The organism is Bradyrhizobium sp. 33ap4, assembly GCF_032654765.1.
In the GTDB taxonomy this organism is placed as follows: domain Bacteria; phylum Pseudomonadota; class Alphaproteobacteria; order Rhizobiales; family Xanthobacteraceae; genus Bradyrhizobium; species Bradyrhizobium australafricanum.
Genome location: NZ_JAUMTJ010000004.1, coordinates 1 through 57,671, shown reverse-complemented (window position 1 = coordinate 57,671; position 57,671 = coordinate 1). Strand labels below are relative to the sequence as shown.

General features: G+C 63.5%; 46 protein-coding genes (1 of these 46 running past the window's edge). 34 read left to right on the top strand and 12 right to left on the bottom strand.

Annotated elements, in window-relative coordinates; translation table 11 throughout:
* The 9 genes from Q2M23_RS04265 to Q2M23_RS04225 all read left to right on the top strand — a co-directional run.
* Nucleotides 1–503 carry the 3' portion of a hypothetical protein gene (locus Q2M23_RS04265; RefSeq protein ID WP_253640270.1) on the top strand. Its footprint begins 160 nt before the window's first position, so the window shows 503 of its 663 coding nt (coding positions 161–663); the start codon falls outside the window, past its left edge; its stop codon occupies nt 501–503.
* A 129-nt stretch (nt 504–632) separates the two neighbouring features.
* Nucleotides 633–2,906 carry a polysaccharide biosynthesis tyrosine autokinase gene (locus Q2M23_RS04260; RefSeq protein ID WP_316394470.1) on the top strand — a complete coding sequence of 758 codons (2,274 nt, stop codon included), beginning with the start codon at nt 633–635 and terminating at the stop codon, nt 2,904–2,906.
* Nucleotides 2,890–3,732 carry a hypothetical protein gene (locus Q2M23_RS04255; protein WP_316394468.1) on the top strand — a complete coding sequence of 281 codons (843 nt, stop codon included), beginning with the start codon at nt 2,890–2,892 and terminating at the stop codon, nt 3,730–3,732. Before Q2M23_RS04260 ends, Q2M23_RS04255 begins: the two co-directional genes overlap by 17 nt.
* Nucleotides 3,729–4,487: a class I SAM-dependent methyltransferase gene (locus Q2M23_RS04250; RefSeq protein ID WP_141340799.1), complete on the top strand. Its 759-nt coding sequence runs from the start codon at nt 3,729–3,731 to the stop codon at nt 4,485–4,487. Before Q2M23_RS04255 ends, Q2M23_RS04250 begins: the two co-directional genes overlap by 4 nt.
* 3 nt (nt 4,488–4,490) lie before the next feature.
* Nucleotides 4,491–5,606: a glycosyltransferase family 4 protein gene (locus Q2M23_RS04245; RefSeq protein ID WP_316394465.1), complete on the top strand. Its 1,116-nt coding sequence runs from the start codon at nt 4,491–4,493 to the stop codon at nt 5,604–5,606.
* Nucleotides 5,603–6,895, top strand: a complete 1,293-nt coding sequence (locus Q2M23_RS04240) for an O-antigen ligase family protein (RefSeq protein WP_057020217.1) — start codon at nt 5,603–5,605, stop codon at nt 6,893–6,895. Before Q2M23_RS04245 ends, Q2M23_RS04240 begins: the two co-directional genes overlap by 4 nt.
* A complete protein-coding gene (locus Q2M23_RS04235) occupies nt 6,892–8,211 on the top strand; it encodes a polysaccharide transporter (protein ID WP_076833229.1) in 1,320 nt (439 codons plus the stop codon). The genes Q2M23_RS04240 and Q2M23_RS04235 overlap by 4 nt, the downstream gene beginning before the upstream one ends.
* Nucleotides 8,208–8,834: a class I SAM-dependent methyltransferase gene (locus Q2M23_RS04230; protein WP_316394460.1), complete on the top strand. Its 627-nt coding sequence runs from the start codon at nt 8,208–8,210 to the stop codon at nt 8,832–8,834. Before Q2M23_RS04235 ends, Q2M23_RS04230 begins: the two co-directional genes overlap by 4 nt.
* A gap of 85 nt (nt 8,835–8,919) precedes the next feature.
* The gene (locus Q2M23_RS04225) at nt 8,920–9,591 is read left to right on the top strand and encodes a class I SAM-dependent methyltransferase (protein WP_057020220.1); all 672 of its coding nucleotides are present in this window, start codon (nt 8,920–8,922) and stop codon (nt 9,589–9,591) included.
* A 21-nt stretch (nt 9,592–9,612) separates the two neighbouring features.
* Here the strand turns inward: Q2M23_RS04225 and Q2M23_RS04220 are convergent, their stop codons facing one another.
* The 3 genes from Q2M23_RS04220 to Q2M23_RS04210 form a co-directional block, all read right to left on the bottom strand.
* A complete protein-coding gene (locus Q2M23_RS04220) occupies nt 9,613–10,332 on the bottom strand; it encodes a class I SAM-dependent methyltransferase (RefSeq protein ID WP_316394458.1) in 720 nt (239 codons plus the stop codon).
* An 8-nt stretch (nt 10,333–10,340) separates the two neighbouring features.
* On the bottom strand, nt 10,341–11,651 hold the full coding sequence (locus Q2M23_RS04215; RefSeq protein WP_018270697.1) for a nucleotide sugar dehydrogenase: 1,311 nt from the start codon (nt 11,649–11,651) through the stop codon (nt 10,341–10,343).
* Between the two features lie 78 nt (nt 11,652–11,729).
* Entirely contained in the window at nt 11,730–13,034 is a 1,305-nt protein-coding gene (locus Q2M23_RS04210) for a glycosyltransferase family 4 protein (RefSeq protein ID WP_316394719.1), read from the bottom strand.
* Between the two features lie 117 nt (nt 13,035–13,151).
* On the opposite strand from Q2M23_RS04210, the gene Q2M23_RS04205 reads away from it, so the two are divergent.
* The 12 genes from Q2M23_RS04205 (at nt 13,152) to Q2M23_RS04150 (ending at nt 33,869) form a co-directional block, all read left to right on the top strand.
* Nucleotides 13,152–14,402, top strand: coding sequence for a glycosyl hydrolase (locus tag Q2M23_RS04205; RefSeq protein ID WP_316394454.1), 1,251 nt, complete (start codon nt 13,152–13,154; stop codon nt 14,400–14,402).
* A 111-nt stretch (nt 14,403–14,513) separates the two neighbouring features.
* The gene (locus Q2M23_RS04200) at nt 14,514–16,694 is read left to right on the top strand and encodes a bi-domain-containing oxidoreductase (protein WP_316394452.1); all 2,181 of its coding nucleotides are present in this window, start codon (nt 14,514–14,516) and stop codon (nt 16,692–16,694) included.
* 1 nt (nt 16,695) lies between these two features.
* Nucleotides 16,696–18,684 (top strand): alginate lyase family protein, encoded by a 1,989-nt coding sequence (locus Q2M23_RS04195; protein WP_316394449.1) that lies wholly within the window; start codon nt 16,696–16,698, stop codon nt 18,682–18,684.
* Nucleotides 18,681–19,835: a glycosyltransferase gene (locus Q2M23_RS04190; protein WP_076833251.1), complete on the top strand. Its 1,155-nt coding sequence runs from the start codon at nt 18,681–18,683 to the stop codon at nt 19,833–19,835. The genes Q2M23_RS04195 and Q2M23_RS04190 overlap by 4 nt, the downstream gene beginning before the upstream one ends.
* Nucleotides 19,836–20,502: 667 nt before the next feature.
* Nucleotides 20,503–21,774 carry a calcium-binding protein gene (locus Q2M23_RS04185; RefSeq protein WP_316394446.1) on the top strand — a complete coding sequence of 424 codons (1,272 nt, stop codon included), beginning with the start codon at nt 20,503–20,505 and terminating at the stop codon, nt 21,772–21,774.
* Between the two features lie 460 nt (nt 21,775–22,234).
* A complete protein-coding gene (locus Q2M23_RS04180) occupies nt 22,235–22,849 on the top strand; it encodes a class I SAM-dependent methyltransferase (RefSeq protein WP_057020229.1) in 615 nt (204 codons plus the stop codon).
* A gap of 194 nt (nt 22,850–23,043) precedes the next feature.
* Nucleotides 23,044–25,278, top strand: a complete 2,235-nt coding sequence (locus tag Q2M23_RS04175) for a peptidase domain-containing ABC transporter (RefSeq protein WP_316394443.1) — start codon at nt 23,044–23,046, stop codon at nt 25,276–25,278.
* Nucleotides 25,268–26,614: an HlyD family type I secretion periplasmic adaptor subunit gene (locus Q2M23_RS04170; RefSeq protein ID WP_076833256.1), complete on the top strand. Its 1,347-nt coding sequence runs from the start codon at nt 25,268–25,270 to the stop codon at nt 26,612–26,614. Before Q2M23_RS04175 ends, Q2M23_RS04170 begins: the two co-directional genes overlap by 11 nt.
* Nucleotides 26,611–28,647: a tetratricopeptide repeat protein gene (locus Q2M23_RS04165; RefSeq protein WP_310884995.1), complete on the top strand. Its 2,037-nt coding sequence runs from the start codon at nt 26,611–26,613 to the stop codon at nt 28,645–28,647. Before Q2M23_RS04170 ends, Q2M23_RS04165 begins: the two co-directional genes overlap by 4 nt.
* Before the next feature lie 334 nt (nt 28,648–28,981).
* Entirely contained in the window at nt 28,982–31,186 is a 2,205-nt protein-coding gene (locus Q2M23_RS04160; RefSeq protein WP_316394437.1) for a glycoside hydrolase family 99-like domain-containing protein, read from the top strand.
* A gap of 11 nt (nt 31,187–31,197) precedes the next feature.
* Nucleotides 31,198–32,121, top strand: a complete 924-nt coding sequence (locus Q2M23_RS04155; protein WP_168856486.1) for a glycosyltransferase family 2 protein — start codon at nt 31,198–31,200, stop codon at nt 32,119–32,121.
* A 503-nt stretch (nt 32,122–32,624) separates the two neighbouring features.
* Nucleotides 32,625–33,869, top strand: a complete 1,245-nt coding sequence (locus Q2M23_RS04150) for a glycosyltransferase family 92 protein (RefSeq protein WP_057020235.1) — start codon at nt 32,625–32,627, stop codon at nt 33,867–33,869.
* Nucleotides 33,870–33,985: 116 nt separating this feature from the next.
* Here the strand turns inward: Q2M23_RS04150 and Q2M23_RS04145 are convergent, their stop codons facing one another.
* The 3 genes from Q2M23_RS04145 to rfbA form a co-directional block, all read right to left on the bottom strand.
* Nucleotides 33,986–34,552 (bottom strand): hypothetical protein, encoded by a 567-nt coding sequence (locus Q2M23_RS04145; protein ID WP_225161215.1) that lies wholly within the window; start codon nt 34,550–34,552, stop codon nt 33,986–33,988.
* A gap of 168 nt (nt 34,553–34,720) precedes the next feature.
* Nucleotides 34,721–35,788: a dTDP-glucose 4,6-dehydratase gene (gene rfbB, locus Q2M23_RS04140; RefSeq protein ID WP_057020236.1), complete on the bottom strand. Its 1,068-nt coding sequence runs from the start codon at nt 35,786–35,788 to the stop codon at nt 34,721–34,723.
* Nucleotides 35,778–36,689 (bottom strand): glucose-1-phosphate thymidylyltransferase RfbA, encoded by a 912-nt coding sequence (gene rfbA, locus Q2M23_RS04135; RefSeq protein ID WP_018270712.1) that lies wholly within the window; start codon nt 36,687–36,689, stop codon nt 35,778–35,780. The genes rfbB and rfbA overlap by 11 nt, the downstream gene beginning before the upstream one ends.
* Nucleotides 36,690–36,798: 109 nt before the next feature.
* On the opposite strand from rfbA, the gene rfbC reads away from it, so the two are divergent.
* Together rfbC and rfbD are read left to right on the top strand one after the other, a co-directional pair.
* Nucleotides 36,799–37,353, top strand: a complete 555-nt coding sequence (rfbC, locus tag Q2M23_RS04130; RefSeq protein ID WP_316394428.1) for a dTDP-4-dehydrorhamnose 3,5-epimerase — start codon at nt 36,799–36,801, stop codon at nt 37,351–37,353.
* Between the two features lie 65 nt (nt 37,354–37,418).
* Nucleotides 37,419–38,249 carry a dTDP-4-dehydrorhamnose reductase gene (gene rfbD, locus Q2M23_RS04125; RefSeq protein WP_316394426.1) on the top strand — a complete coding sequence of 277 codons (831 nt, stop codon included), beginning with the start codon at nt 37,419–37,421 and terminating at the stop codon, nt 38,247–38,249.
* 135 nt (nt 38,250–38,384) lie between these two features.
* Here the strand turns inward: rfbD and Q2M23_RS04120 are convergent, their stop codons facing one another.
* A complete protein-coding gene (locus Q2M23_RS04120) occupies nt 38,385–39,692 on the bottom strand; it encodes a UDP-glucose dehydrogenase family protein (RefSeq protein WP_057020237.1) in 1,308 nt (435 codons plus the stop codon).
* Here Q2M23_RS04120 and Q2M23_RS04115 point away from each other — a divergent pair.
* Entirely contained in the window at nt 39,691–42,267 is a 2,577-nt protein-coding gene (locus Q2M23_RS04115) for a glycosyltransferase family 2 protein (protein WP_316394421.1), read from the top strand. The two genes, Q2M23_RS04120 and Q2M23_RS04115, sit on opposite strands and share 2 nt — an antisense overlap.
* Here the strand turns inward: Q2M23_RS04115 and Q2M23_RS04110 are convergent.
* On the bottom strand, nt 42,208–44,139 hold the full coding sequence (locus Q2M23_RS04110; RefSeq protein ID WP_316394714.1) for a glycosyltransferase family 2 protein: 1,932 nt from the start codon (nt 44,137–44,139) through the stop codon (nt 42,208–42,210). The genes Q2M23_RS04115 and Q2M23_RS04110 overlap by 60 nt on opposite strands.
* On the opposite strand from Q2M23_RS04110, the gene Q2M23_RS04105 reads away from it, so the two are divergent.
* Nucleotides 44,095–44,805: a hypothetical protein gene (locus tag Q2M23_RS04105; protein WP_253590646.1), complete on the top strand. Its 711-nt coding sequence runs from the start codon at nt 44,095–44,097 to the stop codon at nt 44,803–44,805. The genes Q2M23_RS04110 and Q2M23_RS04105 overlap by 45 nt on opposite strands.
* Here the strand turns inward: Q2M23_RS04105 and Q2M23_RS04100 are convergent.
* Nucleotides 44,789–45,715 carry a hypothetical protein gene (locus Q2M23_RS04100; protein ID WP_316394419.1) on the bottom strand — a complete coding sequence of 309 codons (927 nt, stop codon included), beginning with the start codon at nt 45,713–45,715 and terminating at the stop codon, nt 44,789–44,791. The genes Q2M23_RS04105 and Q2M23_RS04100 overlap by 17 nt on opposite strands.
* A gap of 194 nt (nt 45,716–45,909) precedes the next feature.
* Here Q2M23_RS04100 and Q2M23_RS04095 point away from each other — a divergent pair, with 194 nt between their 5' ends.
* The 5 genes from Q2M23_RS04095 (at nt 45,910) to galE (ending at nt 50,223) form a co-directional block, all read left to right on the top strand.
* Nucleotides 45,910–47,145 (top strand): glycosyltransferase family 4 protein, encoded by a 1,236-nt coding sequence (locus Q2M23_RS04095; protein WP_316394417.1) that lies wholly within the window; start codon nt 45,910–45,912, stop codon nt 47,143–47,145.
* Between the two features lie 15 nt (nt 47,146–47,160).
* A complete protein-coding gene (locus Q2M23_RS04090) occupies nt 47,161–47,823 on the top strand; it encodes a ParA family protein (RefSeq protein WP_028345280.1) in 663 nt (220 codons plus the stop codon).
* A 219-nt stretch (nt 47,824–48,042) separates the two neighbouring features.
* Nucleotides 48,043–48,672 carry a transglutaminase-like cysteine peptidase gene (locus tag Q2M23_RS04085; RefSeq protein ID WP_076833281.1) on the top strand — a complete coding sequence of 210 codons (630 nt, stop codon included), beginning with the start codon at nt 48,043–48,045 and terminating at the stop codon, nt 48,670–48,672.
* Nucleotides 48,673–48,830: 158 nt separating this feature from the next.
* Nucleotides 48,831–49,088, top strand: coding sequence for a hypothetical protein (locus tag Q2M23_RS04080; RefSeq protein WP_316394409.1), 258 nt, complete (start codon nt 48,831–48,833; stop codon nt 49,086–49,088).
* Between the two features lie 139 nt (nt 49,089–49,227).
* The gene (gene galE / locus Q2M23_RS04075) at nt 49,228–50,223 is read left to right on the top strand and encodes a UDP-glucose 4-epimerase GalE (RefSeq protein WP_316394406.1); all 996 of its coding nucleotides are present in this window, start codon (nt 49,228–49,230) and stop codon (nt 50,221–50,223) included.
* Between the two features lie 73 nt (nt 50,224–50,296).
* Here galE and Q2M23_RS04070 read toward each other — a convergent pair whose 3' ends face one another.
* Both Q2M23_RS04070 and Q2M23_RS04065 read right to left on the bottom strand, forming a co-directional pair.
* A complete protein-coding gene (locus Q2M23_RS04070; RefSeq protein WP_316394404.1) occupies nt 50,297–51,283 on the bottom strand; it encodes a UbiA family prenyltransferase in 987 nt (328 codons plus the stop codon).
* A 36-nt stretch (nt 51,284–51,319) separates the two neighbouring features.
* Nucleotides 51,320–52,864, bottom strand: a complete 1,545-nt coding sequence (locus Q2M23_RS04065) for a hypothetical protein (RefSeq protein WP_316394402.1) — start codon at nt 52,862–52,864, stop codon at nt 51,320–51,322.
* A gap of 159 nt (nt 52,865–53,023) precedes the next feature.
* Here Q2M23_RS04065 and Q2M23_RS04060 point away from each other — a divergent pair, with 159 nt between their 5' ends.
* Both Q2M23_RS04060 and Q2M23_RS04055 read left to right on the top strand, forming a co-directional pair.
* On the top strand, nt 53,024–54,184 hold the full coding sequence (locus tag Q2M23_RS04060; RefSeq protein ID WP_316394399.1) for a hypothetical protein: 1,161 nt from the start codon (nt 53,024–53,026) through the stop codon (nt 54,182–54,184).
* Entirely contained in the window at nt 54,181–54,414 is a 234-nt protein-coding gene (locus Q2M23_RS04055; RefSeq protein WP_316394398.1) for a hypothetical protein, read from the top strand. The genes Q2M23_RS04060 and Q2M23_RS04055 overlap by 4 nt, the downstream gene beginning before the upstream one ends.
* Nucleotides 54,415–54,432: 18 nt before the next feature.
* Here Q2M23_RS04055 and Q2M23_RS04050 read toward each other — a convergent pair whose 3' ends face one another.
* The gene (locus tag Q2M23_RS04050; protein ID WP_316394396.1) at nt 54,433–55,032 is read right to left on the bottom strand and encodes a hypothetical protein; all 600 of its coding nucleotides are present in this window, start codon (nt 55,030–55,032) and stop codon (nt 54,433–54,435) included.
* A 171-nt stretch (nt 55,033–55,203) separates the two neighbouring features.
* On the opposite strand from Q2M23_RS04050, the gene Q2M23_RS04045 reads away from it, so the two are divergent.
* On the top strand, nt 55,204–55,866 hold the full coding sequence (locus Q2M23_RS04045) for a response regulator transcription factor (protein ID WP_016841655.1): 663 nt from the start codon (nt 55,204–55,206) through the stop codon (nt 55,864–55,866).
* A gap of 292 nt (nt 55,867–56,158) precedes the next feature.
* The gene (locus Q2M23_RS04040; RefSeq protein ID WP_168859207.1) at nt 56,159–57,535 is read left to right on the top strand and encodes a sensor histidine kinase; all 1,377 of its coding nucleotides are present in this window, start codon (nt 56,159–56,161) and stop codon (nt 57,533–57,535) included.
* Nucleotides 57,536–57,671 lie beyond the last annotated feature (136 nt).

Genomic DNA, 57,671 nt, shown 5'->3' with positions numbered 1-57,671 from the left:
AGTTGCTGACCCAGTATCCGAACGCGGGCGTGGAGTTGACCTCGCGGGCGCGCGACTTCGCCCTCAACGATCCGACATCGCTCGATCCGCTGATCGCGCTGCTCGCCAAGGCAAGCAAGGACCAGAAGACGGCGATCGCTGCCGGCCTCGCCCAGGCCGCGCGCATCGTGGTGCGCAGCAACCAGCCCTACGCGACGCGCATCCAGCAGGCGATTGCCGACACCAAGGATCTCGACACCGTGATGGCGTTTGCCGCTGCATCGGGTGACAGCGGCACCGCGGCGACCGGCGCCGGCGGCGCGGGCAGCGCCGGTGCATCCGGCGGCCAGACCAGCGCGCTGGGCGCCAGCGGCGCCGGCGGCGGAACGCTCGAGGCCATCGACGGCAACAGCGTGAACACCGGCATCTTCAGCTTCACCTCGTCGGTCAGCAGTTCGGGCAGCACGACGACCGGTACCGCCACGGGCACCGGCACCACACTCATTTCAACAGTTACCCCCTGAGCGGACGTCCGATCGCCAATGGAGAACTTTCTGCAGCAACGCGCTTCGGTGTCGGCGGCGGGACGCTTCCCAGGATCATTGGAGGGCGCGAGGGCAGGATCCATCCTGCCGGCGCGGCGATAGGACGAGATGCTTCAGCGCAACCAGATTTCGCCGTCTGTCGATCTGAGAAATCGTCCGGCTGAATTGCCGTCGCTGGCGGAAACCTTTGACGCCTTCGTCACCTATCTGCTCCGGCAATATTGGGTCATCCTCGGGACCGCCGCGCTCTGCCTGTTCGGCGGCATCTGCTATCTGGCGACGGCGGCGCCGAGCTATACGGCGCTTGCCACGATGATCATCGACACGCGCAAATTCCAGGCCTTCCAGCAGCAATCGCCGGTGAGCGAGGCCCCCGTCGATTCCGCCGCGGTCGAGAGCCAGGTCGAAATCCTGAAGTCGGAGAATGTGGCGCTCGCGGTGATCCGCGACCTCAAGCTCAACGAGGATCCGGAATTCGTCGGCTCCAGGGCCGGCGCGGTAGGAGCCGTGCTCGATTTCGTGTCCGGCCTGCTCGCCGGCGGGGCGCCGCCCACCGAATTCGACCGGACCCGGCGCGCGGTCCGCACGTTCCAGAAGCAGCTCGACGTCCGCCGCCGCGGCATGACCTATGTGATCGAGGTCAGCTTCCGCTCGCTCGATCCCGAGCGTGCGGCGCAGATCGCGAACGCCGTCGCCGACGCCTATATCGTCGATCAGCTCGATTCCAAATATCAGGCGACGCGCCGCGCCAGTGTCTGGCTGCAGGACCGCATCCAGGAGCTGCGCACGCAGGCATCCAACGCCGAGCGCGCGGTGCTCGACTACAAGAAGACCAACAACATCGTCACCTCCAGCGGCAAGCTGCTCAACGAGCAGCAGCTCGGCGAGCTCAACACCCAGCTGCTCCAGGTGAAGTCGCAGGTCACCGACGCCAAGGCCAAGCTCGACCGCATCGAGGCGGTGGTGAAGGGAGGCGTCCCCGATGCGACGGTGGCCGATACCCTGAACAACCAGGTCATCACCAAGCTGCGCTCGCAATATCTCGAGCTTGCCAACCGCGAGGCCGACTGGTCGTCGCGCTACGGCTACAATCATTTGGCCGCCGTCAACCTGCGCAACCAGATGCGCGAGATCCAGTCGTCGATCATCGATGAACTGAAGCGGCTCGCCGAAAGCTACAAGAGCGACTATGCGATCGCCCAGCAGCGCCAGAACGAGATCGAGCGCGCCGTGAACGACTCGGTATCGCAGTCGCAGTCGACCAACCAGGCGCAGGTCACGCTGCGCGAGCTCGAGAGCTCGGCGCAGACCTATCGCTCGCTCTACGACAATTTCCTGCAGCGCTACATGGAAAACGTGCAGCAGCAATCGTTCCCGGTCAGCGAGGCGCGGGTTATCACCCGTGCCTCGCGTCCGCTCAGCAAGAGCCATCCGCAGACCTTGGTCGTGCTCGCGCTCTCGGCGCTCGGCGGCCTGATCGCCGGGCTCGGGCTCGGCGTGTTGCGCGACCTCTATGACCGGGTGTTCCGCACCGCTGAAATGGTCGAGACGATCCTCGAGGCCGACTGCGTCGCCATCGTTCCCCGCGTCTCGCCGGGCCAGATCAAGGCGCCGGTCGCCGGTCGTCCCAATCTGCCGATCGGCCCGCGCACGATCCGGCGCGGCGACGAGCCGGTGCTGTGGGCGGCGATCGATTCGCCGTTCTCGCGGTTCTCGGAAGCGATCCGCTCGATCAAGGTCAATGCCGACCTCAACGTCACCAAGCCGTCGAAGATCCTCGGGCTGACCTCGGCGCTGCCCAACGAGGGCAAGTCGACGCTGGCCTTCGTGTTTGCGCAACTGGTTGCCCAGAGCGGGGCCCGCGTGCTCCTGATCGATTGCGATCTGCGCAATCCATCGCTCAGCCGCAAGGTCGCCGCGACTGCCGAGCGCGGCATCCTCGACGTGCTGTCGAACAATGCGACCTTGCAGGACACGCTCTGGCGCGATCCCGAGACCGGCCTCGCCTTCCTGCCTGGCGCCACGCGATCGCGCATCGCCCATTCGCACGAAGTGCTGGCCTCCGACCAGATGAGGGATTTCATCGACGGGGCCCGCAGCCATTATGACTACGTGATCGTCGATTTCCCGCCGCTCACGCCGGTGGTCGATGTCCGCATCACCGCCCACTTCGTCGATTCCTTCGTCTTCATCGTGGAATGGGGCAAGACCCAGGTGCAGGTGGTCGAGCGTGCGCTGCGCAGTGCGCGAGCGGTCAACGAGAACCTGCTCGGCGTCGTGCTCAACAAGGCCGATATCGCCGCGATGAGCCGCTATAGCGGCTATGGCGGCAAGAACTACTATTACAACTCGCACTATGGGCGATATGGCTACACCGAGTGAGACGCACGGCAGGTTGCCCGGGCGCGCAGCCGCCTGGCTTGCGCGCGGCTTGCTGGCCGCGGTCGCGTGCTCGTCCGTCGCCTGGGGCACGACCACCTTGCCGGACTTTGTCGACCAGACCCGACTCGACGGCGCAAAGGACCTGATCCTTCGCAACGAACCGGTCAGCGACGCCGAGCTCGATGACCTCGGTCTGCTGCTGTCGCGCGCCGTGGCGGAGAAGGATTGCATGCCGCCCATCGATCGCAGCGCGGCGGTGATCCGGCTGCGGCTCGCCGAGAACGCGCTCGCATCCGGCGAGCAGGTCGACGCCCGGATGGGCGAGCTTGACGAAGCTGTCCGCAAATCGCTCGGCTGCGCGCCGGCCGATCCCTATCTCTGGCTCGTGCTGTTCTGGCTTCGCAATATACGGCAGGGCTTGAGCGACGCCAATTTCGACCTGCTGCGGATGTCGTACCGGCTCGGACCCAACGAGGGCTGGATCGTGGTCAAGCGCAGCGCGATGGCGCTCGCAATGTTCGACGCGCTGCCGCCTGACCTTTCGTCCGACGTGATTGCCGAGTTCGCGCGTCTCGTGAAGACCGGACTGTACACCGAGGCAATCGATCTCCTGAAGGGACCGGGCTGGGCGCACCGCGACAAGTTGCTCGCTGGCCTCGCAGCTGTCCCGCAACGTAACGTCGATATCCTGACCCGCACCATGGCTGACATCGGGTACGATCTCGACCGCCGCTCGCCGGCGGAGCGGCGCAATTGGGAGCACAAATCGAACGACCGCCTCGACGAGCCTGCCCGAATGCCGCCGGAGGCGAGCGCTAGGCCATGACGATGGAATTTTGCATCGGACAGCACAACGCGCATTATGAGGGCGTCTATTCGGCGCAGGAGCGCGACTGGCGCCGCGTCTGCGCGGTCGACAAGGCCGATCATATCGCCGGCTTGCTCGGCGCAGCCGCCGCGAAGGTCGGCAATGTGCTCGAGGTCGGCTGCGGCACCGGCGCCGTGCTGGCGCGGCTGTCGGCGATCGGCGTCGGCCGCGACTTCACCGGCATCGACGTGATCGATCCCGCGACCAATCTGGAGATCGACGGCGCCGCTTCGGCTCCGTTCCGCTGGTCCAGCTATGACGGCGTGACGATCCCGTTCGCCGACGGATCGTTCGACCTCGTCTATGCCAGCCACGTCCTGGAGCACGTGCCCGAACCGCGCGCATTCCTGCACGAGCTCGCCCGGGTCGCGCGGACCTTTGTCTATGTCGAGGTGCCGTGCGAGCTGCACGCGCGGACCAATCGCCGGGCGTTGCAATCGACGCTCGACATCGGCCATATCAATTTCTACACGCCCGACACGTTCCGCCTGGTGCTGGAGACGGCCGGGCTCCGCGTCACCGGCTTCGGCACCTATGATCACAGCCTGCCGGTTCATGCGTTCCATTCGTCGCGGGTGAAGGGGCTCGCCAAAAGCATTGTGCGGAAGTCGCTGTTGTCGGTCGGCCCGGCGTTCGCGACCAGGCTTGCGACCTATCATTGCGGGGCGCTCTGCCGGCGTGACGAGGCGCAGGCGCTGCCGCGGGACCGGTAAGCCATGGCGCCGCGCGTGGTCGTCTTCAACAACATGATCACACCTTACACCAACCGTCTCTACAACGAGCTGGTCAGCCGCGGGCTGGATCTCGCCGTGCTGTCCTGCACGCCACAGGAGGCCGATCGCTCCTGGGCCGGCTCGTTCACGCCGCGTTACATCACGCGCACGGTGCCGGGTGTATCGATCCCGCTGTCGCGGTCGCGTCACACCCATGTCAATATCGGGGTCGGGCGCGCCTTGAATGCGCTCGCGCCCGACCTGCTGTTCGTGAACGGTCTTTATCCCTCGATGCTGGCCGGCGCGGCATGGGCGCGCGCCAACGGCAAGGCGCTCGCGCTGACGATCGACGGCTGGCGCGAGACGATGCCCAACACCGCCTATCACCGTCTGGCGCGGCCCTGGCTGCTGCGCCAGTGCGACGCAGTGGTGTGTTGCAGCGACAAGGGCAGGGCGTATTTCCGCGGCGAGGGTGTTCGCGCCGACGACCTGTTCGTGGTGCCGTTGGTGCCGGCATGGGATCCGCCGGCGGTTGTGCCGGCATTCGACGACCGTCCATTTCATCTGCTGTGGTGCGCCCGCCTCAATGACGGCGCCAAGAATGCGATCTTCTTCGAGAACGTCGCGATCGCGCTTGGCCGGATCGTGCCCGGGCTGAAGGTGCGTGTGGTCGGGTCCGGCGCCGCCGAACGGCGCATGCTGGCGCGGCTCGGCGGTGCCGGCATCGATGTCAGCCACGACCGCTACCTGCCGTGGCAGGCGATATCGGACGTTTTTCTGCAGTCGCGGCTGCTGCTGCTGCCTTCACTGCTGGAACCGTGGGGCCTGGTGTGCAACGAGGCCCTGCAGTGCGGGGTTCCGTGCCTGGTGTCGCCCCATGTCGGGGCAGGCGGCGAGTTGGTCCGTGACCAGGACAACGGCTATGTTTGCGCGCTCGATGAACAGGTTTGGGTCGACGCGGCGCGCGGCTTGCTCGAACATCCCGCGCACTGGGAGGCGATGTCGCGGCAGGCCCAGCAGAGCGTGCGACGCGATGCGCTTGCCGACGCCGCGGCGCGTTTTGCGGCCGCGGTCGATCATCTCTTGAGGGCTCCGGTCCGGCAGGAGGCCGTGCAATGATCGGCAGATGGTGGCTGCGAACCGATGTCTTTCTGCACGCCTATCTGGTGATGGTGCTCGGCTGCATCTATTTCCTGTTCAATTTCATCGAGGGCATCTCGTTCGCGGAAAGGGCCGGGGAATCCACGCTGTTCCGCGGCGCCTGGCTGCTGCTCTACATCCTCCTGGTGCTGCACATTGCAATCGATCGGAAGCGCTTCGGCCTGCTGATGCTGCAGTCGCATCTCTATCTGACGTTCATCGCCTTCGCCCTGGTATCACTGGCGCTGAGCGCCGACCCCGCCGGCTCGTCGATCAAGTTCGCGATGTATCTGTTGACCACGATGTTCTCGGCGTGGGTCGTGATCAGCTGCCCGGTCGATCGTCTCGTCGATGCGCTGTTCCGGATCGGGATCGTGGTGCTGATCGTTCACGTCCTGCTGTTTCCGGTGATCGGCTCGCAATGGGATTACGACCCGCTGCATCGGCCGACGGTGCTCGGAACCCAGGCCTATGCCGGCGTGTTCGGTCACAAGAACCTCGCGGGCGCATTCTTCGGTCTCATGGTGCTGATCTGCTTCGTGCGCATGCTGGCAGGACCGCGCCGCCAGTTCGGCTGGACGCTGCTGCTGATGGGATGTCATCTTTTTGCGCTCGCCGCGGCCGGCGCCGCAGGTCCGCTGATCAGCATGTTGACGGCGCTTGCCGTGACCTTCGGGCTCGTGCTCGTGGTGCTCGGGCATAGGGGGGCTGCCTCGATCTATTGGCTTGGCCTCGCTCTTGTTGCGCTTGTCGTGTTCGCCCTGCCGAGCGACGAGTTGTACGGGCTGGTGGGCCGCAGCGGAAACCTGACCGGCCGCTCGTTCCTCTGGTCGGTCTGGCCGCACTTCTTCTGGCAGCACCCCTGGCTCGGCTACGGGTTTTCGGGATTCTTCAACGAACTGCCGAATTCGCCGGTGAACGAGCTGACGAGCATGGCGCCGTGGAATACCGAGTTCGGCTCGTTCGAGAATTCCTATCTTGACGCCTTTCTCCAGTTCGGCCTACTCGGCGGTGCGCTCTATATGCTGCTGCTGGCGCGCGCATTGTGGAACAGCATCGTCTTCGCGTTCGAGCGGAGAGGGATGTACTGCATGGCACCATTCGCGATGCTGCTGTTCGTCGTGATCGCGTCGGCCAATGACTCCAGCCAGCTGCTGCACAATTATTTCGGCTGCGTGCTGGTGTTCTGGTGCTATTTCGGCCCGGAGGCCAGGCTGCAGATGGCGCCGCGGCGGACATTCAACAGATTGCGGGTGAGTGAGGCGTGAGTGCGTTGACCAACAGGCTGGACCGGGCGGCGGCTCAGACCCGGGTCGCCGGTGCCATGAGCGGATTGCTCCGCCGGCTGCGGCATGCCGGGGGCAATGTCGCGCTCGGCCTGATCGATCAGGCGCTGCTGAGCGGGTCTGCCTTCGTGCTGACGATCGTGCTCGCCAACGTGCTCGACATCAATTCATTCGGCAGATTCAGCGTCGCCTGGGCATTCTCGATCCTGATCGAGGCGGTGTTTCTGCGCGGCCTGTTCGACGACGGGCTGCCGGCGACCGCGCATCGGATTCCGAAGTCGCTATGGCCGCAGCTGCGGCTCGGCCTCTATCTGTCGTCGCTGCTCGTCTCGGGTGCGCTCGGCCTGCTGCTGGTGGGTGCGGGGCTTGTGATCGCAGCCGTCGGCGGGGACGCCGGCGGGCTCGTGATCGCAACCGGGCTCGCGATCCCGGCGGTTCGGCTGCAGAGCATGTTCCGCCGGATCTGCTATCTCGACGGGCGACTGCCGCGCGCGCTGGCGTCCTCGCTGACCTATTGCGTGGCGCTGGTCGTCTCGGCAGGGCTGATGATCGCGCTCAAGCTCGCCGGCGCCGCCGCGGCGATGGCGTGTATCGCGATCTCGGCCGCGCTCGCCGGCAGCCTGCTGCTGGCCCACACCCGCGAGCTGGCCTGGCCGCAAGCCAGAATCTTCCGCGGCTCGCTGCGGCGGCTGTTTCGGAACGGGCGCTGGTTCGTCGCGACCTCGCTCACCTACTGGATCGGCAGCATCGGGCTGATCCCGGTCTGCGGCTTCCTGATCGGGCTGGACGCGAGCGCGTCGCTGCGAATCCTGCTGTTGGTGTTCGCACCGCTCAGCCAATTTTGCGCGACGATGTTCTCGGTTCGCCTGCCGGAAATCGCGGCCGAACTGCGCGCCGGCCGGCGCAGCGCGGTCGCCGCTGCCGCGCGCGAAAATGCCCTGTTGCTCGGATCGATCGCCGCGGCCTATGGGGCGGCGGTCGTGCTGCTCGGCCAGCGCATTCTGGCGCTTGTCATCCACGGACAGAGCTATGAGATCGGTACCGGCAGCCTCGCCTTGATGGGCGCTGCGATGGCGCTCGACGCGGTGTGGCTCGGCCTCGCTCTGCCGCTGTTTGCGACCGGCAAGCCGCAGCGGTTCATGCTGAGCCGGATTGCCGGCCTCGTCGCGCTGTGCTGCGTCCTGCCGTTCGCAGCCGAGGCCTGGCAGGTGATGGGCGCGGTTGCGGCGATGGTGGCCTCCAGCGCGGCGTCGGTGATCACGGTTGTGCTGACCAATTCGGCGCGGGAGCGGACATGACCGACGACGCGCGCGGCGGCTCGCTCGAAAAGCTGCATATCGGCGCCTTCAATTGCGGCATCGACGGCTGGATCAATACCGACATCACGATGCACCTGTGGATCGCGCGGGTGCCGTTCGCGGCGAAAGCGCTACATCTCGCCGGCATGCTGAGCGATGCCCGCTATGCCGAGCATCGCCAAGGCAAGTTTGCCGGACTGCGCCACATGAACCTGACCAAGCCGCTGCCGTTCGCGGATCGCAGCCTCTCGGCGGTGTTCAGCGCGCACGTCTTCGAGCACCTGTTTCCCGACGAGGTCGAGCGGCTGGCGCGCGAGATCGCGCGGGTGCTGGCGCCTGGCGGGGTATGTCGCATCGTCGTCCCCGACATGGAGCGGATCGTCGCGCTCTACGATCCGGCGGCGCCGCAGGCTTTCCTCAAGGGCGTTTTCGAGATCGATCGCCGCAAGGAGGCCGCCTTCGCGCATCACTGGGGCTTTACCCGCGCCTCGCTCGCCGCGCTATTCCGCAACGCCGGCTGTTCGGAAACCTACACCCGTGCCTATCGCGAGGGGGTCTGTCCCGACATCGACCGGCTCGACAACCGGCCGGACGAGTCGATCTTCTTCGAGGCCATCAAGTGAGCGCGACAGGAAAATCGATGCATCGTAGCGTGAGGGATCGCGCATGCCGTGCTAGACCGGACCGACCGGTAGCAGGAGACTGACCTTGCTGGGTGCGATTCAAGCCCGATTTTCCAATGCAGCGCGCCAGCGGCGCGGCGAATTCCTCGTTCGCACCGTGAACCTGCCGCTTGATGCGAAAATCCTCGATCTTGGCGGCGGCACCGGCCGCCACATTCGCGCGATCCTGCCGCGCCATACCGACATCACGGTCTGCGACATATCTGCCGATGATTTGAAGGCCGCGCGCGAGCGCTTTGGATTCAAGACGGTCCTGCTCCGGGAGACCGAGCGCCTGCCGTTCGACGATCAGGCGTTCGACTTCTGCTTCTGCTCGTCGGTGATCGAACATGTCACCGGGCCGAAGCAGGATGTCGTGACGATCGAGGACGAAGCGGCGTTTCAGAGCATCGCGCGCGCGCATCAGAACCGTTTTGCGGGCGAGATCTCGCGGGTCGCAAAGTCCTTCTACGTGCAGACGCCGTACCGGTACTTTCCGATCGAAAGCCATACCTGGCTGCCGGGCATCATCGTCTTGCTGCCGAGGCGGCTGCAGATCGCGCTGATCGAGCGATTCAATCGCTTCTGGTTCAAGCGCACCGCGCCCGACTGGCATCTGTTCGACTGGCGCGAGATGACCGAAACGTTTCCGGACGCGAAGATCTATCGCGAACGCTATCTCGGCATGACCAAATCGCTGATGGCGATCAAGGCCTGAGGCAGCTATCCGCCTGCCACGTCAATCGTCGCGCCGGGCCAGGATGTTGATCAGCGTGCCCACTGCGGGCTGGCGATCGAGCGCCGGCGGCAGCGGGGAGCCGGCAAAGGTGCTCCCCAGCATCGTGAGGCCATGTTGCCGAAGCAGACCCTGCATGGCCGCCGGCCAGGTGTCGAATTTGGAGAACGCGAGATAGCGAAACAGCGGCCGCGCCGATACGCGTGAAGAGGCCGCATGCGCGAGCTTGTAGCTCCGGCGCAGCAGCGATCCGCGGTTTGGGATCGAGAGCAGCAACAGCCCGCCGGGCATGAGCACGCGATGCATCTCGGCGAGGCACTGCGCCACGTCGGGAACATATTCCAGCACGCTCGCGCACAGCGCGCCGTCGAAGGATCTATCGGGAAACGGCAGGCTTGCGATGGTCGGAATCTGCTGGAATGTGAGCCGTTCGGCGAGCGTGCCGTCGGCGCCGCGGCCGCGAGCCGTCGCAATCATCTCCGATGAGGCGTCGACGCCGGTGACGTCGCAGCCGCGCCCGGCGAGCAGGCGGGACAGCGTTCCAGTGCCGCAACCGGCGTCGAGCCAGCGCTGCCCATTGAGGTCTGCGTTCCCGAGCAGGCCGAACATCGCGGCCGTCCGCGCCCTGAAGGTGCGGCTCTGATGCAGCGTCTCCCACCCCGACGAAATCTCGTCGTGAAAGCGGATTTCGGGTCGCTCGCGGGTCCGGCCCATGGTGGCCATGATATTCCCTACCAGTGGAAGCCGCTCACTTTGGCGCGCACCTGCTCGGGCAATCCGATCTCCGACAGTTCGAGCACGACCTGGTCGGGACGGGTCGCCGTCAGCGCCGCAACGAAGCGCGGATCCGCCGTCGTCAGCACGATAATGTCGGCCCACTCGATGGTTGCCGTCACGTCGTCGTTCAACAGGCCGACCAGCTCCGGATTGCGCATCAGGAATTCCCGGTTGGCGCCGATCAGTTGCGAGAGCTGCACATTGGGGTCGTAGATCCGGATGTCGCGCCGTTCGCCGCGCAGGCTCTTCACCAGCCTCACGAAGGGACTGTCGCGGACGTCGTCGGTGCCGGCCTTGAAGCTGATGCCGAGGAACGCGATGCGGCGGCCCTCATGCGACAGGATCCAGTCGGCGCCGCGCGACATGATCATGTCATTGCTCGGCAGGATGCTCTCGAGCACCGGCGTCGACAGTCCGCGGCTGTGTGCCAAGTGTTTCAGCGCCTTGACGTCCTTGGGCAGGCAGGAGCCGCCGAACGCAAAGCCCGGCCGCAAATAGGCCGGCGAGATGTTGAGCCTTGTGTCCTGCATGAAGATGTTCATGACGTCGCGCCCGTCGATGCCGAGCGTCTTCGCGATCGTGCCGATCTCGTTGGCAAAGCTGACCTTGAGCGCATGCCAGCTGTTGTCGACATATTTCACCAGTTCCGCGGTCTCGACCGGCGGCGTGATCTTGGCGCCCGGCAGGTCCTTGTAGAGCGCCATGACGCGGTCGGCGGTTTCCTGATTGAAAGCGCCGACCACGGTCTTGGACGGCGCGTTGAAATCCGCAATCGCGCTGCCCTCGCGCAGGAACTCGGGATTGAACGCAAGGTCGAAATCGCGTCCGATCCTGTTGCCGGAGGCTTCCTCGATCAGCGGCCCGACGGTGCCGCGGGTGGTGCCAGGCAGCACGGTGGAGCGGATCGTCACGGTGTGCGGCGCGTTCTTGGCGCGCAGTCCGCGGCCGATCTCGATCGCGACCTGTCGGATCGCGGTCAGGTCGAGGTTGCCGTTGCCGGACGAGGGTGTGCCGACGCAGACCATCGATATGTCGCTGTTGACGATCGCTTCGGTGGCGTCGGTGGTCGCGGTCAGCTGACCGGTTGCCACCGCGCGCGCCACCTTGTCCGAGATGCCCGGCTCGACGACCGGCGACCTGCCTCCGCGGATCAGGTCGACCTTCGCAACGCTCTTGTCGACGCCGATGATCTGGTGGCCGAGCTCGGTGAAGCAGGCGGCGCACACCGTTCCGACATAGCCGAGGCCGAAAATGCTGACGTTCATGCTTCGACCTTTAACAATCCAGGACGTGCGCGTGGCCGCAGCCGCGTCGCGTTTGACGTGAGTGAGGTGGCTGCGCGTTCAAGACGATGCCCGTCCGGAGGCTGCGTTCGCGCTGGAAGGTTGCGAGGTCGGCCGCTCGGCGGGTGCATGCGCGCGCGGTGCGCGGTTCTGCGCGGGGACCTTCCCGGCGAACAACGCCTCATAGGCCGCGAGCAGCTTCGGCTCCTCATGTGTCCACGAGAGCGCGCGCTCGACGCGGTTGCGGCCAAATGCCCCCATCGTCTGCCGCAATGCCGGATCTTCGATCAACGTAATGATCTTGCTGGCGAAATCCCTCGGATCGTTCTTCGCGGCATAGAGCGAGGCGTCGAGCGCCGAGCGGCGGCCTTCGCGAACGTCGAACTGAACGATCGGCCGTCCGAGCGCCATGTATTCCATGATCTTGTTCATGGTGGAGATGTCGTTCATCGGCGTGACGCGGTCCGGATTGACGCAGACGTCAGCGGTCGAGAGCATCGTGAACAGCGCGTCATCCGCGATGGCGCCGGTGAAGTTCACGTAGTCGGAGAGCTGCGTCTCCTCGCAGAGCTTGACCACGGCATTCCACTCTGGCCCGGTGCCAGCGATGTTGAACTGGATGTCGGTGCGGCCGAGATCGTGCACGATGTGGCCGATCGACTGCAGCAGAAGATCGATGCCTTCCGATTGGCCGATCACGCCGACATAGCCGACGCTGTAGCGCCGGCCACGGCGCCAGGCCGGATCGGCCGGCCGCGAGCGCACCCGGTCAAGATTGGGGCCGGATCGCACCACGAAAACCCGGCTGGCCGGCATACCGCCGCGCGTGATCGCGATCTCGCGATAGGATTCGTTAGTCGCGATCGAGATGCTCGCCGTCTTGAAGGTGAGATATTCGACCAGCCGCAGCAGCTGCCAGAAGAAGTCCCTGCGGCCGAATTTCGCCTCGTAGAGCTCGGGATTGACGTCGTGATGATCGAACACGAAGCGCTTGCCGCCGAGTTTGAACAACAGGCCGATCAGGAAGATCAGGTCGGGGGGATTGCAGCCCTGGATCACGTCGAAGCCGTGCTTCCACGCCACCTTGATCGCGAGTAGCGTTTCCCAGAACAGCGCGACCGGATATTCGATCAGGTAGGCAGCGATCCCGCGCGCTTCCACGGGCATCGGATGGCGATAAATGTGAATGCCTTCGAGGCATTCGTAGGATTCGTCATGGCCGCGGCCCTTCGGGCAGATCACAGAAACTTCATAGCCCGCCTTGCGCAGCGACGTTGCTTCGCACCACACCCTGCGATCGAAAGGAACCGGAAGGTTCTCGACGATGAACAGGATCCGCCGCGGTGATGGTTCAGCTCTCGACATCTGAGATGATCTATACCATTGACCTAACAACATCACAATCCGACTAACATCGGCATTAACATGTGCGGCTTCCACTATGCAATCCCGGCACCGATGTGACGGCGACGAGACAGGGACATGGCAGGCAGAGTGAGGGATTGGGGCCAAAGGGCATTGATTGCGCTGGTTTTGAGCGCGGTGCTGCCGCTGGCCTACAAATGGCCGCTGCAGTGGAATGGTTCGACGTCAAGCGATGCGCTGAATGCGCGCCGCGTGAACGCGGTGATCCCGCCGACGCTTTTCGGCATGACCATCAATGCGATCGGACAGTCGCAGCCAAAGTCGCAGCCCTGGCCGGAGCTCAAATTCGACGGCGTTCGGCTATGGGGCGCGATCTACTGGGCACAGATTAATCCGGCGCCCGGCATCTACAATTGGGCGCGCTTCGATGCCATCCTGGCGGCGGCCGAGCGAGAACACGTCGAGATCGTTCTCAATCTCGCCTATACGCCGCGCTGGGCCGCGTCGGTGAAGGATGCGCCGCCGGCGTTCACGCCCGGCGCCAGCTCACCGCCGGCCGATCTCGCGTCATGGGACGACTGGGTGCGCGCGGCCGTGGCGCGCGCCGCCGGCCGCATCAAATACTGGGAAATCTGGAACGAGCCCGAGGATCCCAAATATTACTCGGGCGATATCGCGACCATGGTCCAGCTGCAGAAGCGGGCCTACGAGATCATTAAAGCCAGCGATCCCACCTTGACCGTGCTGACACCGCCGTCCAACGGCACGCCGGACGGATATCGCTGGCAACAGGCCTTCATGGCGCAAGGCGGCGGACAATATGCCGATGTGTTCGCCTTTCACGGCTATACGAGCGAACCCGAGGCGGTGATTGGAATCATTGCGCGCTTCAGGAAAATCCTTGCCGCGCACGACCTGTCCGCGAGGCCGATCTGGGACACCGAGGCCGGCTGGTCGTCCTATGAGGACAATCCGGACGGGTGTCTGGCGCGCGCCTACATCCTGAAATGGATCAGCGGCGTCGACCGGTTCTATTGGTACGAGTTTGCCGGAGGCGGCAGCGACTTTGGAAAATTATGGGACCCGGCGCGCGGGCTGCTTCCGAGCGGAATTGCCTACCGCACGATCCAGTCCTGGTTGGTCGGTGCAAGCGTCGTGGCGGCAGGCAGGACGTCGCCGTCGACCTGGCGCGTCGAGCTTCGCATGCCGGATGGCCGCAACGGCTTGATCCTCTGGACCACCAAAGGCCGGTCCGTTTATCGGGTCGACCCGCGCTTCAGCCTTTACCAGGGCCTCGACGGCGGCGAAGGGCCTGTCGCCAACGGCGAGGTCGAGATCTCGCCAAAACCGGTCCTGTTGCTGGAATGATAACAATGTTAAGTCTCCGGCAATGAGACAATTATGACGATGATCCTGGCTTCATTGCGGGCGGCAGGCGCGATACAAGGAGCGCTGTTAACTTGAGGCGATTGACCGACCGTGAAGCAGATCGCGCAGAACTATAAGAGCGGCGAGCTCAAGCTGATCGATGTGCCGGCGCCGCGCTGCCGCCCCGGCGGGGTTTTGGTGCGCACGGCGTTCTCGGCGGTGTCGACCGGCACCGAGATGATGAAGTTCACCGAAGGCCGCCTGTCGCTGCTCGGCAAGGCGCGCGCGCGACCTGACCAGGTTGCCAAGGTGGTGCGTTCGGTCCGTCAGCAGGGGTTGGCTGCGACCTATCAGAAGGTGATGAACCGCCTCGATTCCTACACGCCGCTCGGCTACTCGCTGTCGGGCACCGTCGTGGAGGTGGGCGAGGGCGTCGGCGACTTCTCGGTCGGACAGCGTGTCTGCTGCGGCGGCAATCAATATGCAACCCACGCCGAATATAATTGGGTGCCGGTGAACCTCTGCGTGCCGCTGCCGGACAGCGCTGCGCTGGACCAGGCCGCATTCACCACGATCGCCTCGATCGCGCTGCAGGCGATGCGCCAGTCGGAGATCCGTTTCGGCGAGACCGCCTGCGTGATCGGCCTTGGCCTGATCGGGCAGATCATGGTGCGGTTGCTGCGCAGCGCCGGTGTCGTGGTCGTCGGGCTCGACAGGCTGGAGGCGCGATGCCGGCAGGCGGAGGCTGCTGGCGCCGCGGTCTGTGCCGTCGCATCGGATGATGCCGCGGCCGAATTCCGCGCACGGATCGACCAGCTGACCGCAGGCAACGGCGTCGATTGCGTGTTCATCACCGCAGGCAGCGACGATCCCGATCTCGCGTCGCGTTCGGCGGCGCTGCTGCGCGACCGCGGCCGCATTGTCGATATCGGCAAATGCACGCTGAACCTGCCGTGGAGCGAATTCTACGACAAGGAGCTCGACGTGCGCTTCTCGCGCTCCTACGGCCCCGGCCGCTACGATCCGCTCTATGAGGAGGGCGGCATCGATTATCCGATCGGTCATGTGCGCTGGACCGAGAAGCGCAATATGGAGGCGATCGTCGCGCTGCTCGCCGACGGGCGGCTCGATTTTTCCTCGCTGATTTCCGAAACGGTGCCGCTGGAGCAGGCGACGTCGGCGTTCGAGCGCATGAGCCGTGGCGAGGTCGGTCTCGGCATGGTGTTCGCCTATCCGGACGCCGCTCCCCGCGCGATGCAGATGACCTATCGTCCGGCGGTTGCCCTGCGCAGCGGCCGGGTGCGGCTCGGCGTCATCGGCGCCGGCAATTATGCCTCCAGCATGCTGTTGCCGCAGCTTGCGAGCAACCAGCGCGTCGATCTCGTCGAGGTCGCCACCAATACCGGCCTGAGCGGCGCCACGGCGGTCCGCAAGTTCGGCTTCGCGCGTGCCTCGACGGATGCGGCCTCGGTGCTCGGCGCCGACGACATCGATGCCGTGCTGATCGCAACGCGCCATGCCTCCCATGCCGACCTCGCGACGCAGGCGCTGCGCGCCGGCAAGGCGGTGTTTGTCGAGAAGCCCTTGGCGATCGATACAAGCTCGCTCGATCGATTGGAGCAGGTGATCCGGGAAACCGGCAACAGCCGGCTGATGGTCGGCTTCAACCGCCGCTTTTCGCCGCTGCTGCAGGGCATGCGCGCGGCATTCGCGCCGGCAGGACCGCAGACCCTGCAATATCGCGTCATCGCCGGGCCGCTGGAGAAATCGTCCTGGTATCTGCAGGCCGAGAGCGAAGGCAGCCGCTTCGTCGGCGAGGGCGGCCATTTCATCGACGTGTTGTGCTGGTGGCTCGGCGCCGAGCCGGTGCGTGTCTCCGCGAGCACGGCGGCCAAGGATGTCGACAATCTCGTCGCCACCTTCGATTTTGCCGACGGTTCCGTCGCGAGTCTCAGCTATCTCACCGGCGGCGATCCGCGGGTTCCGAAGGAAGCGCTCGAGATATCGGCAAGCACGGGTTTTGCCGCCTTCGACAATTTCTCGGGCTTCGAGGTCTGGCACTCCGGACAGCGCACGGCGAAGACAGCGCGGCTCGACAAGGGCCAGCGGCCGATGCTGGATGCCTTCATCGCCGCGGTCGCATCGGGAGCCGCGATGCCGATCGCGCTCGACGGGCTGCTGGCGACCACGCGCGCAACGCTTGCCGTGCAGGAAAGCGCGGCCGCCGGGATGCCGATCAATCTGACGGCCGGCGCGGCAGAACAGGGCGTCGCGCGCGCCTCGACGGCGTGAGATGAATCCGGCCTGGTATCTGCGCAGGCTGCAGCGCATGGAGCCGTCCGAGCTTGCGGGGCGGGTGAACGACCAGGTGCTGCATTTGCTCTGGCGGATCACTCCGCCCGACATCGCACGGCGCGCCAGCGCCAGGCTCGCTGCCGGCCCGCGGCAGCCGCGCCTGAAGCCGCTGCCTTCGCGGGCGAGCGCCCCGCAACAGGCCGCCGAACGGCTGATCCAGAGCGCCGACCGGATTCTCGTAGGGCACTGGCGGATTTTCGCCAGGGACCATGGGGCCCTCGGCGAACGGCCTGACTGGTTCGTCGATATCAGAAGCGGCAAGCGGGCGCCGGCCGGCGTGCACGCATTCGCGGTTCCCTATCGTGACGAAACCGCGGTCGGAAACATCAAATACATCTGGGAGCCGTCGCGTCATCACCATCTCACGGTGCTCGCGGCCGCGTATTACCTGAGCTCCGACGAGCGCTACGCCGTGCGCGCGGCCGAGCATCTGGTGAGCTGGTGGCGCGAAAATCCGTTCCCGCGCGGCCCACACTGGATCAGCGGCATCGAGCTTGGCGTGCGGTTGATCTCATGGGCCTGGGTGCGCCAGCTGCTGCAGAACTGGCCTGGTGCTGCTGCGCTGTTCGAGGACAACGATCTGTTCCTGACGCAGCTCTATGCGCATCAATACTGGCTGTCGCAGTTCCCAAGCCGAGGATCCTCGGCCAACAACCACCTCATCGCGGAGGCTGCCGGGCAGTTCGTGGCGGCTTGCGTGTTTCCGTTCTTCCAGGACAGTGCGCGATGGCGCGAGCAATCGGCCGCCACACTGGCGCACGAAGCCGTTGCGCAGACGCTTGCCTGCGGCAGCAACAGCGAGCTCGCGACCGATTATCATGGCTTTGTTCTCGAACTGCTGCTGGCGGCGGCAGTGCAGGGCGAGTCCTCCGGACATCCGCTTGGCGATGCGGTGTGGACCACGATGTGCCGCATGAGCGACGTCATTGCTGCGATGCTGGACGATCGCGGTCATCCGCCGCGGCAGGGCGATGGCGACGACGGCATCGGCCTGTTGCTCGACGATCACGCCGGCAATCGCTGGCTCGGCTTGCTCGCCAGCGGCGCGCGCCTGTTCGGCGCTCTGCCATGGTGGCCCACATCGCCGGAGCCCGATCTGCGCAGCTTTGTGCTCACCGACGGCATCGAGGCCCGAGCGATCGCCGGGCGGCCCAAGCGCCGCCCGCATCTGCTCGAGGGGGCGGGACAGACCTTTCTGATCGATTCCGACCGCGCGGTGTGGTGCCGCTGTGACCATGGCCCGCATGGCTTCGGCCGCATTGCCGCCCACGCCCATGCGGACGCGTTGTCGCTCGAATGCAGGATCGGCGGTGTGGAGATCCTCGCCGACCCCGGCACCTATTGCTACCATGGCGATCCGCGATGGCGGGCCTACTTCCGCTCCACGCTGGCGCACAACGCGCTGTGCCTGTTCGCGCGCGACCAGTCAGTGTCGGGCGGGCCGTTTCTCTGGACAAGGCATGCGCAGAGCCGGCTTGTCGCAGCCAGCGGCCTGGACGATCGCGATGCGGATGCGAACTGGGTCGCGGAGCATTCGGGATATCGCGACGAAGCAGGTGTCGTGCATCGCCGCTCGGTGCAATTGCAGCGTCGGGCGGCGCGGCTCGTCGTCACCGATACCGTGCTGGCTGATGAAGCGCTTGCGGTGCCGGCGAGCCTCAGCTGGCATCTCGGTCCCGAGGTCGAATGCAGGCTCGAAGGGCACAGGGCGCAGCTCGCATGGCCCGGCGGGCGCGGCGAGCTCGATCTGCCGGCGGCCCTCAGCTGGGTGCCGTATCGGGGTGACGAGATCATGCCGGCCGGCTGGTATTCGCCGTCCTTCGATCTCAAGGTGCCGGCGACGACCTTGATCGGCTGCGGTACGCTCGCGGGCGGGCAAAACCTGGTGACCGAGCTGCGCTGGTTTTCAGACCCGGCCGGATCATGAAGATCCTGGTCGCTCACAACAGGTATCAGGGACGCGGCGGCGAGGACGTCGTGTTTGAAGCGGAAGTCGACCTGCTGCGCGCCGCAGGACACAGCGTTGAAACGCTCACGGTCAGCAACGCGGCGATCAATTCGCTCCCCGCGCGCATCACGACCACGCTGTCGATCGCCGATAATGCGGAGGGAAAGCGGGTCGTGGCGGAAGCGATCGACCGCTTTCGCCCCGACGTTGTGCACGTCCACAATTTCTTCCCGCTGCTGTCGCCCGCCGTGTTCGATCTCTGCCGGCAAAAGTGCGTGCCCGCGGTGGCGACCCTGCACAATTATCGCAGCATCTGCACCGGCGGCATGCTGCTGCGCGACGGCCGCATCTGCCACAAGTGCCTCGATCGCGGACACCTCTGGGGCGTCGTGCACCGCTGCTACCGCGGATCGCTTCCGGGCTCGATCGCCTCGGCCTACATGATCGCGCAGCACCAGCGCCGCGGCACCTGGACGCGTCCCGGCCTGCGCCTGATCGCGCTGACGCAGTTCGCCAAAACCCTGTTCACGCAGGCCGGCTTCGACGCCGATCGGATCGACGTGAAACCGAATTTCATGGTCGATCCGGGAGCGCCCGATGCAGCCACGCCGCGCAGCGGGCTACTCTATGTTGGACGGCTGAGCCGCGAGAAGGGCGTCGGCGTGCTGCTCGAGGCCGTTGCGGGGACCGGCGTGCCCTTGCGCGTCGTGGGCGAGGGGCCGGAGCGTGCTGCGTTGGAGGCTCGGGCTTCCGATCATGTCACCTTCCTGGGCGGGCTCTCGCGCGATGAGGTGCTGCGGGAAATGGCGAATGCCCGGGCATTGGTGGTGCCGTCGCTATGGTACGAAGGATTTCCGATTGTCGTGGTCGAGGCCTTCGCGTGCGGCACGCCGGTCATCGCCTCCGAGATCGGCGGACTTGCCGAGGTGGTGAGCGCCGGCAAGACCGGCGCGCTGGTGCCGCCGGGCGACGCGGCCACGCTCCGAAATCGGATCAGTGAGGTTCTCGGCGCCGCCGAACTGACCGCCGCATGGGGACGGGCCGCACGAGCCGCCTATCTCGAGCGCTACGCGCCGGACGAGAACCGCCGGCTGCTCGAGGCCATCTACGCGCGGGCCGCCGGGGGATGATCGCCGCAGGTCGGCGCTCTGCCCGCGATCGGGCATCGCCGGTTCCATGCCGGCGTTGCTAACATATTGCGGCAAATCTGGTGTTAATTTGTTACAGCAGGGTGTCTGAGCGGCATCGCGCCAGGTTTTTGATCTTGCGGTCGAACGGCGCTGATTCTGCGGGTGATTCCGTGGATCTCGCTTGATCGAGCCCGCAAACTGCTGCCAAGGGGCGCTATAACACTGGCCGGTGGGGCGCCGGCTGCGAAGTTTGACGCTTTTTTGCAAAACGTCTCATGCGATGCAGAAATATTTTTTTCAGATCAGAAAATCGCGTCGAAGCGCTCACGGCATCAGCGAAATTCTGCGCTCCCGCGGTATCCGGGGGCCCCGTGAAACCCGTATAATCGCTACCCTTTTTTGCGTCGCGGCTAACATTGGCGATGGGCGTGCGTTGAATGTTATGGTGCATTCGAAGTAGTGCTAAGTCCCGCATAAATCTCAGGGAACCAGGTGTTAACAGCGCATTGCTGATTGACACTCCGGCCTAACGGTCTTAACAATGGACTTAACAAGTTCGTAACCTGGGTCCACATTTGAGTTGCGTCGCAACAAACCAGTTGTGAATCAACAGCTTATGTGTGGGCGAGCGGCTTGAATCCTCGTATCCCAAGCAGGGGCTACATCGATGGCGACTTACAATCTAGACCAGACGGACCTCAAACACGCGATCAACGGAACGATCGATCACTCGACCCAGCAACAGATTCTTGACTATCTGATCAACGCGGGGATCGGATACACCAGCCCGGATAACGGCGCGACGATTCCGGTGCAGGAAGGGGCTGGGATCACCAACCCGGATCCGAACGCCAATGTTCTGATCGAAACCAACCCGATTAACACCGTTAACACCGACGCCAACCTGAAGGCGATCATCGAGGACACCAACAAGGACGTCAGGCTGACGGTGAACGGTAGCACCCCGGTGCTGGTCGCGACCGGCCACGGCAACGATCAGGTGTTCATCAACAATACCGGCGACACGACGGTTCTCACCGGCTCCGGCAACGACACGATCTTCGGCGGTGCCGGTCACGACTCGATCGATGCCGGCTCCGGCAACGACGTGCTGGTCGACAACGTCTCCGGTCACAGCACGCTGGATGGCGGCAAGGGCAACGATCTGCTGTTCGGCTCCGGTGCCGACACCCTGAACGGTGGCTCCGGCAACGACACGCTCTACGGCGGCAGCTCGTCGCAGTTGAGTGGCGGTGACGGCAAGGACGTGCTGGTGTCCGGCAGCACCGCCGGCAATTCCAGCACGCTGGATGGCGGCAAGGGCAACGATGCGCTGTACGGTGGTGCGGGCAACGACAGCCTGGATGGCGGCGCCGGCAACGACTCGCTGTATGGCGGCTCCGGGGTCGACACGCTGCATGGCGGCAACGGCAATGACCTCCTTGTCGGCGGTGCTCAGACTGCTGCTGAGTTCGGCGGCAACGGCAAGGACGTGCTCTACTCGGGCAGCGATGCGTCGCACGCGACCTCGCTCGATGGCGGTGCCGGCAACGACTCGCTCTATGGCGGTGCCGGCAACGACACGCTGCATGGCGGTTCCGGCAACGATACGCTGGTCGCCGGCTCCGGCACGCAGACGCTGATCGGCGGCGACGGCAAGGACTCGTTCGTCGGCTCCGACACCGGTACGGCTTCGATGGTCGGCGGCTCCGGTCAGGACTACTTCTACCTGAACAACGCCACCAGCAGCGACACCATCGATGGCGGTGGCGGCAACAAGGACTCCCTGACCTTCCTGGATCACGCTTCGACCGACGTGAGCAACATCAGCTCTGGATCGAACGGTTCTATGGACATCACCTTCAGCAATGGTCAGGTGACCCAGATCAGCAACATCGAATACCTGATCTTCAACGATGGTAACTCGACCAAGCTGTAAGATCCTAGGTCTGCACTAAGCGAAAGCGCCGCCCCAACCGAGGTTGAGGCGGCGCTTTTTTTCTTTGATCGCCGGCATGGCCGTCAGGAATGGGTAATTGAAATTGAACAATCTAATACGCTGCCGTTGATGATCATGACGCACCTGCGATGCGTTCGACGGCTCGCCTCAAGGGGAAGCGCATGCGCGCATTCCGATTGGAACTTTGTTGGCCGATTCGCGTCGGATGCATCGAATCAATCACAAGTTCCGCCCGGGGCATTTCCGCCAATGGATGTTATAAGTTAGTTCGTCACATTCGGACCACGTAGCTTTTGTAAAGCCGTGCCGCTCGCTTGACACAACGGAGCTGCGCCCGATGGCTATCTGCGGCCCTGGCACCTTTGTTCAAGACGAACGATCGCTGCAGAACCCAGCCGCTTAACGAACTCGCGGAGCTCTCGAATTGGCCAAGAAAAAAATGCTGAATGCCGGCGCTGGATCAACGGTTACCAAGCGCATCCAGCCGCTCCTGACATCCCATGAATGGGACGAGATTCGATTGGACGTCGACGGCGGCGTGAGCCCCGACGTCGTCGGGTCGATTACCGATCTTGCCCGGTTGTTCCCGGCGGCCTCGTTCGACGCGATCTGGTGTTCTCATGTCATGGAGCATCTCTACGCCCATGAGGTTCACCCCACATTCGTCCAGTTCCGCCAAGTCCTCAAGCCGGACGGATTCGCGTTGATCATGTCTCCCGACCTCGAAGCGGTCGCGCAGCACATGTTGACGCGCGGCCTCGGCGCGATCGCTTACGTCTCGCCGGCCGGTCCGATCCGGCCATTGGACATGATCTACGGGCATTCCGGCGCGATCGAACAGGGGCGCTATCACATGGCGCACAAGACCGGCTTTTCGACCGAGCGGATGGGAAACCTGCTGCTCAGCGCCGGCTTTCCGACGGTTTCCGTTCGGAGCGGGAATTTTGAGATCTGTGCATTGGCACTGATGCCGGAGGCCAGGGATGAGCGGATCAGGCCGCAGCTGGAGGCCTGCGGATTCGACTTCCAGGAGACGGTGACCGCCGACTCGTGATTTGTCGATGTTAAACAATGTTATAAGGTTCCCTGGTTAAATCGCGCAAGAACGTCTCGAAATTGGCTTCGCGGCCTGCCGTGAAACATATCTTTTTCGAGTGACGCGCTGAAAATGCTGCGTTAGCGAACTAACAGTGATACGTTATATCTCGCTGGGACCGGACCTTGCGCAGTCGAAACTTCGAGGCATCCATGACCAAACACCTCTCGCTCGTCGGCGCACCTTCGGTGGAGGCGCTGCCACCTTCGGGCCTCGCTTGTCTCGTCATCGTGGCAAGGCAGCATGGCTTGCATCTGACCCCGTCCCAGCTGATCCACGACAACCTCCTGGGCGATCAGGAAGTCACGCTGGCCGAGCTTTTGAAGTGTGCGAATTCCTCGGGCATGACGGCAAAGGCCGTCACGCTGGACTGGAAGGGTCTGAGCCATCTCAAGAGGGCGCTGCCGGCCATCGTTCGGCTGCGCGACGGCAGCCACATGGTGCTGCTGCGCCTCGAAGGCGACGAGAACAGCTCCCGGGTGGTCCTGCAGGATCCGAACGCGAGCGAGGACGCGCTGCTCGTCATCGATCAGCCGCGCTTTGAGGACATCTGGTCGGGCGACGTCGTCATGGCCAAGCGCGACTATGAGATTTCCGACGAGACGCAGCCGTTCAGCTTCGGCTTTGTCACCGCATTGTTGTTCCGCGAACGGCGCATCCTGCGCGACGTCGCGATTGCGGCGCTGATCCTGGGCTTCATGGGCCTGGCACCGATCATGTTCTGGCGGCTGCTCTCGGACAAGGTTATCTTCTACAAGGCCTACAACACGTTCTATGTGCTGTGTACTGCGATGCTCGTGGTCATCGTGTTTGAGGCGGCATTCTCGTTCCTGCGGCAGTATCTGGTTCAGCGTTTGACGGCACGCCTCGACGTCAAACTGTCGACCTACGTGTTCGAGAAGGTGCTCAATCTGCCGATCGACTACTTCGAGCAGAATCCCGTCGGCCTGATTTCCCGGGATATCCGCGAAGTATTTCGAATTCGCGGCTTTCTGACCGGGCAGTTGTTCGGGACCATTCTCGATTCGACGACGCTGTTCTTCTTCCTGCCCGTCATGTTCTTCTTCAGCCCGCTCATGACGCTGATGGTTCTTGCCTTTGCTGCGATGATCGTGACCTGGCTGCTCGTGATGCTGCCCGCCTATCGGAAGAAGTCCTCGGCAACCCTGGCGGCCGAAGGGGCACAGGGAGCGTTTCTGATCCAGAGCCTGAACGGCATGCGGACCATCAAATCGCTGGCGCTCGATGCGCGCCAGCGCCACATGTGGGACGTGCTGGTGGCGCGCGTCGCCAAGGCGCGGCTTGCGGAAGGCATGACCGGAACCGCCATCCAGACGCTGGTGAAGCCGTTGGAGCGGCTGGCGGTGAGTGCTCCCTATGCGTTCGGCGTCTACATGGCCGTGTCGAGTGGCGATCCGGTCTATGTTGGCGCGCTGTTTGCCTTTCTGATGCTGTCGCAGCGCGTTGCCGGCCCCCTGATGCAGATGGCCCAGCTCATCAACCAATATGACGAGGCGCGCACCGCGGTCACGATCGTCGGCAGGCTGGTGAATCAGCCGGCCGAGGAGGGACGCTCCGGCCATGGTGTGAGGGTCCCGCTGAAGGGGCTGGTCGAATTCTCCGGCGTCACGTTCAAGTACAAGGGCGCGGTGTCGCCGGCGCTCAACAATATCTCCTTCGAGATTCCCCTCGGCACGACGCTGGGCGTGATGGGCAAGAGCGGCTCGGGCAAGACCACGATCACGCGGCTATTGCAGCGCCTGCACTCCGACTATGGTGGGCTGATCAAGGTCGACGGGATCGATGTCCGCGAATACGATGTCGACCATCTCCGGCGCAACGTCGGCGTCGTGCTGCAGGAGAACTTTCTGTTCAGCGGCACGATCCGCGAGAATATTGCGGCCGCAAAGCCCGATGCGACCTTCGACGACATCGTCAGGGCGGCGCGATTGGCCGGTGCCGAGGAATTCATCGACAAGCTGCCGCGAGGCTACGAGACCTATATCTACGAGGGATCCACGAATCTTTCCGGCGGCCAGCGCCAGCGCCTCGCGATCGCGCGAGCGCTGATCGTCAATCCGCCGATTCTGATCCTGGACGAAGCGACCAGCGCGCTCGATGCGGAGAGCGAGACGATCGTGAACGCGAATATTTCGCGGATTGCCCATGGCCGCACGCTGATCATCATCTCGCACCGTCTGTCGTCGCTGACGAAGGCCGACGCGATCCTCGTTCTCAACCGCGGCGTCGTCGACGATATCGGTCGGCATGAGGAACTTCTTGAACGGAACGACATCTACAGCTCGCTCTGGTACCAGCAGAACACTCACCTTGCACCGGCGGGCCGCAATGAAAAGAATTTCAGGAGTCCGACCCTTGTCTCCTAATCAAGCTTCGCTCGCGACCGTTCGCCAGTTCCAGTCCGAGACCGATGCGATCCGCGAGGCCGCCGAGCCGTTGCTGGCCCGCGCAACGCTGTTCGTCCTGGTGGGGTTCCTCGCCGCCGTCGTGGCGATCATGTGCTTCACGCGCGTCGATCGCGTGATCACGAGCGTGGGCGGCAAGATCGTTCCCGTCGATCAGATCAACGTCCTGCAGGCTTTGGACGCGTCCATCATCAAGACGATCGATGTTCGGGAAGGTCAGCAGGTTGAGACGGGACAATTGCTCGCGACCCTGGACTCGACGTTCACGGCTGCCGATGTCACGCAGTACAAGCTGCAGGTTGCGAGCCTTGAGGCGCAGGTCGCCCGGGACGAGGCCGAATTGTCCGGAAAGCCGTTGTCGTACGGCCAATCCAACGATCCTGATGTCACCAGGTACAACTCCTTGCAAAAGGCGCTCTACGACCAGCGCGTCGCGCAGTACCACGCACAGGTGAACAGCTACGATTCCAAGATCAGCCAAACCGAAGCGACGATCCAGAAGTCGAAGAAGGACGACGAGCGGTACAGTCAGCGTGCCGAGATCGCCGGCAAGATCGAGGACATGCGCTCGACGCTCGCCGAAAGCGGCAGCGGGTCCAAGCTGAACCTGTATCTGTCGCAGGACACGCGCCTGGAGCTGTTGCGTCAGATCGACAACACGCACAACACTTTGCTTGAAGCGCAGCACCAGCTGGATTCCTTGAAGGCGGATCGCAACGCCTTCACCGAGCAGTGGAACGCGCAGCTGAGCCAGGATCTGGTCACGACGCGCAACAACCTTGATACGGCCCGCTCACAGTATGACAAGGCGATCAAGCATCAGGACCTCGTGCGGTGGACGGCTGCCGAGCCATCGGTCGTCTTGACCCTCGCCAAGCTCTCGGTCGGGTCCGTGCTGAAGCCGGGTGATCCCTTCATCACGCTGATGCCGCTCAAGACGCGGCTCGAGGCGGAGATCCAGATCCTGTCGCGCGACGTCGGCTTCGTCCGGCCCAACGACCCCTGCACGATGAAGGTCGATGCGTTCAACGCGGCGGAGCACGGTACGGCCGAAGGCAAGATTCGCTGGATCAGCGAAGGCGCCTTCACGAACGACGATGATGGAAAGCCTGTCGACGCTTTCTATAAGGCGCGGTGTTCGGTCGACCAGACCAACTTCAAGGATGTTCCGAAGACCTTCCGCCTCATCCCCGGCATGACGCTGCAGGGTGATGTCAATGTCGGCACCCGCTCGGTGGCGATGTATCTGCTCGGCGGCATGCTGCGCAGCGCAAAAGAAGCAATGCGCGAGCCATGACGGTATCGACGCGTTCCCTTCTCGACTTGCTGCGCCCCGGCTCGTCCCGTTCAGACTCGAAGCCGTTTGAACGGGGGCTGGAGGCGTACGAGAACCAGCAATATCTCGAGGCGTTGCGGTTTTGGCGGCTCGCCTCGCAAGCCGGCGATCCGGAGGCGGATTACCGGATCGGGTTGCTCTATGCGCGGAACGAGGGCGTTATCGGCAGCCTTCCGGATGCGGTCGCGTGGTACGAACGCGCCGCCCTGAAGGGACATACCGAAGCCCAATTCCAGCTTGGCTTGATCTACTTCAACGGCGTCAACGCCACGGTTGGACCGAACAGGCCAGAGATGTGGCGGCAATCCACTGCGGCGCGTCTGGGCGACAAGGCAGTCAACCTCCACGATCTGGTTTTCCCGAACGGAATCGGCGTGCCCAGGGATATCGACGCCGCGTTCCTCTGGTTATCGGTGGCGGCGGAGGCCGGCAAAGCGGAGGCGCAAGCGATCCTTGGCGATATGTACGCCAACGGGCAAGGCTGCACGAAAGATCACGCTGCCGCCCTGCGCTGGTACGAGGCCGCGGCCGAGCAGAAGGCGGCGGCCGGTGAGTTCGCGCTTGGCGATGTGTATTATCAGGGGCGGGGCGTTCCCGTCGATTTCGCGCAGGCCGCGATCTGGTATCACAAGGCCGCGGAACAGGGACATGTGCGCGCACAGGTTGCGCTCGCTTTCATGTGCCTCAAGGGCACCGGGCTTCCCCAAAATGTCGAGGAAGCCGCGCGACTGTTCCAGAGCGCCGCTGTCCATGACGATACGATCGCGCTCTACAACATTGCACTGCTGCGGTTGAGCGGCAAAGGGGCTGTCAAGGATCTCGACAGGGCCGAGACCGCATTGCGCAAGGCGGCGCGGAAGGACTACCTGCCGGCGATCCAGGCGCTGGCTGAGTTCTATGCGCTCGGAACTGCCGCCGAGCCGGATCTGCGCGAGGCGGCATATTGGTACGAGAAGGCGGCCGAGCGCGGCGATACGCAGGCGCAGTTCCTGACCGGACGCTTCTATGCCACCGGCACCGGCGTTCCGCCCAGCATCCGCCAGGCTGCGAAATGGTTCGAGCGTGCGGCGGAGGGCGGCCATGCCACGGCGGCCCACAACATTGCGGTGTTCTATCTCAATGGCAGGGGCGTGGCGCGCGACGTCGCCACTGCGATCAAGTGGTTCGAGCGCGCGTCCGAGGGAGGCATTAGCGCCGCAGGCGTACAGCTCGGCCGGCTCTACTCGGCGGGCAACGGCGTGCCGCGCGATCAAGTGCGCGCGGCGGAGTGGCTCAGCAAGGCGGCCGACGGCGGCGATGCCGATGCGAAGACGGCCTATGCGATGTTTCTTATCCAGGATGAACCGTCCGCGGAGCGCCTTGCGCAGGCACGTGCGCTGCTGACCGACGCTGCCGAGGCCGGCCATCCGGCCGCGGCATTTCAGCTGGGCGGGCTTCACATGGGAAGATCCGGCGGCGCCGTCGACCTTCCGGCCGCAGCCCAATGGTTCAAACGTGCGGCAAGCGCCGGTCACGTCGAAGCCCAGCACACATTGGCGCTACTGTATTCCGATCCCAAGAGCGGCCTCAAGGATCCGCAGGCCGCCGCCGGCTGGATCGTCAAGGCCGCGGACGGCGGCAACGCTGCGGCGCAGTTCAAGCTTGCGGTGATGTATTGCACCGGACAAGGCGTCGAGCAGGACCTCGCCAACGGCGTCACGTGGTACGAGGCGGCGGCGCGCCAGGGGCATACGACGGCGCAATACAACCTTGCCGTGATGCTGGGCCGGGGACAGGGCCGCGATGCCGATCCGGCGAAGGCGGCCGAATGGTTCGAGGCCGCTGCGAAGCAGGGCATGATCGAAGCCCAACTCGCAATTGGCGATGCGCTGCGCGCCGGCAACGGCGTCGCACAGGATCGCGATCAGGCGCTGTACTGGTATCGACAAGCGGCGCAGCAGAACAACGAAGGCGCGCGACGTCGTCTGCAGGCAATGGGCGAGAGCGTTGGCTGAGATTGTTGGAGGCGGCATCGCGTCGCGCGCAGGCAACGGCAGAGATGATGGACAGCTTTGTTTTTGAGCGCGAAGGCACGGAAGCGGGCAAGTCCGCGTGACAATCTAGGCAGAACTAACAATGGTTTTCACATCGACGACAGAGAGATTGCGCTAATGTTGCGTTCGCGGAAGAAATGTTCATTGTACCTCTGGTTGTGTGGAGATGATCGATAAGGATCAAGAGGTCACGATCCGGGCATGTCAGGCAGCGTGATCTCGGGATCGAACTTCCGCGCGACCGGGAAAGAGAAACTGGACCCGGCGCTGAGCGTTGGCAGGAGATTGAGTGGCAATGAACAAGATGGTCGAACGGAGCGTTAGGGATACAAAGGATATGTTGCCCGTTGCCAGTCCGGTTCAGCAGGACGACCATCCGCAGAGCCTGTTCCTGGATCCCGACGTAGGCGATCTCCAGTCAGGATCGCGTCTGCGCGGCGCGATACTGGAGTATTCGGGGCGTGGGATTTCGGGTTGGATTGTCGATGCCCAGTCGCCCGCTTCAACCGTTTCGATCGCGCTTTTTGTCGGTTCCCACTGTGTCGAGGAGGGACGGACAGGCCGATCTATGCCGGCCCGCGTAGGTCCGCGGAGCGTGATCGGACGTCCCGGATTTCGTATCGATCTATCCGCGCCGGGAGTGCGCCGTCGCTTGGCGCGCGCCCTGAGAAACGCGCTTGTGGAGCCTAAGCGTGCGCAGATCTATTTGCGTATCAGCCTGAATGATGGCGAGTACTACGAAATACCCCTGTTCGAGAACTATACGCCAGGCGAATTGATCGTCGCGCTGGGGTTCTCGACCGCGGACTACGACGACCTGTTGTTTCCGAGCAACAACAGGATCGTTGCTGGACTGGCGGACGCGCCTCCCAAGGAGGTGCGCTACATTTGCTTCTACCTCCCGCAATTCCATTCATTTGATGAAAATGACAGGTGGTGGGGGCCAGGGTTTACCGAGTGGACCAACGTCGCGCGCATGCGTGCCCAGTTTCCGGCACACGAGTCCCCATGGTTGCCGGCCGATCTTGGATTCTATGACGTCCGGCTGCCGGAAACGCGTCGTCAGCAGGGCGAGCTTGCGCGCCAGTACGGCATCGATGGATTTTGCTACTACGTCTATTGGTTCCAGGGCCGAAGGTTATTGGAAAAGCCGCTTCAGCTGCTGCTCGAGGACGGCGAGCCGAACCTGCCTTTCTGCATTTGCTGGGCAAACGAGAATTGGTCTCGTCGGTGGGACGGCTCGGACGCTGAGCTTCTGTTGGGACAAAACCACTCCCTGGACGACGATGTCCGCTTTATCGACGACATGGCCGACCTGCTGCTCGATGAGCGCTACATAACTGTCGACGGTCGAAAGGTCATCGTCATCTACAGGCCGTCATTGTTGCCGGACAAGCAGCGCTTGTTCGAGATTTGGCGCGAGCGAGCCAGAGAACTCGGAATCGGCGAGCTTCTCATTTGCAATGCGATGACGTTCGGAGAGTTCGATCCGCGCGACGTCAATTGCGACGCGGCAATCGAGTTTCCTCCGCACACGGTCTCGACAAGGGAGGTGCCGCCGACCGAAGTCGATGCACCGCCGACCTTCGCTGGAAAGGTGTACGACTATGTCGACGCCATGCGATCGTCGATCGGCAAGATCTACGACTTCCCGTTCTTTCCTGCGGTGATGCCGCGTTGGGACAATACGCCTCGCAAGGGGCCGCGCGGTCACGTCTTTACCAGGTCCAGTCCGGAAGCGTTTGAGGTTTGGCTTCGCGATGCAACCCTGCGTGCCAAGGGCAACAGCTTTTCCGAATCATTGGTGTTTATCAATTCCTGGAACGAGTGGGCGGAAGGTGCGCATCTCGAGCCGGATTCGCGCCATGGACGGGCGTTTCTCGAGGTCGTGCGAAGGGTCGCTTCGGCTGAGCCCATTTCGGCCCAGATTCGAAATAGCCCGGATTTGCTGGATTGCCTGAGCAGGCAGGAGCTTGAGTGGGCGGTAAAAGAAGCCTCGACGCATGTCGAAGTGCTCGCAAGCCTGCACCGGTCGGGCCTCACCCATTCGGGGGTGCAGCGCGTAAGAAGCGGCACGCCAGTGGAGGCAGAAGGCGCGTCCGGTAATCCGGCAGGTTCGTTGCTGGTGATCGAGAACATCAATTCTCAAACCGGCGAACGGGTGATTGTCGATCCGCGCTATGAGATATTGGTGCGGGGATGGATTTGCGCGGGCAAGGCCTTTGAGGCCAGCCGACAGAGAACGGGATTCCTGGTCCTGTCGGGGCTTACTCCGGATGGCGCAGCAAACGGCGGCTATTGCCTGATCGTAGATTGGCACGAGCGCGTGGACGTGAAGGAGTATATGAAGGCCGAGAGCAAGGACTGCTATTTCGGTTTCCAGCTGTCCTTCTCGATTCGAGATTTGCCGGATGGTGAATATCAACTCGCGGTTCTGGAGGTCGGCGACGGGACTAGTGCACTGGTGCGGTCTCGCCACTCGATCATCGTGAGACGTTGAGGTCGCCACCAATGCTCGCAAGTGTTGTCATCGCGTGCTACAAGCATGAGCAGTATCTTGAGGAATGCCTTGAGACCGTCTATCAACAGACGTTTGCCGACATCGAGCTCGTCATCGTAGACGACAATTCGCCGGACAAGAGTTTTGAAGTCGCGCAGAGGGTCCTCAAGAAGAGGTCGTTCGGAAAGCGCTTTGTTTCCTGCAAGCTGCTCAAGAACCCTCAAAATCTTGGCGCCCACTACACCTGGAACAGGGCATTATCGCTGACGAACGGCGACATGATTTTCCTTTTGAATTCGGACGATGCCTTTTCCAAGGATCGGGTTCGGCTGTTCGCGGATAAGCATGCAAATGATCGGCTGTTCTTCGGCTTCTCGGCGGTTGAGCCAATCGACGAACATGGAAAGTCGATCAGCAACTTCCAGTTTCCAACGCGCCTGCGCTATGCGATCGATCGGGCCCAGATCGCAGGTGCGCCGTTGTCGTGGACATTTCTGGATTCTCAGATCGCGGCATCGACCGGAAACTTTGTCTTCAGCCGTGAACTGCTGCGGCAGGTGGGTTGGCTTGCCGATCTCAAATACTGCCATGACTGGGACTTTGCGTTGCGCGCGGTAACCAAGGTCGAGCCGACCTATCTCGAGACCGACCGCTATCTGTACCGACTTCATTCAACCAACAGTTTCCGAAGTCTGAGCAAGGTGGCAGAGAGCGAGACAAAGGCTTGCATGATGTCGTATTGCCTGAATGCAATCGCGTCACGGCCTCAGAACAAGACCTGCCTCAGTCCGTCGAATTTCGGCGATTCGTTCTATGACTTCGTGAAGCTGCACCCGAACTTCAACTATTGGGTGAAGCAGATCTACGCGCCCTATCATGTAGAACACCGGACGGTGGAGTCGAACGATCGGACCCGGCCGGTTCGCTGGCGCTGATCGAGCAATGCAAGGCCAGCCTTGTCCGTTCCGACACAATCGGAACGGGGCCTTGATTGGGATGGAGACCGAGCGATTGCTTCATCGCTTCGTCGGCTGGGAGCCTGGCGTCCGATCGAATTGCGCCGACGAGAGGTCTGGAGCGTGCCGCAGCCGCAGCAGGGTGCTGGAACTCAAAAAGCTGAACGCGCCGGGCGGGAGGCTTGCGGATAACGATGTCAAAAGCATCGTTCTTGTAAGCCCGAACGACTAGCGGACTGCTTCATTCCCGTCGTCCATCGGCGATCTCCGATCGTTCCGGTCCCGTGACGCGGTTTTCGTGCAAATGACGTCGAGCCCCTTGCTCTATTGTATTGATTTTCCTCGAAATAACCTTACAAGAGTTAATTGTGAGCGCCGCGTGTTATAGCCTTATTCTTGTAGGATATGTGCGCTAATAGGGAATTCGTGGTGCGAACCAATGTTAATAGCTTGTTGATCTCGTGGAGCGGCTCAGGTTGGACATGGAAATTCCAGCATTGTCTAGTTTCAGCTCAGGCGTGAATCTCGATACGCTTCCAGCAAGTGAGATCGAGACAAGGCTTAGAGATTTCTTTTCCGGGCGGATCGCAAATCCGAAGCCCGACGAGCTGATCCAATCGGTCAAGCAGTTGGAGCAGCAATTCGGTGATTACAAGGAATTCCAGTTTGCAAAGGCGGCGGCGCTTGTGCAGGCATGCGATTTCGCCGGAGCGCGTGGAATCCTTCTCGACCTCGTCAAGCAGATGCCATCCGACTCGCGGGTGTTGCATCGCCTGGCAATCGCGGCCCTCAATATGGGGTCCGCCCATGAAGCGCAGGATGTCTATCTTGCCGCGCTCATTGCGGCCCCGAAAAGTGAAAATCTGCGGCGAGAGTTTGCCGGCCTCCTGCGCGTGATGGAGGCCAAGAAGCTCTACGCCGGGGTCGATCGGAAGAAGCACGGCTTGGCGGTGGTGTGCGCCATCAAGAACGAAGGCGACGATCTGCTGGAATGGCTACACTTCCACAAACTGGTCGGCGTTGATCACTTCTACCTCTACGACAACGGCAGCACTGATGATACTCGTGCCGTGATCGAGTCCTTCCCGTGGCCGGAAATGATCACCTATCATTTCGTGGAAGGGGAATTCGGCCAGATGCGCGCGTTCTCGCATGCGATCGACAGCTACCGCAATTGTGCCGAATGGTGCGCCTTCATCGATGCCGATGAGTATCTGTTTCCGACGCAGGCCGGCAACATCAAGGACGTCTTGACCGAGCTCGGGCCGGCGCCGGCGGTGGCGGTGCATTGGTTGAACTTCGGGTCGAACGGTCACGACGCGAGGCCGGCCGGTCTGTGCATCGAATCTTTCACGCGTCGTGCTCCGGACGATTTCCCGGATCATTTCATCATGAAGTCAATCGTGCGGCCTGACACCATCGTGTCCTATCTGCATCCCCATCAATCGCTTGTCTTGGGTTGCTACGTTCACGAGGACGGCGCGCCCGTCTTCCCGATCGGCGGGCGCTGCACTGCTCCGAAGCGGAACAAGCTCGTGATCAATCACTACTACACGAAGTCGCGGCAGCAATTGCTGAAGAAGCGTGAGCGGGGCAGGCCGCTCGGCGATGGAGATCCTGAAAAGATCCGCGCAATGGAATTCTTCACGTTGCGCGATCGCAACGATGTCGAAGACGCCACGATCCAGAGGTTTCTTCCGGAGCTGAAGAAACTGGTTCAGGGCTGAATTCAAGGGAACAGCGATGTCCTCGCTGGAGGAGGGCGCGCCAGGCGGCGCGCCCGATCGTGTGCTTGAAGTGATTCTTGATCGCCGCGATCGGCTACTCTGGCCGCAGCGATCGGCTACAGCGGTTCCAGCCGGTATTTCGCAAGCAACTGCTGTGCGGCGACGAGATCAATCTCTGCCGGCCTTTGGAAGATCGACATGTTGTTGGCGCGCGCGATTTCGCGAGCGACCGTCCGCACCGAATGGTAGTGGGGACGATTCTCGAAGTCGTGAATTGCGATGAAGGCTCCCGGTGCGGCGTGAAGCACGCACTGTACGAAGCAAGCCACGCGAAACCGGCCGTCAACGAAATACAGGTCGGCGGTCTTGCTTTCCGGACGCTCCCAGACACGTTCGTGATACTCGGGCCACGAGCGCTCCTTGTCCTTTTCCACGGGATAACCCCACTCGCGCAGCTTGCCGATATCGACGTGCAGCAGCAAAGGCTTGGTGCTCGCGTCGCCCGTGGCGTCGGCAACGTTGGCGAGCCATTCCGCGGAGGAATCAATGGAAATGACCCACTCCTTCTTGGTTTGACAGGCCAGCCAAGTGCTTCCTCCCGAGCCAAATTCCAGATACCGCGTCGAGAGGTCCACGAAACTTTTGAACAGTGTCAGTTCCTGACCGTCCATTGCGATGTTCATGACGGGATTCCGTGGTTTCTCGAGTTGTTGTCTGGCGGGTGGCTGCCAATCCACCGTCGGAAGGCGGTCGCGGCTCGTCAAGCAGCGATGATATCTGGTTGAGTCGTCATCGCGCTTCTCGACGTCCTGTTGGCGGCCATCCACGCCGGTGATTGGAAAGATCGGCGACTACTGGTTCAGGCCGACGCGCTCCACCTTGTAGCCGCCCTCCAGGATGGCGCGCCACCAGGGTTGCTCGTCGACATACCAGCGCACGGTCTTGGCGATGCCGGTCTCGAAATTCTCCTCGGCGCGCCAGCCGAGCTCGGTTTCGAGCTTGGTGGCGTCGATGGCATAGCGGCGGTCGTGGCCGGGCCGGTCGGCGACGAAATTGATCAGCTGGCGGCGCGGGCCTGCCGCGGCCGGCACGACCTCGTCGAGCAGGTCGCAGATGCTCTCGACCACGTGCAGGTTGGTGCGCTCGTTGCGGCCGCCGACATTGTAGGTCTCGCCGACCTCGCCGCGCTCCAGCACCAGCGTCAGCGCCTTGGCGTGATCCTCGACGAACAGCCAGTCGCGGATGTTCTTGCCGTCGCCATAGACCGGCAGTGGCTCGCCGGCGAGCCCCTTGATGATCATGTGCGGGATCAGCTTTTCGGGGAAGTGATAGGGGCCGTAATTGTTGGAGCAGTTGGTCACCAGGGTCGGCAGCTCGTAGGTCTCGCGCCAGGCCCGCACCAGGTGATCGGACGATGCCTTGCTGGCCGAATAGGGCGAGTTCGGCGCATATGCCGTGGTCTCGGTGAACAGCCCTTCGTCGCCGAGCGAACCGAACACCTCGTCGGTCGAGATATGCAGGAAGCGAAACCGGTCGCGCTTCTCGGGCGAGAGCGAACGCCAGTGGCGCAGCGTCTCCTGCAGGATCGTGAAGGTGCCGACGATGTTGGTCTGGATGAATTCGCCGGGGCCGTCGATCGAGCGGTCGACATGGCTTTCCGCGGCAAGGTTCATCACCGCATCGGGCTGATATTTCTCGAACAGCCGGCGCAGGTTCTGCGCCTCGCAGATGCAGGCCTTCTCGAAGGTGTAGTTCAGGCTTTCGGCGGCACGGGGCAGCGAGGCCAGGTTTGCCGCATAGGTCAGCTTGTCGATGTTGACGACGCGGGCGTGGGTGTCGCGCAGCAGGTGGCGGACCACGGCGGAGCCGATGAAGCCGGCGCCGCCGGTGACGAAGATCGTCGATCCCTTAAACCGCATGTTTGAATACCTCCGCCGCGCGCGGCTCGCCGTGGAATGAGCGGTAGACCGACAGCAGGTACTCGCCGTAGCTGCTCTTGGCGGTCTTCTGTGCGACCCTCGCGAACGCCTCGAGCGAGATGTAGCCCTGGCGCAGCGCGATCTCCTCGGGGCAGGCGATGCGCAGGCCCTGGCGCTGCTCCAGGATCTGGACGAAATGGCTGGCCTCGACCAGCGAGGAATGGGTGCCGGTGTCGAGCCAGGCAAAGCCGCGGCCGAGCACCTCGACATAGAGGTCGCCGCGTTCGAGATAGGCCTTGTTGACGTCGGTGATCTCGATCTCGCCGCGCGGGGATGGCCTGATACCGGCCGCTATGTCGACCACATCATTGTCGTAGAAGTAGAGGCCGGTGACCGCGACGTTGGATTTCGGCCGCTTCGGCTTCTCCTCGATCGAGAGCGCCCGGCCGGTGCCGTCCAGCTCGATCACGCCGTACTGTTCAGGCGCGTTCACGACATAGCCGAACACGGTGGCGCCTTTCTTGCGGATCGAGGCGGACGACAGCATGCTCGGCAGGCCGTGGCCATAGAAAATGTTATCCCCTAACACAAGGGCAACGGAGTCATCACCGATGAAGTCGCGTCCGACGATGAAGGCGTCGGCAAGACCCCGCGGGGTCTCCTGCGTGGCATAGGCGAACCGGACACCCATCTCGCTGCCATCGCCAAGCAAGCGCTGGAACAGCGGCTTGTCCTGCGGCGTGGAAATGATCAGGATATCGCGGATTCCGCCCAGCATCAGCGTCGACAGCGGATAGTAGATCATCGGCTTGTCGAACACGGGCAGCAGTTGCTTGGAGACGACTGTCGTCACCGGATAGAGGCGCGAGCCGGTGCCACCGGCAAGGATAATGCCTTTCATGGTCCCTCACAATTTGACTATCAGAACATAACATATAGCGTGCGCTGCACAAGTTTGTTATGAGAAGGAAATTAACATTTCAAGCGCGTCAAACTGGAACAAATGTTAGATGAACGTCATCAAGACCGAGCTTCCTGAAGTCCTGATCGTCGAGCCGAAGCTGTTCGGCGACCAGCGCGGCTTCTTCCTCGAGACCTACCAGTCTCCGCGTTATGTCGAGCACGGCATCACGCGTCCGTTCGTGCAGGACAACATGTCCCGCTCGGCCTATGGCGTGCTACGCGGGCTGCATCTGCAAAACCCGGTCACCCAGGGCAAACTCGTCTCCGTGCTGCGCGGCAAGGTGCTGGACGTTGCCGTCGACGTGCGCGTCGGCAGTCCGAATTTCGGCAAGCATGTCGCGGTCGAATTGAGCGAGGAGAACCGCCGGCAATTATGGGTGCCGCGCGGCTTCGCCCACGGCTTCGTGGTGCTCTCGGAAACCGCCGACTTCTTCTACAAGTGCGACGATTTCTACAGCCCTAAGGACGAGCTCTCGATCCGGTGGAATGATCCCGCGATCGGGATCAAGTGGGGCGTCGACAAGCCACAGCTGTCGGCCAAGGATGCGGCCGCGCCGCTCCTTGCCGACGCCAGCAACCTTCCGACCTATGGACAAATCTGATGCGGATCTTGTTGACGGGAACACGCAAGTCGGATCGTAGCCATGTCGTTCTGTGAGCCAAGGAGTTGAGTGTTATAGTTGTCTTCCTAAGACCGCTTGGCCTCCGACTTACGAGCCAGCTTGAGAGTCTGAAGCCCGATCTCATCATCAATCCGGCGGCCTATACCGCCGTGGATCGCGCCGAGGACGAGCGTGAGCTGGCGTTCCTGGTTAACGCGAAGGGACCTGAAGCGATCGCCAAATGGGCTGCAGCGAACGGCGTGCCGCTGGTGCATTTCTCCACGGACTACGTCTTCAATGGTTCGGGCGACAGGCCGTGGCGCGAGGACAGCCCGACCGAACCGCTGTCGGTCTACGGCGCCAGCAAGCTTGCCGGCGATGTCGCGATCCAGGCGGCGGGCGGGGCGCATCTGATCGCGCGCACCTCATGGGTTTATGCCGCAAAGGGCACGAATTTCCTGCGCACCATTGCGCGGCTCGCCGGTGAGCGTAAGGAGCTGCGGATCGTGGCCGATCAGATCGGTGCGCCGACCACGGCATCAGCGATCGCCGGTGCGGTCGCCGGCATCGTCCTGCCGAACCTCACCACGTTGCACGATCAGCTCGCGCGCCGGGGCGGTGTCGTCAATCTCGTCTGCGCCGGCGAAACCAGCTGGCATGGCTTCGCAACCGCCATTGTCGGCGGGCTGAGGTCCCGCGGGGTCACGCTGGCGGTCGAGAACATCGCTCCGATCGCAGCGGCCGAATTCCCGACCAAGGCGATGCGTCCGGGCAATTCGCGGCTGGATCTGTCGCGGCTGAAGGCGCAGTTCGGCGTGGCGATGCCGACCTGGCAGGAAGCGCTGGCGCGCGAACTGGATGCGTTTGTCCAGCTCGGCGCGCCCGCCCACGCTTAGGGCCGCTTCGGAAGCGGATGCCGGTGCGCGTGAAGAAAACGCGTCAGACAAGAAAAGAGCCTTGGTTCTGATTTGATCAGAACCAAGGCTCCAGGATTGAACGGGCCGGCGGCTATCGTTGCCAGGCGCGAGCGCTCAGCGCGGCCGACCGATGCTGTCGTAGGTGAAGCCGTGCGCGGCCATCTCGTCCGGACGGTAGATGTTGCGCAGGTCGACGACGACCGGATGCTTCATCTCCTGCTTGATGCGCTTGAGATCGAGCGCGCGGAACTGGCGCCACTCGGTCACGATCACCAGCGCATCGGCCTGGCGCGCGCATTCATAGGCATCCTTGCAGTACTCGATCTCAGGCAATTCCTTGCGCGCCTGCTCCATGCCAATGGGATCGTAGGCACGAACCTTGGCGCCGAAGTCGATCAGGCCGTTGATCAGCGGGATCGAGGGCGCCTCGCGCATGTCGTCCGTGTCGGGCTTGAAGGTCAGGCCGAGCACGCCGATGGTCTTGCCGCGCAGCTCGCCGCCGAGCACGTTGGCGACCTTGCGCGCCATCGCGCGCTTGCGGTTGTCGTTCGCGGTCAGCGTGGCCTCGACGATTTTCAGCTGGACGTCGTGGTCGAGCGCGGTCTTGAACAGCGCACGGGTGTCCTTCGGGAAGCAGGAACCGCCATAGCCGGCGCCGGCATGCAGGAACTTGGTTCCAATCCGGTTGTCGAGCCCGATGCCGCGCGCGACCTCCTGCACGTTCGCCCCGACCCTCTCGGAGAGATCGGCGATCTCGTTGATGAAGGTGATCTTGGTGGCAAGGAAGGCATTCGCGGCGTATTTGATCAATTCCGCCGTGCGTCGCGCGGTATAGAGGATCGGCGCCTGGTTCAGATAGAGCGGACGATAGACTTCGCCCATCACCCTCTTGGCCCGGTCGTCCTCGGTGCCGACGACGATGCGGTCGGGATGGCGGAAATCCTGGATTGCGGCGCCTTCGCGGAGGAATTCGGGGTTCGACGCAACGGCGAAATCGGCGTCGGGATTGGTTTCGCGGATCAGGCGTTCAACCTCGTCGCCGGTGCCCACGGGCACGGTCGACTTGGTCACCACCACGGTGAACTTCTTGAGCGCCGCGCCGATCTCCTTGGCAGCAGCATAGACGTAGCTCAGGTCCGCATGGCCGTCGCCGCGCCGCGAGGGCGTTCCGACAGCGATGAACACGGCATCGGCGTCCGCGACGGCGCCCGCGAGCTCCGTCGTGAAGGTCAGCCGTCCAGCCGCGGCGTTGGTGTCGACGAGCTTATCGAGGTCAGTTTCGTAGATCGGGATCTTGCCGCGCTTCAGGGCTTCGATCTTGCCGGCGTCCTTGTCGACGCAAACGACCTGATGGCCGAAATCGGCAAAACACGCTCCGGACACGAGACCTACATATCCCGTTCCAACCATTGCAATCTTCATGAATCCGCTCGTCGATCAGTGTGGAGAGGAGGAGTTAGCACTAGCACAATTGGCGCCGACAACGCCAAGTTTTATAACGCATAGTTTGTGTTGGAGGTCGGCGGCTTTTTGTGCAAACGGTGATCGCCCCAGTGCAGCTGAGCGCCCGCTAGTCACCTCGGGCGCATCATGGACACATTCTCAACTTGAAATCGACCGACATTCGAGCTGCCGTTTGAGGGTGGACATGAGCATGAAGACGATTAGCAAGCAGAAGCCCCCAGGAGCTGAATACGCGTCGTTGCAAACGCGGTTCTCCAGATCCGATCGCACGACGTTTTCCGGGTTTGTCTATGATCGCGCCGATCTCGGCCGGCGTTACACTGTCGACCTGCTCGTCGACGGCGAGCCATACATGTCATCATTGTGTGACGAGTTCGTAACAGAGCTTGCCGACGTCGGGATCGGCGACGCTCGATTTGGCTTTACGTTCAACGTGCAGGATCAGGTCAGCGCGAACGCCGGGATCATTGAGGCAAGGCTGGCAAATATCGGCACTCCCGTCGGTGCTCCGATTCGCTGCGATGTCGCTGCGCCGGAAGCGCGATGGCACCGGATCGGCGATATCGAGTGGGTCGGAGGTCTGCGCTTCGAAGGCTGGCTTGCTCAGGACATCGACGAGGACATCGAAATCCTGATCGCGCAACGCCCGGTGATGACCGTGAAGCCGACCGGGTGGACCAACGTTGCGCGGGGCGGCGAGTTCGGCGTAGGCCGCCGGATCGATTTTCATCTGCCCGAGCATTTTGCGGACGGTCGCATGCGCGGACTATCCGCGCGGACGATTTCGGGACGGAGCCTGATCTCGGAGCCGATTTCCTTCGTCGCTTTCGATCGCGGATTGGAGCAAACGCTCGCGGATCTCGGGCGCTGGGATAGCGAGCGGCTTCGTGGAGAGCTGTTCGACCGAGTGTTGCCGGCCTCGATGCCGTTTCACGCCTATCGCGGCTGGAAAGAGCGCTTCTCGCCGACGACACAATCTGAACAGTCTGATGTTGTATCCGAGGCGGCAGTCGTCCTGATCGGCGATGTCAGGGTGGACGAGAGCATCGAAAGCCTCGAAGCCCAACGGCACTCCGCTTGGTCGGCGGTGTCCCTGCCGGCGCGAGCGTTCAGTCAATTCGATCCGATGGCAGCGCGCGAGTTTGTCGACGGCGATGCCGCTGGCAGTGCGTTCTTTGTGTTTTGTCTGAGCGGAACGATCCTCGCGGAAGACGCCTTGCAGCGCTTCGCCGATCTATTCGCGTCCGAACCTGGCTGCGATATGGTCTATGGCGATGTCGAGGTCGCTGCAGGCGCCGGCGCTGTCTGGCCGCTGGCGTTCTCCGCATTCGATCTCGAACGCGCGCTCGAGCAGGGCTATGGGGCGTATTGTTTTGCGGTGCGTCGGGAGCCTGCCGTGGAAGCGCTGCGATCGGCGACGTCGCTCTACGACATCTTCCTTTGCTGCGCGGAGCCGGATCGAACCTATCATCTTCCGGGATCGATTGCGGCATTGCCGCGGATTGATGCATCGGCCGCAACCTCCGAACTGGTCGCCGCGAGCAAGGCGTATTTTGCCAGAGCCGGCATCGAGGCCAATGTCGAGCCTCGGAAAGCGGGTCTTCTTCCGGCTGTTCAGGTCAAGCGCGCCGTCGATTGGAGCGAGCGCACCACCATCATCATCCCGACCAGAAATCGCGCCGAGCTGCTCAAGCGATGCATCGAGACGGTCATGCCGGCGGCAAATGAGACGAACGCCCGGATCCTTGTCGTCGACAACAGCTCGACCGAGCCGGAAACGCTGGACTATCTGGACAGCCTGTCGGCGCAGGAAATCGACGTCATCTCGGTCGAGGGGTCCTTCAACTTCGCATTCATCAACAACGCCGCCGTCGCTTGCGTCGACACGGAGAACATCTGCTTTCTCAACAATGACGTCGAGGCGCTCGACGACAGTTGGTTGGCGGAGATGCTGTGGCGGCTCGCGGCTCCCGACGTCGGAGCCGTCGGTGCAAAGCTGCTCTGGCCGAGCAGCGTCGTGCAGCACGGCGGAGTGGTGCTGGGAGCCAATTTCTCGGCCGCGCACGCCTTCAACGACCGGATGGATGGTGATCCCGGCTATGGCGATTTGCTTCAGGTGGCGCACGAATGTTCGGCGGTGACGGGGGCGTGCCTCCTGATGCGCAAGCGCGATTTCGTGGCCGTCGGCGGCATGGACGAGATCCGCTTTCCGATCAGCTTCAACGATATCGATTTGTGCCTGAAGCTGCGCCAGCTCGGAAAGCGGATCGTGTTCGCGCCGGACGCGAAACTCGTTCATCTGGAATCGGCAAGCCGCGGTCGCGATTCCGCGCCGGATCGCAGGGCACGCTTCAGGCGCGAGCTGTCGATCCTGCGCGCGAAATGGGGCGAGGTGCTGCTCGACGATCCCTATTACAGCCCACTGCTGGGGCTGGATTCGACGCCGTTCTCCTCGCTTGCATGGCCGCCGCGATCATGGAAGCCGCGTGCCAACCTGCCGCCGGTGTCGACCGCTCCTCCGATCGGGTTGTAGCAGGACGTCATCGACCGCCCAGTCGCGTACGGCAGCAATCGTTGCATCGGCATCAAAGCCTGGCTGCAGCTGCAGGTCCGTGCTTCGGCCACGTCCCGGACGAGTTGGACTCCATTCCGTCACGGCGATCGGCAGGCCGGTTGCCAGCAGCGCGTCCACCAACGGATGGCCAAACGCCGGTTTGCCGATGTCGAGAACCAATTTCGTGATGCCGTGACCTTCGATGAGCGTGGCGACGTCGTCGACGACAATATCGCCGGTGACGATGACATTGGTGCGCTGCATCAGCTTGAGATCGTCGAGGGTACTTCCCAGCACGATGATCTCGACGTCTTGGTCGGCGTCGGCCAGTTGATCGCTCAACGCTCGTATGAAGCGAAATTCCGCGGCGTTGGCGTGCAGGACCAGCAGGCCGAGACGCGCGGGGCCGCTCGCGGCGGGATACAGCGCCGGCGGCGCGGGCGGGTCGCTCAGCCTCACGGCTTGCAGGCCGAGAACCCCTTCCGAAAAGGCCGCGCCGTGGTCATCGATCGCAGTCACGCGCCGCGCCCCGGCGACCAGGCTTGCCCAGTCCGGATGAACGCCTGATCCAACCGCCGCGCGCGTTGCAAGCGCGGTGTCGGTGATCAGGAGGTCGTAGGCAAAGTGTTGCGTGAGCTGCGCCAGACATGCGCCGGGAATGCGGTTCGGCTCTGCGATCTCGAGCGATCGGATTCCGAGATCGGCGAGAGACTTCAGAAGAGCTTCGCGGCCCTCAGGCGTCGCAACGTCGAGTACGATCGACTGCGGCGCTCCGCCATCCGGATCGAACATCGCAGCCAGCTGGCGTTGTCCCTTGGAGCGGATCTGCACGACCACACCGTGCTGATCCTCTGCCGCCAACTGCCGGCAGCGCCTGATGGCAATTGCGCGGCCGGCGAACGAGCCGCACAGGATGACGGATGGGCCGATGGCGACCTGCTGGTTCGTGAGCAGCTTGAGCTCAAGCGCGGCCCGGCAATCGCGGAGCGGATCGGCAAGCAGGAATGCGGCGCAGTCCGTCGCATAGCGCCGGTAACGGTGTTCGAGAACGCGAAGATTTCGCATCACGAGCGAACGCTTCTCGCCCAGAAACGAGCGCGAACCCTCGTGTCCGACGAAAACCGAAGGAATGCAGACGTTGCGGAAGCCCGCCTCCGCCGCGCGCAGGCAGAAGTCGACGTCTTCGAGATAGCCGCGATAGAAGTCGTCGGAGAGCTCGCGCACGGCGTCGAGGCATTCGCGGGTAATGTAGAGGCAGAACCCGATGCCGTTGGGGATGTCGATGGCAATCCCGGAATTTGCCCTGCCTGCAAGTTCATCCAGCAATTCGATTTCGCCGGCCGCGGGCAGGGGATTTGACCGGTTCGGGACTGGAAAGCTGGTGTATTCGCCGTTGTTCGACAGCGGGGTCGCCGTGCCTACCCGCGGCGTCGCTTGCACGGCGCTGCGCAGGCGTTGCAGCGCGTATTTCGGCACGATCGTGTCCGAGTTCAGCAGCACGACGTCGCCGGCGCCGGTCTCGCCGAGCGCCCGGTTGACCGCGCCGACAAAGCCAAGATTGTGCTCGTTGGTCAGGAGCCTGATGCGGAATTCGGCGGCGAGCTCATTGAGCAGGTGCTTGATGTCGGGCTCGGGCGACGCATCATCCACGACGACGATGGTCGAGCCCGGCGTGCAGGCGAGCGCATTCAACGCGCTGTCGATGCAGGCTCGCGTTGCGGCCAGATCCCGGTATACCGGGATGATGATGGTGAGCGGAGGGGGTTCGCCGTTTCGAAGGCGAGCCGGCCGGCGTGGTGCGGTCCGATGATCCGGAACGCGGTTGGCCGGGAGTTGAACACTTGCGATCACCCGGTCCGCCTGCGTGATCTGCAGGCGCTGCGAGGTCGCGGATGCGGGCCGGATCAGACGGAAGCTCGCAGCCTGTCGCCCGTCACGCGCGAATCTGTGGCGTGGATCGGCGGGAAGCTGGATCGTGCTGGATTGATCCGCCTGCGCCAGCGAAAGGTGCGGGTCGTCCGGCCCGCGCCACGTCACCCATCCCTTCACCTCTTCATCGAGAAAGTCGATGCGGGCGCAGCTGTCCTGGCCGCTCTGTTCGAGCAGAAGGAGGGCGCTCCTGACCGAATCCGGATCGTCATCACGCCGCGTGACGCTTCGCGCCGCCTCGATCTGCTGAAGGTCGTCGCCCCAAGCCATCATTCGCCGGGCAGCGACCAGATCGTCCGGCTCGAGCTCGAGCGCCCTCGCCACGCTGGCGATGGCCGCATCCCTGAGATCGAGATGAAACAGCGCTTCCGCGCGCAGCAGATGGGCGCGAGCGCCCGGATGCGGCAGGATCCGGCAGCGGCGGTCGGCGAGCGCGAACGCCAGGCGGAAATCACGCGCCTCGAGCGCCCCGACAGCGGCCCGCTCGAGATCGACGTGGTGGAGCGTTTTGGACGTAAAGGCGATCCTGCGCGCGTCGGCGGTCAAGTGGCGCCCTTATCTGCCCGCATGGTCAGCCTGCCGTCTTGACGGCGCCCTGCCGGCTCCGGAACACGCGCACCCGTCCCTCGAGGCGGGGTCCGTCCTGGTGCGGCATCGGAGCGGCGGGTTCGACGCGCCGTGGCTGCTGGGGCGCGAGCGGGGCTGCCTGCACCCGGCGCTCCTCGAGGTTGAGCTTGAGGCCCACCAGCGGTTCCCGTCCTGAGGGACCCGACACCACAATCCGGTTCCCGGTGACCCGCAGGGTCGGAGCCCCCAGGAAGATGGTTTCAGCCGCGATGGAGAAGCGATCCGCGCCGGGACCCGAGGCCTCCAGCGAGAACCCCGTGATGGCCAATGCGCGTCCCCGGGTTCCGGCAAAAGTTCCGAGAGGAACGAACTGGTTGTCGCCGCGCTGCGGCCTAGCGAACTTGACGGCATATTGCAGCTGGAGATCCCGCGGCTTGTTGGGCCATTCGAGGGAAATTCCCTCGATCCGGGCCGGCGCGGACGGTCCGGCAATCCAGACATTCGAGCCGACGGTCACGTCGCCCAGGCCCGCGACATGCGCGAGCAGCTTGAGATCGCTCAACTCGCCGGGGCCGGCCTCCGGCTCGAACATGTCGAATGGCTGGCTGGCCGGCTGATGCTCAGCCGCCTGTCCCTGGGTCAGCGGCTCGATCTTGATATTGGCGGCGGTCGACCCGCCGACGCGCCCTGCCGTGACCTCGACGATCAGGCGGCTCGGTCGGGCGACCGACACGACCAGCGCGGTCTCGGGCGCGAACAGGGTTCCATTGACCACGTCCGGTCCGGTAATGATATTACAATTGTTAAGACTGGCGCGATCCGCGTATACGCGCACCACCGGAGGTGACACCTTATCATCTGCGCCATTGTATCGAACCAGGAAGAGACCCCGTGCCAGATCAATGGTTTTCTGCTGAATCTGTTCGTTCATTGTCGCCTGCGAGCCTAACGGAATGGATTGGTAAGTCTCCTGCAGTGTGCCCCAAAAATCTGTGTGATAGAAGGGGGCTTAATGTTAATCCGGTAAGATAGTTTTACTCGCCAATCGATGACATACCGCCGGTGATGATGCAGACCCTGACCCCAATCGAAGACCGCGCGGCCGGGGGGCGCGCTCGCCCGCCAATGAACGTCCTGTTCGTCCACAATAACTTTCCGGCCCAGTACCGCCACATTGCGCGCGCGCTCGCAGAGCAGCCCGGCAACAGGGTCGTTGCCGTCGGTTCATCGACCGCGAGCACGACGCCGGATATCCGGCTGCTCAAATATTCGACGACCAAGACGGATTCCGCGGTCGTCCATCCGTTTGCCCGGCGCTTCGATGTCGAATCGCGGCGTGCCGAAGAGGTTCTGTACGCGCTGTCGTCGCTGTCGGGGCAAGGCTTCGTGCCCGACCTGATCTTCGCGCATCCCGGTTGGGGCGAGACGCTGCCGCTGCGCACGATGTTTCCGCGCGCGCGGATCATCCTCTATTGCGAATTCTACTACGGTGCCGAGGGCAGGGACGTCGGCTTCGATCCCGAGTTTCCCATGACGGGCCTTGATGGCAACGTCGCACTCCATCTGAAGAATGCGACCACGCTGCTGGCGCTCACGGAATGCGATACGGGCGTCTCGCCGACGCCATGGCAGAGGTCGACCTTTCCCGCCGAGTTTCAGAGCAAGATCGAGGTGATCCACGAGGGCGTCGACACCGACGAGGTGAAGCCCAATCCCGTCGCGCGGTTTCAGCTTCCGAACGGCGCGACGCTGTCGGCGGACGACGAAGTGATCACCTACGTCTCGCGCAACCTCGAGCCGGTGCGCGGATTCCATATCTTCATGCGGTCCCTGCCGAGGATCCTCGCCGCGCGGCCGAATGCGCAGGTTGTGATCGTCGGCGGCAGCGGGACATCCTACGGGGCGAACCCACCCAAGGGTTCGAGCTGGAAGTCGATGTTCCTCGACGAGATCAAGCCGGACATCGACCTGCGCCGGGTGCATTTCCTCGGCCGGATTCCTCGGGAACCGTATCTCGAGCTGCTGCAGATTTCCTCGGTGCACGTCTATCTGACCTATCCCTTCGTGCTGTCCTGGTCGCTGCTGGAGGCCATGAGCGCGGGATGTGCGGTGGTGGCGTCCGACACCGCCCCGCTTCGCGATATCATCTCGGACGGCAACGGCCTGCTGGTGCCGTTTTTTGATATTGATGCGCTGTCGGATCAGATAGTCTCGGTGCTGTCACGGCCCAAGGCCTTCAAGAAGATGCGGATGAAGGCGCGCAGCTTCGTGCGGGACAATTACGACGCAAGGCGGGTCTGTCTGCCCCGGATGCTGACGCTCGTTGATGAAGGTGTCCTCCCGCGCACGTACGGGGGATAACGCCAGGAGTTTGCGATGCCGCTTGTCATCTCGGTTGCCCAGCGCAAGGGCGGAGTCGGAAAGACGACCCTTGCGGTCTTGCTCGCCGCAGAACTGGATCGGCGCACGGGCGTGGTCGGACTGGTCGACGCCGACTCGCAGGCGTCCGCGTGTCACTGGGCCGAGCCCGGCAATCTGTCGTTCCCCGTCTACCAGCTTGATCCGGAAACCCGGCCGGTCGCCGAATGGGCCAAGCTGATGCGCCAGATTCCGCATCAGATCATCGTGGTGGACTCCGCGCCGAACGATCGGGTGCTGGGCGCGGTGCTCGCGGTCGCCAATATCGTGCTGATGCCGTGCACGCCGTCCGGCCTTGACATCGAGGCCACCGCGCGGACGCTCGACATCGTGCGGGAAGTGCGCGCCACGCGGCGAACGGCGCTCCGTGCCATGATCGTGCCGAATCGCGTCGACCAGCGCACGCTCGAAGGCCAGCAGCTGATCGAGGAGCTCGATACGCTCGACGAGGAGATCGGGCCGATGATCGGCAGCCGCTCGGCCTATGTGCGCGCCGTCGCCTTGGGGCAATCGGTCGCCGATTTCGCCGGCGGGACGCCCGCGGATCTCGAGATCAAGATGCTCGCCGATCTCGTGATGAGCTGGTGCGGGATCGCGCCCAGGCAGCGGGTGGCGATTTAACAGAGCGCGCCGGCGGCTTCACGACAGGCCAACCATGCCGGCATGGGAACGAAAGAGTTCGGGCCGCAACCGGCCCTTGACCTGACGGCGGCGCCCCGCAGGCTTGGTTAACGTATTGCTCGCGCACACCCTCGCATTTGAAACAAATGCCGCCGCGCGCTTGAGCCCAAGCTCAAGACATTTCCCGTACATGCTTCCCGTCACTGTGGGGAGTGATGAATGTACAACGTCAAGAGAGTGATGGCCCTGGTTCTGGCCGTCCTTGCGCTCGGGACAAGCGCACAGAACACCCAGGCTGGAATGGTCGGCTTCCCGCTGCCGCTGCGCGGCGTGATCGAGAAGATCCGCTTCAGCGAGCCGACGCTGGCCCCGATGGCCTACACCATGTTCTGTATGCGCTATGCCGACGAGTGCAAGCCGAAAGCCCGCGCCCGGATGGTGTTCCGCGGCGGCGCCACACGCCTGACCAAGCAACGCATCGCCGACCTGATCGAGGTCAACGCATCGGTCAATCGCAGCATCGTGCCACAGCGCAACGAACGCGGCCTTGCCGGCGAGGAATGGTTGATCAATCCGGCGCGCGGCGATTGCAACGACTACGCGGTCAGCAAGCGCCACGAGCTGCTGGCGCGCGGCTGGCCGATGCGCGACCTTCTGCTGAGCGAGGTTGTGACCTCCTCCGGCGAGCATCATCTCGTGCTGGTGGTCCGCGCCAAGGGTGGAGACATGGTGCTCGACAATTTGAATGCGCAGATCCGCAGCTGGTCGCAGGCGCGTTATCGTTGGGTCAGGATGCAGACCCCGGCGAACCCCGACCACTGGGCTGGCGTCGCGCAGGCCGGCGCCTGAATTCCTGAACGAGCCCCATCGATCGAAAATGGCGCGGCGAGACATTTCGCCGCGCCATTTTTCGTAGCAGCGACGATCGCCAGCGCGCCGCGGCGACATTGCCGGAACGATTGGAGGCATCGACGGTTGACCCCGGTTCAACCCATCGAGGCATCGACATGAAGCTAGCCGGCCTTGTCACAACAGCGACGCTGGTCGTCGCCCTAGCCACACCGGTGCTTGCACAGGGCACCGGGCAGACCACGCAGGGCACAACACGCTATTCGATCGATGGACCGGGCGGTGGTGTTCCGACATCGCGGCCGCAGGCGACCCAGCCGGTCCCGCCGGCAACACCGGCTTACCCCTATGGCAGAGCGTCGCGGCACGGGCCGCCGGTCGGTCAACGGACCAACGTGCCGCTGGGGTCGCGCTGACCGTCGCTTCGGCTGCAAATCCGTTCAGTCTTAACGCTATTCCCATCGTCATTTTGCCGCCTCGGACGGAATGTCGTACCGATGCGATCACTGCGCCGGTTGAGGCGCGGGATTGGTTCGCGCAGGGACAACACTTTCAATGGCGAGCAGGGGTTCAATCCTGATCACGGGTGGCGCGGGATATATCGGATCCCATTGCGCCAAGGCGGTTGCCGAGGCCGGATTTCTGCCGGTGGTCTACGACAATTTGTCCACCGGTCACCGCGATTTCGTGCGATGGGGACCGCTCGTGATCGGCGACGTCGCCGACCATGACAAGATCGCCGCCACCATCCGCGACCACAACGCGCTCGCCGTGATGCATTTCGCCGCGTTCAGTGCGGTCGGCGAGTCCGTGGCGGATCCGCAGAAATACTTCACCAATAACGTTGCCGGCACGCTCGGCCTGCTGCGCGGCATGCGTGAGGCGGGTTGCGACCGCCTGGTGTTTTCCAGCACCGGCGCGGTCTACGGCAACGCCGGACGCGATCCAATTCCCGAGAGTGCCGCAGGTCCGACCGTCAATCCCTACGGCCGCTCCAAATTCATGATCGAGCAGATCCTGGCCGACTACCGCGCGGCCTATCGGTTCAACTCGGTCTGTCTGCGCTATTTCAATGCCTGCGGCGCCGACGCCTCCGTCACCATCGGCGAACTCCGCGATCCCGAGACGCATTTGATTCCGCGCGCGCTGATGGCGCTGCTGGGGCACGTGCCGGACTTTGCCATCTTCGGCGAAGACTATGACACGCCCGACGGCACCGCGGTGCGCGACTACATCCATGTCGATGATCTCGCGAGCGCCCATATCGCGGCGCTCGAGCTGCTGCTGAAGGGCGACGCCGGCGGCGTGTTCAATCTCGGCACCGGCACCGGCTATTCGGTGCGCCAGGTGCTCGACGCGATCCGCGCCGAGACCGGTGAAGCGGTGCCGAGCGTGGTGCGCGAGCGCCGGGCCGGCGATCCGCCGATCCTGGTGGCCGATCCCTCCAGGTCGGAGCGCGGCCTCGGCTTCAAGGCCAGCCGGTCCGATCTCGGCTACATCATTCGCTCGGCCTGGGCCTGGCATCAGAAGGCGCATCCGCGCCGGCGGTAGAGCATGATCCGGAAAAGTGCGAAGCGGTTTTCCGACAAGATCATGCTCAAATAACGATCAAGCCGCGAGAGGCTCAGTTCAATGTGATGTAGTGCTGTTCGGCCAGCCGCGCGAGGAACGGCATGTCGACAAGGCTTGCCACCAGGAAGACGGCGACCAGCGCCAGCACGAGCAGCATCAGGCCACGCTCGCCACAGAGCTTCTCGGGTTTCTGCGCCGACGACCCCGGCGACGTCGACATCGAGAAGTAGGTGGTGAACAGCATCACCACCAGCGGCATCGCAAGGACATACTCGATGCGGTACTTCACCAGGAACACCGAGAGGAAGAACACCGAGAACAGCGAATAGCTGAGGCACGAGGCCGTCAGCGACACCTCGGTATAGTGCGCGAAGCTCGCGCGGTAGCGCGCCAGAAGCTCCTTGCCATGGGACGCGGCAATCTCGCGATATTCGGACAGCCGCTTGGCCGCCATCAGGAACGCGCCGCCAAACCAGTAGCACAGGATCACCGAGCCCGGCGGCAGCGAGGTCGGATCGATCATCGCCCAGCCGATCAACAGCCGCAGCGGATTGTTGACGGATTCCGAGATGACGTCGAAATAGGCCTTGTCCTTGCTCCGGAGCGGCGGGACATTGTAGACGATGCCCTGCACGGCGAAGATGCCGGTTGCGAACAGCATCAGGCGGCTGCTGGTAGATGCGCAGACGAGGCCGAGCGCGACCAGCAGCAGCCACTCTAGCCCGATGATCTTGCCGTCCATCGCGCTCTGCACCGCGGAGCGCTGCGATTTGGTCGGGTGATGCCGGTCGAAGTCGCGGTCGAACCATTCATTGATCACATAATTGGCCGACGCGATGCAGATCGCGGCCACAAGGCCGAGGACGATAGCGCTTGCGATATGCTCGCCTCTCGGGCCGCGCAACAGCCAGGCAAGGACAATCCCGGGAACGATGAAGATGTGCTTGGTGCTGTGATCGAGCCGCAGGATGGAAAGATACTGCCCGATGCTTGCGGCCGGCGGCTTGCCGGCTTCGACCTTGCTGTCCATCAGCGCCATCGCGCGGTCCTTTTTCTGTCGTCGTTGATCGATCGCCTAGTTGAGGAGGTAGACGTCGAAACTCTCGTCGGTCTTGGCGGGGCCGAAGCGGCGCAGCATCGTGGTCGCTTCGCGGAAATCGCGGATCTGCGCCGCTGAGGCACGGAACGTCCGCCAGTCCTTGCCTTCGTCGTAGTTCCGGTCGGGCGTGATCTCGTCGAGCCGGTAGGCCAGCAGGATGATGACGGGCGCACGGGTCGTGTCGCGAAGCTCGCGGCCAAGGCGCAGGGTCTCGCCGAGATCGCTGTCCATCTTGCCCTTGCGCGAGAAGATCACGACGCTGCCGAATTTGTGGTCGCGCGCGAGATAGATCCGGTTCTTGACGTAGTAGGGCAGCGCCTCGACCAGCCATTCCGGCTCGGCGAGGATCACTGCATCGGTGAGATCAGCGCGCGAGGCGATCAGGCGGCCGAGATCGGCGCTGCGGCTCGCGACCACGCCGGTCACCGCGTTGCGCAAATCGTTGATGCCAGCGGCGGTCTGGATCGCGAGCACCAGCAGGAGCGACACGCGTCCGATCGCCGGCAATCGCCGGTCGAGCCATGCGCGAGAGCCGGATGGCGCGGTGACCCGGCTCCAGCCGATCCAGTAAAGCGCGATCAGGAAGCTCAGCCAGACCGCGGCATGTCGGTAGGCACCGTTGGCGGCGACGGCGAAGAACAACGACGTCAGCAACAGGGCGGCGATGGCGGCGAGGAAGGCCGGTCGCCGCGGCAAGAGCCCGAGCGTCGCGCCGAACAGCAGCACCGATCCCGCGACCCCCGGCAGCAGATTGGCAAACAGCGCGCCCAGCGACGTCGCGCCGGGGTTCACGAGGGACAGGATTGCCGCCGCGAGTGGTGACTCGTGCGACCAGTCCCGGGCCGCGGCGTCATTATAGGTCGGCAACATCGTCGCCGCGCAGATCACGACGCCAATCGTCGCGATCGTTGCATTGATCGCGAAGTTGGTGAGTTGCGGCGACCAGCGCCAGTCACGGCTCCCTCGGGTCTCGAGCAGGTCGAGCAGCCAGAACAGCAGGAATGCGCCGGCCATGATCGCGCCGACGACGTTGGTGTTGGCGAGCAGGAACAGCAGTGCGCCGAGCAGCAGACCACGGTCGCGGTGGGCCCGATAGCAGGCCGCGATCGCGAACAGGAACAGGGCCGAGATGCCGTAATTCCTGGCCATCACGACATACTCAAACAACAGCGCATGGCTCGTGATCAGCAGCAGGACCAACAGTCGTGGGAATGGTGACCGGAAGATCAGCAGTGCGACCGTGATGAGCCCGACCACGAAGGCGACGGCGGGCAGCACCTCGACCCGATCGAAGACGGCATGCGCGCCGCGCAGCAGAAGGTACCAGAGGGCAGGGTGGCCCTCGCCATGCAACTCTCTCAGCATGGCGACCGGATCGTCGCCGTTCAGGGCAATGGTGAGCGCCCGGACCTCGTCGCGCCACATCACGTGACGGCCGATCTGGAAGCCGACCAGCGCGACCCATCCCGCGAGGAGCAGGACGTCCGGCCAGGATCGACGGTCCCGCTTGGGCGCGAACAACCACTGGTCCAGGATGGGCAGAGAACGGGTCAATGAATCCTGATGCTGCTCGGATCGGGGCGGTCAAACCGGGGCGTCATCTGCCGGCCTGGTGGTTTGTGTTAACGGTAAAATCCACATAGAATGTTGTAACATTATGGGCAAACCAGACTAACATTTATGACGCCGACGCCGGCCCAGAGAACTGTCAGGGACATCGGTCCTGCGCACCCCGAGGTGGAGTTCGCGCTGGTGCTGGCACGAACCATCGATTCCGTGAGCGCCGACCCGCAGCAGCTGCGCAGCGCGGTCTACGAGCTCGCGCGGCAGAAGCTGCAGCAGCTCGCGCACGAGGATCCGGCGGAAAAGCAGCGTCTGATGCAGGCGCTGGAAGTGGCGATCGAAGGCGTCGAAGCGCTCACCAAGAGCAATGTGATCGAGAAATTCGAGGTGCCGCCGGCGCGGGCGCTGCCCGCATTCCTCGAGGCGGCGGGCGCTGCGCGGCGGATCGAGGCACCGCCCCGGATCGATGCCGAGCCGGCCTTTGTCACGACCCTCGATCGCGTCGAGCCTGCCGCGGTGACGCGTGGTCCGCGATGGTCGTCGTCGGCGCCGCTGCGTTACGTTGTCATGCTGGCGTTCTTCGGGCTGATCGCGGCCGTTGTCCTGCTGCAGCAACGCGGCGTGTCATTGGCTGCGGCCCGCGCGATGATTGCCGGCACGCTGGCATCGGCGCCGCCCGAAGCCCAAAGGCCGGCGGTGGTCGCGGCCGTCCCGGCGCCGGCCGCTGCGGCCGCCGCGCCGCCGCCGCCGAAACGGCCATTGCCGACCGTCTATGGCGTCTATGCCGAGAGCGGCCGCAAGCTCTACGAACTGCAGCTGATCCAGGGGCGTGCGCCGGATCCGCGGGTGGCGATCTCGGCGGCGATCACCAGGCCGAGCGAGACCACGCTGCCTGACGGACATCTCCGCTTCATCGTGTTCCGGCGCGAGGGTGCCGGCGGCGCCTCCGATCCGATCGATGTACGTCTGATCGCGCATGTGAGCCAGCAGACCACGTTCGACGCGACCGGCAAGCCGGTGGTCTCGCCGGGCGACGACAGCTGGGTGATCCGCAACATCTCGATCCCGTTCCGCGCGGCGCCGCTCAAGGACGATCCGCAGATGTTCGAGATCCTGCCGCGCGACGACGCGCCGCTGCCGCCGGGACGCTACGCGCTGATCCTGAAGGCGCAGGTCTACGATTTCACGGTCGAGGGCGCGGTCACCGACAAGCGGCATTGCCTGCAGCGGCTGGCGGCCGCAAATGGCGTGTTCTACTCGGAATGCGAGAAACCGTGAGCGGGGTGTCCATCCGGTTCAGTGTCGTGCTGGCGCTCCTGCTGGCATCGCGTGCCGCCGTCGCCGCATCCGCCGCCGAGACCGCAAAGCGCTGCCTGCGCGCGGCCTACATGTTCTACCCCTACAAGCGACCGGGGGCCGTGCCGATGAATGGCGATCGGCTGCATTTCTTTCAGCAATGCATGGCGCAAGACGACACGAAGTCGGCGGAAGCGCCGAAGCGCGATTGAGCGCAATGCGCCGGCCGCTCAGTTCGCGGACTGCTCCACGCCCGACCTCAGCCGGCCGAGCTGGTTACGCAGCACGAGCAGCATGAAGCGACCGACGCCGATGCCGACCAGACCCCCCGCCACCTTGACGATCGCATCGATCAGGCGGCCGTGACGATCCGGTGTCAGGAATTGCATTGCTTCGAGCGTGAACGCGCTGAAGATGACAAGGAGCACGATCAGCGCGGTGCGCCGCGGGTAGCCCAGCACGAAGGCCAGCGCCATCACGGCGAACGCCGCGAAATGCTCGATCTGCGGATGGAATAGCGAGGGACGGTCCTGGATCGGGGACAGTGTCACGAAGGCGATGAGCGCAAGCGCAAGCCAGCCTGCAATCACGCCGAACCTCCGTATCTTTGAAACAAGCAACGCGTTCTTCCCGGTCCATATGCGCTGGGCGCGCCGCCGTTGAATTAGCGCATCGCCGGTGTCAGCGACATGAAAATGGTCGTCGAAGGTTAACTTGCCGGTCGGCTGCAAATGACCCGACATGTTGTCCGCGCTCCGGTCCGCCGGAAGGTTGCCAGCAACAATTGCTTTCAAGTTTATGGTATTAAAATACCCTAAACTGAAACCCAATCTCACTTCGCGCGCATCTCATGGAGGGAACCAGGGGTGCTTGCGCGGGTTCCCCGGATGGTGCACCTGACGAAAAATTAGCGGCGCCTTGCGGGTCCATTCATAAGCCGTTCACGGCGGGAAGCCTCATTTGGTGCCGGAATGTCGTAATGCTCACTCTCGGAGGCCAAAGTGCGTCTGCTCGTCGTTGAGGATGATCCGGATCTAAACCGCCAGCTCACCACCGCGCTGACGGACGCCGGCTATGTGGTCGATCGCGCGTTCGACGGCGAGGAGGGGCATTTCCTTGGTGATAGCGAGCCGTACGACGCGGTGGTGCTGGATATCGGCCTGCCGAAAATGGACGGTATCTCGGTGCTCGAGGCTTGGCGGCGGAACAAGCGGGTGATGCCGGTGCTGATCCTCACCGCACGAGATCGCTGGAGCGACAAGGTTCAGGGCTTCGACGCCGGCGCCGACGACTATGTCGCCAAGCCCTTCCACCTCGAGGAGGTGCTGGCGCGGATCCGCGCGCTGCTGCGCCGCGCGACCGGGCATGCCCAGGTCGAACTGAACTGCGGGCCGGTGGCGCTGAACACCCGGACCAAGCGGGTCACCGTCAACGGCAATCCGATCAAGCTGACCTCGCACGAGTACAATCTGCTCGACTATCTGATGCACCACACCGGGCGGGTGGTCTCGCGCACCGAACTGGTCGAGCATCTCTACGACCAGGACTTCGACCGCGACTCCAACACGATCGAGGTGTTCGTCGGGCGCATTCGCAAGAAGCTGGAAGTCGATATCATCCAGACCGTGCGCGGCCTCGGCTACATGCTTTCGCCGCCGACCTAGAGCATGATCCGGAAAAGTGCGCAGCGGTTTTCCCTGCGACAAACGCGAAGCGTTTGCGCGGGGATCATGCTCTTGAAGCATTTTCGAGCGAAGTGGATGCCGGTTCGTTCGCGTGAAGAAAGCGCGGACCAAACAATGGGATAAGAGCATGTCCTATTCAATCGGATCATGCTCTTAAGGTGCTTGATCGCGATGCGGGCATTGGCATGATCCGCGCCAGGAGGACTGGATTCGCCATGTCTGAACTCGCCTTGTCGCGGCCCGCTGACGCGATGTTCGAGCTCGTGCCCTGATGGGCGGCAGCTCGCTCGCGACACGCCTGTTCGTCTCGGCGACCGCCTGGGTGGTGGTGATCCTGGCGATCACGGGCGTCATCCTGTCGTCGGTCTATCGCGACGCGACCGAGCGCGCCTTCGACCGCCGGCTCAATCTCTATCTGCGCACCCTGATCGCCGAGGTGGCGACGCCGGACGAGCCGGCGGACCGCCAGTTCCAGTCGCTGGGCGAGCCGCTGTTCGACCTGCCATTGTCGGGCTGGTACTGGCAGATCACCCGGACCGATACCGAAAAGGGCGAGACCCGCGCCTCGCGCTCGCTGTGGGACAAGAAATTGCCCAAGCTCGAGGAGCACGGCGCCGAGCTGACCGCTGCCGGGGTCCGGCTCGGCTATGTCGACGGGCCCGAAGGCCAGAGCCTGCGCGTGGTGGAGCGGCCGGTCGATCTCGGCGCCGACGGCAAGTTCCTGGTCAGCGTCGCCGGCGATGCTACCGAGATCTTCGATGAGACGCGCAGCTTCGACTATTATCTCGGCGGCACCTTCGCCGCGCTCGGCATCGTGCTGCTGCTGACCACGATCTTCCAGGTGCGCTACGGTCTCGCGCCGCTCAAGCGAATCTCGGATGCGATCGCCGACATCCGCTCCGGCCGCGCCGAGCGGCTGGAGGGCCGGTTTCCGGTCGAGATCGCACCGCTGGCGCGCGAGACCAATGCGCTGATCGATGCCAACCGGGAGATCGTTGAGCGCTCGCGCACCCATGTCGGCAATCTCGCCCATGCGATCAAGACGCCGCTTTCGGTGATCGTGAACGAGGCGGCCGCCCATACCGCCGATCCTTTCGCCAGCAAGGTGCTGGAGCAGGCCGATCTGATGCGGGATCAGGTCGCGCACCATCTGGAGCGCGCGCGGATCGCGGCCCGTGCCACCATCGTCAGCACCATCACCGACGTCGCACCTGTGATCGAGGCGCTGCGCCGGACCATGGAGAAGATCCATCGCGATCGCGACCTTTCGATCGAGGCGAAGGCCGATCCGGCGGCACGGTTTCGCGGCGAGCGGCAGGACCTCGAGGAGATGGTCGGCAATCTCGTCGACAACGCCTGCAAATGGGCGGCTTCGCAGGTGTTCGTCGAGGTGACCGTGGTTCCGCCCGAGGCCTCGGGCGCCGGGCCGAGGCTGCGCATTGTGGTCGACGACGACGGGCGCGGCCTGTCGGAAGCCGAGCGTGCCCAGGTGTCGCGGCGCGGCCAGCGGCTCGACGAGTCGAAACCCGGCTCCGGGCTCGGCCTGTCGATCGTGACCGATCTCGCCGGCCTCTATGGCGGCAATCTCACCCTGAACAACGCGCCGATCGGCGGCCTGCGCGCCGAGCTCACGCTGCCGGCGGTGTAGTGCAAGATGACTTTACTCTGAATCGAGCGGCAGATTCCGCTTCACCTCGCCCCGCGCGCGCAGGGGTGTCCGGGGAATGATTCACTGTGTCGCGGTGCATGCTCGGCAGGACCGAGGCAAATCGGTCTTTTCTGGT

Coding starts and splice junctions, on each gene's coding strand:
- Q2M23_RS04260 (WP_316394470.1), top strand. CDS start 633: ATGCTTCAGCGCAACCAGATTTCGCCGTCTGTCGATCTGAGAAATCGT.
- Q2M23_RS04255 (WP_316394468.1), top strand. CDS start 2,890: ATGGCTACACCGAGTGAGACGCACGGCAGGTTGCCCGGGCGCGCAGCC.
- Q2M23_RS04250 (WP_141340799.1), top strand. CDS start 3,729: ATGACGATGGAATTTTGCATCGGACAGCACAACGCGCATTATGAGGGC.
- Q2M23_RS04245 (WP_316394465.1), top strand. CDS start 4,491: ATGGCGCCGCGCGTGGTCGTCTTCAACAACATGATCACACCTTACACC.
- Q2M23_RS04240 (WP_057020217.1), top strand. CDS start 5,603: ATGATCGGCAGATGGTGGCTGCGAACCGATGTCTTTCTGCACGCCTAT.
- Q2M23_RS04230 (WP_316394460.1), top strand. CDS start 8,208: ATGACCGACGACGCGCGCGGCGGCTCGCTCGAAAAGCTGCATATCGGC.
- Q2M23_RS04220 (WP_316394458.1), bottom strand. CDS start 10,332: ATGGCCACCATGGGCCGGACCCGCGAGCGACCCGAAATCCGCTTTCAC.
- Q2M23_RS04215 (WP_018270697.1), bottom strand. CDS start 11,651: ATGAACGTCAGCATTTTCGGCCTCGGCTATGTCGGAACGGTGTGCGCC.
- Q2M23_RS04210 (WP_316394719.1), bottom strand. CDS start 13,034: ATGTCGAGAGCTGAACCATCACCGCGGCGGATCCTGTTCATCGTCGAG.
- Q2M23_RS04205 (WP_316394454.1), top strand. CDS start 13,152: ATGGCAGGCAGAGTGAGGGATTGGGGCCAAAGGGCATTGATTGCGCTG.
- Q2M23_RS04195 (WP_316394449.1), top strand. CDS start 16,696: ATGAATCCGGCCTGGTATCTGCGCAGGCTGCAGCGCATGGAGCCGTCC.
- Q2M23_RS04190 (WP_076833251.1), top strand. CDS start 18,681: ATGAAGATCCTGGTCGCTCACAACAGGTATCAGGGACGCGGCGGCGAG.
- Q2M23_RS04185 (WP_316394446.1), top strand. CDS start 20,503: ATGGCGACTTACAATCTAGACCAGACGGACCTCAAACACGCGATCAAC.
- Q2M23_RS04180 (WP_057020229.1), top strand. CDS start 22,235: ATGCTGAATGCCGGCGCTGGATCAACGGTTACCAAGCGCATCCAGCCG.
- Q2M23_RS04175 (WP_316394443.1), top strand. CDS start 23,044: ATGACCAAACACCTCTCGCTCGTCGGCGCACCTTCGGTGGAGGCGCTG.
- Q2M23_RS04165 (WP_310884995.1), top strand. CDS start 26,611: ATGACGGTATCGACGCGTTCCCTTCTCGACTTGCTGCGCCCCGGCTCG.
- Q2M23_RS04160 (WP_316394437.1), top strand. CDS start 28,982: ATGAACAAGATGGTCGAACGGAGCGTTAGGGATACAAAGGATATGTTG.
- Q2M23_RS04155 (WP_168856486.1), top strand. CDS start 31,198: ATGCTCGCAAGTGTTGTCATCGCGTGCTACAAGCATGAGCAGTATCTT.
- Q2M23_RS04150 (WP_057020235.1), top strand. CDS start 32,625: ATGGAAATTCCAGCATTGTCTAGTTTCAGCTCAGGCGTGAATCTCGAT.
- Q2M23_RS04145 (WP_225161215.1), bottom strand. CDS start 34,552: ATGAACATCGCAATGGACGGTCAGGAACTGACACTGTTCAAAAGTTTC.
- rfbB (WP_057020236.1), bottom strand. CDS start 35,788: ATGCGGTTTAAGGGATCGACGATCTTCGTCACCGGCGGCGCCGGCTTC.
- rfbA (WP_018270712.1), bottom strand. CDS start 36,689: ATGAAAGGCATTATCCTTGCCGGTGGCACCGGCTCGCGCCTCTATCCG.
- rfbC (WP_316394428.1), top strand. CDS start 36,799: ATGAACGTCATCAAGACCGAGCTTCCTGAAGTCCTGATCGTCGAGCCG.
- Q2M23_RS04115 (WP_316394421.1), top strand. CDS start 39,691: ATGAATCCGCTCGTCGATCAGTGTGGAGAGGAGGAGTTAGCACTAGCA.
- Q2M23_RS04120 (WP_057020237.1), bottom strand. CDS start 39,692: ATGAAGATTGCAATGGTTGGAACGGGATATGTAGGTCTCGTGTCCGGA.
- Q2M23_RS04105 (WP_253590646.1), top strand. CDS start 44,095: ATGATCCGGAACGCGGTTGGCCGGGAGTTGAACACTTGCGATCACCCG.
- Q2M23_RS04100 (WP_316394419.1), bottom strand. CDS start 45,715: ATGAACGAACAGATTCAGCAGAAAACCATTGATCTGGCACGGGGTCTC.
- Q2M23_RS04095 (WP_316394417.1), top strand. CDS start 45,910: ATGAACGTCCTGTTCGTCCACAATAACTTTCCGGCCCAGTACCGCCAC.
- Q2M23_RS04090 (WP_028345280.1), top strand. CDS start 47,161: ATGCCGCTTGTCATCTCGGTTGCCCAGCGCAAGGGCGGAGTCGGAAAG.
- Q2M23_RS04085 (WP_076833281.1), top strand. CDS start 48,043: ATGTACAACGTCAAGAGAGTGATGGCCCTGGTTCTGGCCGTCCTTGCG.
- Q2M23_RS04080 (WP_316394409.1), top strand. CDS start 48,831: ATGAAGCTAGCCGGCCTTGTCACAACAGCGACGCTGGTCGTCGCCCTA.
- galE (WP_316394406.1), top strand. CDS start 49,228: ATGGCGAGCAGGGGTTCAATCCTGATCACGGGTGGCGCGGGATATATC.
- Q2M23_RS04070 (WP_316394404.1), bottom strand. CDS start 51,283: ATGGCGCTGATGGACAGCAAGGTCGAAGCCGGCAAGCCGCCGGCCGCA.
- Q2M23_RS04060 (WP_316394399.1), top strand. CDS start 53,024: ATGACGCCGACGCCGGCCCAGAGAACTGTCAGGGACATCGGTCCTGCG.
- Q2M23_RS04040 (WP_168859207.1), top strand. CDS start 56,159: ATGGGCGGCAGCTCGCTCGCGACACGCCTGTTCGTCTCGGCGACCGCC.